Origin of the sequence: Collinsella aerofaciens, assembly GCF_964283865.1 — a bacterium.
In the GTDB taxonomy this organism is placed as follows: Bacteria; Actinomycetota; Coriobacteriia; order Coriobacteriales; family Coriobacteriaceae; genus Collinsella.
The window spans coordinates 1-52,316 of record NZ_CAXYLS010000016.1; the positions used below are offsets into that span (position 1 = coordinate 1).

Here is a 52,316-nt window from a genome sequence, read left to right on the forward strand (position 1 = left end):
CTCGACCTTCTCCCTGCTGTACATGCGAACCTCCAGTCCGGACCGCCCCGCGGTCCAACTTTCTGTCCGCACCCCCTATTGGTGTAAAAGGTGCGCCATGTTCGGCGCTGGATTGTTATTCGTTTGTAAAGGCCGTGCTGCGCTTGCGGTAAGGGTTTATCAAATGCCCGTAAGAAACCGCAGTTGGCGCGGGTACTACCCGATCGGGGCCGTATTTTTCCAAACAGCAAAGCGGGCAGGGTGCCCGCGAGTTGCATGTATGAAAGGAAGATCATGCTCGATCAGGCTTATTCTCGTCGTCAGTTCCTCGGCCTCGCTGGTGGTCTTGCCAGCTTCGTGGGCCTCGGTCTCGTTGGTTGCGGCGGCTCCGGCGCATCCGACGCCGCCGACAAGGGTAGCGCCGCTGCTGCCGAGTCCGTCTCCGGCGAGGTGACCTACGACGGTGCCTCCTCTTTCCAGGCTCTCGTCGAGGCCGCTGCCGAGAAGTTCATGGACGCCAACCCCGATGTCTCCGTCTCCGGCTCGGGTAACGGTTCGGGCAAGGGCCTGACCGCTGTTGCCGCCGGCACCGTCACTATCGGTAACTCCGACGTCTTCGCCGAGACCAAGCTCGAGGCCGACCAGGTCAAGAACCTCGTCGACCACGAGGTCGCCGTCGTGGGCATGGGCCCCGTCGTCTCCAAGAACGTCAAGGTCGACGACCTGTCCCTCGAGCAGCTCAAGGGTATCTTCTCCGGCCAGATCACCAACTGGAAGGAGGTCGGCGGCGACGACGCCAAGATCGTCGTTCTCAACCGCAAGGCCGGCTCCGGCACCCGCGCCACCTTCGAGGCCGCCGTCTTTGGCGACGAGGCCGTCGACTTTAAGGGCGACGCCGAGCTCGACAAGTCCGGCGATGTCCAGACTCAGATGGGCAGCACCGACAATGCCATCTCCTACCTCGACTTCTCGCACTTCGACGACTCCAAGTTCAACGCCATCAAGGTCGAGGGCGTGGAGCCCAAGAGCGCAAACGTCACCGACGACTCCTTCAAGATCTGGGCGACCGAGCACATGTACTGCTCCAAGGACGCCGACGAGGCCACCAAGGCCTTCCTGGAGTTCATGCTTTCCGACGACGTCCAGGGCAAGCTCGTCGAGGAGCAGGGCTTTATCCCCGTCTCTGCTATGAAGGTCGTCAAGGACGCCAGCGGCAAGGTCTCCGCTAAATAAGTAATCGCCCCGGAAAGGTTTGCAATGGCAAAACAGCTGCCAAAGCGCGACCTTGAGAACGTGGGCCTGGGCGTCACGGGCGCGTGCGTAGCGCTCGTGACGCTTGTCGTTGCCGCGCTCATCTTTATGGTCGCCCAAAAGGGCCTCTCGGCTTTTCTCAAGGACGGCGTTTCGGTCGTCGAGTTCTTCACCGGCACCAAGTGGGACCTGGCCAACACAGCCGAAAACGGCCTGCCCTACACCGGCGCCCTGCCCCTGATCGTCACCTCGTTTGCGGTCATGGTGCTCTCCACGCTCATCGCGCTGCCCATCGCCATCGGCTCTGCCATCTTTGCGGTCGAGATCCAGCCTAAGTTTGGCTCCAAGGTCTTTCAGCCGCTTATTGAGCTTTTGACCGGCATTCCCTCGGTCGTCTTTGGCCTGATCGGTTTTCACGTGGTCGTCGGCCTTATGAAGAGCGTTTTCCATGTGAGCACGGGTCTGGGTATCTTGCCCGGCGCTATCGTGCTGGCAGTCATGATTCTGCCGACGATGACCACGCTTTCGGTCGATGGCCTGCGCGCCGTGCCCGATAGCTACCGCCAGGGTTCGCTCGCGCTGGGCTACACCCGCTGGCAGACCATCTGGCACGTGGTGCTCAAGTCCGCCATGCCGTCGCTCATGACCGCAGTCATCCTTGGCATGACCCGCGCCTTTGGCGAGACGCTCGCCGTGCGCATGGTCATTGGCGGCATCGAGGCCATGCCGACGTCGCTGCTGTCGCCGGCGTCTACCATCACCACCACGCTCACCACGTCCATGGCGGTCTATGCCGAGGGCTCGGCCCAGGACGACGTCCTGTGGGCGCTCGGTCTGCTGCTGATGGGCATGAGCCTCATCTTCATCTTGATCATCCACCTTATCGGCCGCAAGGGGGCGAAGGCTCGTGGCTAGCACGCGCATCCACATCGACGAGGCGAGACTCGGGCTTGTCCAAAAGCAGGACCGCATCGCCACGGGCGTGCTGACGGCGATTGTCGCCATCGTCATGCTTATCGTCGTCTCCATGGTGGCCTACATCCTGTTCGAGGGTATCTCGACGCTGTTCCAGCCGGGCTTTCTCACGCAGCCCGCACGCGCCAACGGAACGCAGGGCGGCGTGCTCTACCAGCTGTTCGACTCGTTCTATCTGCTGCTGATCACCCTGATCATCTCGGTGCCCATCAGCCTGGGCGGCGCGGTCTTTTTGGTTGAGTACGCGCCCGATGGGCCTATTCGCGACATCGCCTCGACCGCCATCGAGACGCTGTCCTCGCTGCCCTCCATTGTCGTAGGCATGTTCGGCTTTCTGGTGTTCTCGGTGCAGCTGGGCTGGAAGTACTCCATCATCTCCGGCGCCGTCGCGCTCACCATGTTCAACATCCCCATCCTGGTGCGCGTGATTCAGCAGGCGCTCGAGGACGTGCCGCAGGCCCAGCGCGATGCATGCCTGGCCATGGGCCTCACTCGCTGGGAGGCCACACTGCACATCCTGATTCCCGAGGCCATGCCCGCCATCGTGACCGGCATCGTGCTTTCGGCCGGCCGCGTGTTTGGCGAGGCCGCGGCGCTGCTCTTTACCTCGGGCATGAGCTCGCCGGTTCGCCTGAACTTCTTGAGCTTTAACCTGTCGAGCCCCACCTGCGCCTGGAACGTGTTCCGTCCCGGCGAGTCGCTGGCCGTGCACATCTACAAGATCTATGGCGAGGGCAGCCCCGAGGCCCAGCAGATCGTCTGGGGCACTGCGGCACTGCTGATGATTTGCGTGCTGCTGTTTAACGTAGTCGCCCGTATCGTGGGCAAGCAACTGGCAAGGAGGATGACGGCCGAATGAGCGAGACGAATGCGACGCCCGCAACCGAGGCGGCCACGTCCGACACCCCCCAGGACTTTCTGTCGAGCGTGGGGGAGAGCGAGAGGCGCGTGCGCGTGAGCGGCAAGGCCGTGAGCGACGAGGTCGTGCTCTCCGCCAAGGACGTCAACGTGTACTATGGCGACCACCATGCGCTGCACAATACGTCGCTCGACTTCCACAAGGGTGAGATCACGGCGCTCATCGGGCCTTCGGGCTGCGGCAAGTCGACCTTCTTGCGTAGCCTCAACCTGATGAATCGCGAGATTCGCCGCTGTCGCGTGGAGGGCGAGATCAACTACCGCGGGCGCAACGTGAACACCAAGACCGAGAACACGTACGAGCTGCGTCGCTCCATCGGCATGGTGTTCCAGCAGCCAAACCCCTTCCGCAAGTCCATTCGCGACAACATCACCTTTGCGCCCAAGCGCCACGGCATCACCGACCGTGACGAGCTCGACCGCATGGTCGAGGAAAGTCTGCGCGGTGCCGCGCTGTGGGACGAGGTCAAAGACAAGCTCGACAAGAGCGCCTACGCGCTTTCGGGCGGTCAGCAGCAGCGTCTGTGCATTGCGCGCACGCTGGCGCTCAACCCCGACGTAATCCTGTTTGACGAGCCCTGCTCGGCGCTCGACCCCATCTCGACGCTGGCGATCGAGGACCTCATGTCGTCGATCGTGGCCGACCGCGCCATCGTCATCGTGACGCACAACATGGAGCAGGCGTCGCGCGTGTCCAACCGCACGGCGTTTTTCTACATGGGCGATATGGTCGAGTACGACGAGACCGACGAGATTTTCCAACGGCCCAAGGATAAGCGGCTGAATGATTACCTCACCGGCATGTTCTCCTAGTCCGGGACATGCTTGAGGCCCGCGGCGGCCACGGTTGCCGCGGGACTGATTGGAGAGGCGGGTCATCTCTTGTGGGAGATGGCCCGCCTTTTTGCTCTGCGACCGAAACGACCGCCACAAAGGGGACAGGCGCCTTCGTGGTGGTTTGGGATGGGGCTCGCTGCTATCATGGACAACGTTGAATTTCTACGAAGGAGCAGGGCATATGGCGATTCTTTTGGGATGCGATTCCGTCAGCCTAGAGTTTCCCACCAAGCATATTTTTAATAGCGTAACGCTCGGCGTGGGCGAGGGCGACCGTATTGGTATTGTCGGCAAAAACGGCGACGGCAAGTCGACGCTGCTGAGTGTACTCGCCGGCACGCTGGAGCCCGACGACGGCCGCGTGACGCATCGCCGCGGCACCACGATCGGCCTGCTCGGCCAAAAGGACAACCTGGTCGATACCGACACCGTGCATCATGCTGTCGTCGGTGACACGCCTGAGTACGAGTGGGCCTCGAGCCCGCGTACACGTCAGATCCTCGCTGGCCTTATTAGCGATGTGCCCTGGGAGGGCATGGTGGGCGAGCTTTCGGGCGGCCAGCGCCGTCGTGTGGACCTCGCGCGCCTGCTGATCGGTGACTACGACGTGCTCATGCTCGACGAGCCCACCAACCACCTGGACATGCGTACCATCAACTGGCTTGCACGCCATCTTAAGGCTCGCTGGCAGCGCGGCCAGGGCGCCATGCTCGTGGTCACGCACGATCGCTGGTTCTTGGACGAGGTCTGCACTAGCATGTGGGAGGTCCACGACGGCCAGGTCGACCCCTTCGAGGGCGGTTACTCCGCATATATCCTTCAGCGCGTGGAGCGCGACCGCATGGCCGCGGTTACCGAGGAGCGCCGTCGCAACATGGCGCGCAAGGAGCTTGCATGGCTGAGCCGTGGCGCCCAGGCCCGTTCCACTAAGCCCAAGTTTCGCGTGGAAGCCGCCCGCGAGCTGATCGCCGACGTGCCGCCCGTGCGCGACGAGCTGGAGCTCAAGCGCCTCGCCGTGAGTCGCCTGGGCAAACAGGTCATCGACGTGATCGACGTGGACGCCGGCTATGCGGATACCGATGGCGCGCCCAAGCAGGTGCTCACCGATGTGACCTGGCTCATTGGTGCGGGCGACCGCTATGGTCTTTTGGGCGAGAACGGCGCCGGCAAGTCTACACTGCTTGACGTGATTCAGGGCAAGATCGCGCCCCTGCGCGGCCGCGTGAAGATTGGCCAGACGGTGCGCTTTGGCGTGCTGTCGCAGCAGCTCGAGGAGCTCGAGCCCTACATGGGCGACACAATCCGCGAGGTGCTCGGCAACTATAAAAAGTACTACGTCATCGATGGCAAGGAGACCTCGCCCGAGAAGCTCTGCGAGCGCCTGGGCTTTACGACTCAGCAGCTCTGGAGCCGTATCGGCGATCTTTCGGGCGGTCAACGCCGTCGCCTGTCGCTGCTGCTGACGATTCTGGACGAGCCCAACGTGCTCATCCTGGACGAGCCGGGCAACGACCTGGATACCGACATGCTCGCGATTGTCGAGGACCTGCTGGACGGCTGGCCCGGCACGCTGATCCTGGTGACGCACGATCGCTTTTTGATGGAGCGCGTGACCGACCAACAGTGGGCACTGCTCGATGGCCATCTGACGCATATGCCCGGCGGCGTGGACCAGTACCTGCGCCTGTGCAACGCTACCGCCGAGGGCGAGCCCGTGGGCGCGCCGAGCGCTAAGACCGGCACGTTTGACACCGGTGCCGCGGCGGCTGCGGCCGAAAAGCCCAAGTCGAGCGGTCAGCCCAACGGACTGTCCAACGCCGAGCGTCAGAAGCTCCGCCGCGAGGTGAGCTCGCTCGAGCGCAAGATGGAGACGCAGCGCGCCCGCGTGGAGGAGGCCGAGGCCGCCATGGCCCAGGTCGACCCCACCAACTACACGGCGCTGGGCGAGCAGCAGGCAAAGATCGACGAGGCTCACGCCGCCATGGACGAGCTGGAGATGGCGTGGCTCGAGGCGAGCGAAAAGCTCGAGGGCGAGGAGTAAACGAGGATGATCAAAGCCGCGTTTTTCGATATCGACGGCACACTGCTGAGTTTTAAGACCCACCGGATTCCGGCGTCGGCGCAGCAGGTGCTCGACAGCTTTCACGAGCAGGGGATCGCGTGCGTGATTGCTACGGGTCGCCCGACCTACCAGATGCCCGATTGGCTGTTCGACCTGGGCTGGGATGCGTACATTACGCTCTCGGGCCAGCATTGCTTTGATGCCGAGGGGGTTTACCGCAGCTGTCCGATTGATCCGGACGACGTTGCGGTGATCGTGGACCAGGTGGCGCAGGGGTGCTATGACTCGCTGTGCATGCAGGGCGAGAACTCGTTTGTGAACCGCCTGTCCGAGCGCGTGGTGACGGCTGGCAGCAACGCGGGAATCGTCTACCACGAGGAGCCGTTTGAGCACGCCTTTGACGCGCCGGTCTACCAGTTTTGCGCCTTTGTGGACCCGGCCGACGAGCATATCGTGACCGATGCCGTGTCGCATTCGCTCACCACGCGCTGGTGTGACCTGTTCTGCGACATTATTCCCGCTAACGGCGGCAAGGACCTGGGCGTGGCGGCGACGCTGGAGCGCCTGGGCATCGACGCGAGCGAGGCGATTGCCTTTGGCGACGGCGAGAACGACCTGTCGATGTTCTCGGCCGTGGGCACAAGTGTGGCCATGGGCAACGCGCAGGAGACCGTGAAGGCCGCAGCGACCTACGTAACGACCGCCGTGGACGACGACGGCATCTACAACGCCGCGAAGCACTTTGGATTGATGTAACTGCGGGCCGGCACCCGGCGCCTGGGGACACTCCTTGCGGGGCGTCCCCATTTTGTTTTCGTCCCGCACGTTTTGTGAAACACGGCTAACTTTTAGACAAAGTAGTAAGACATGGGCAACTTTTGCGGTAAAGTTAGCCGTGGAAAGTATCCAAAGGCTAACTAGCAATCATCGCGAAAGGCGGCCCATGGCCCTACGTGAATCCGGAGAAGACTATCTCGAATCGATCTACGTTCTGTCGGAACGTCAGGGTATCGTGCGCTCGATCGACGTTGCCGAATACTTGGGCGTAACCAAAGCAAGCGTCTCTAAAGCCATGGCGGCCTTGGAGAGCACCGGCTACGTGGAGATGGGCAAACGCGACGTGCATCTGACGGAACGCGGTCTTGAGGTTGCCCGTCAAATGTGGGAGCGCCACTGCTTTTTTGTAGGTCTGCTAGAGGACGCAGGCGTAACGCCCGAGGTCGCGTCGCAAGAGGGCTGCCACATGGAGCACTGCCTGAGCGAGGAGAGCTTCGAGAAGCTAAGATCGATGCTGAGACGGGAAGATGTAGCGGGTCCAACAACAGAAGCCTAACTGACCCACAGTAGCGCGGAGTTCACGCAAAGCGCGAACCAGCGACCGGGACCAGCGGCCCTTTCGGCCAAGTCCATTTCAGCAAAGGAACCCCGCCAGCAAGCGATGCCCAAGAACCGCCAGCTGTGTCAATGCAGGCCGGGGCCGGAGGGACCACGAGCGCTACAGGTTCTTGACACCCATCGCGCGCATGGCGTTCAGGATGGCGATGATCGCCACGCCTACGTCGCCAAAGACGGCAAGCCACATATTGGCGATACCCAGCGCTGCCAGCACAAGGATCAGCAGCTTAATGCCCAGCGCAAAGATTATGTTCTGCCAAACAATCGACATGGTCTTGCGCGCCACGCGGATCGCGCGGGAAATGTTGGACGGCTTGTCGTCCATCAGCACCACGTCGGCGGCCTCGATCGCGGCGTCGGAGCCCATGGCGCCCATGGCAATGCCCACATCGGCGCGCGTAAGCACAGGAGCGTCGTTGATACCGTCGCCGACAAAGGCGAGCTTGCCCTTGCCACTTTCGGCCGCGAGTAGCGCCTCAACGCGCTCGACCTTGTCGCCCGGCAGGAGCTGCGCGTGGAACTCGTCGAGACCGAGTTGCTTGGCCACAGACGCTGCAACCTCCTCGCGGTCGCCCGTGAGCATGACGGTGCGGTTGATACCGGCGGCATGCAGGTCGCGAATCGTTTGCTCCGCATCGGCCTTAACGGTGTCTGCAATCACGATGTGGCCGGCGTACACGCCGTCAACGAGCACGTGGAGGATCGTGCCGACAACCTCACAGTCCGGTGCTTCAACGCCGGCCGCGGCGAGCATCTTGGCGTTGCCAACGACGACGTGCTTGCCGTCGATGGTTGCCGTCACGCCGTGGCCCGCGTCGTTGGCGGAGTCGCTCACGCGCTTGGGGTCGACCTCGCCCTGGTAGGCGTCGCGCACGGACTGCGCGATGGGGTGATCGAAGAACGACTCAGCAAGGGCTGCGACTTCGAGCAGCGACTGCTCGGTATAGCCAGCCTCGGGGTGCACCGCGACGACTGAGAACGTGCCGTTGGTGAGGGTGCCCGTTTTGTCGAAGACGATGGTGTCCACGTCGGCGAGCGTCTCGAGGTAGTTGGAGCCCTTGATGAGAACGCCCAGCTTGGACGCGCCGCCGATGCCGCCAAAGAAACTCAACGGTACGCTGATCACGAGGGCGCACGGGCAGCTGACGACCAGGAAGGTCAGGCCGCGCAGAATCCAATCGGACCAAGCGCCAGTCACCAGGCCGCCGCCAAGCGCGAGCACCGCGGCAGCGCCAGTGACGGCGGGGGTGTAGACGCGGGCAAAGCGCGTGATGAAGTTCTCGGTGCGCGCCTTCTTTTCGCTGGCATTCTCCACGAGCTCCAGAACACGCGCGACGGTTGACTCGCCAAAGGGCTTGGTGGTGCGCACGTGGATGAGGCCCGTCATGTTGATGCAGCCGCTGATGATATCGTCGCCGGTCTTGGCGGGGCGGGGGACTGACTCGCCCGTGAGCGCGGCGGTGTCGAGCTGGGTTTTGCCCTCGACGATGACGCCGTCGATAGGCACGCGCTCGCCGGGCTTGACCACGATCACGGTGCCGACGGCGATGTCATCGGGAAAGACCTGTTCGAGTGTGCCGTCGGCTTGCTCGACGTTAGCGTAGTCGGGCGCGATGTCCATCATGGCACTGATCGACTTGCGGCTCTTGCCCACGGCGTATGCCTGGAACAACTCGCCGACCTGGTAGAACAGCATGACGGCGGCGCCTTCGGCCATGTGCGGGTCGGTGTCGGGGAAGAGCACCATGGCAAACGCGCCGATGGTCGCGACGGCCATGAGGAAGCTCTCGTCGAAGGCCTTGCCGCGGCGGATGTTATTGAATGCCTTTTGCAGTACGTCGTAGCCGGCAATCAAAAACGGCACGAGGAACAGCGCGAAGCTGGCGTAGATGTTGCCGGGCTCCCCAAATGCGATAGTGAGGGCGCCGAGCTCGTCGAGGGCATAAACAACGGCAAAAATGCCCAGTGCTACCAGGATGCGGTTGCGCTTGTGCTCAAGGGACTCTTTCTTCTTGCGCTTCTTCTTTTTCTTTTTGGGGTCGGCGGCTGCCATGATTCAAACCTCCCATTTGAGTGTATGAACACTTGCTCATATAATTTCGCGAGCAAAGGCCGCGGCAAGCGCGGCCTTACAGGTCAACGTGTGCGCGGGTTAGAGAATGATCTCGCAGTCCGGCTCGGCGTCGGCGGTGAACTCAACGACGCGGTCCAGGACCTCGTCGAACTTGGCGTCGTCGGCCTCGAGCGTCAGCTTCTGGGTCATAAAGTTGACCGAAACGGACTTGACGCCATCGAGCTTAGCCAGCTCGTCCTGAAGTTCACGCGCGCAGTTGGCGCAATCGATCTCGTCGAGCTTAAACTGCTTTTTCATGGTGGGTTCCTTTCCCTGTGTTGGCGGTCTGGGTGCCGGCCGCGCTGATACCGTGGTTGATTGCTATTCGCAGATATGGCTCATGCCCTGGTTGAGCATGGTATAGACATGATCGTCAGCGAGCGAGTAGAGAATGTTGCGGCCGTCGCGGCGGAACTTGACCAGGTGCGACTGCTTAAGCGTGCGCAGCTGGTGCGACACCGCAGACTGCGAGGTCGCGGTCGCTTCGGCGATGTCAGCCACGCAGAGCTCGCGGCCCATGAGGGCATAGAGAATCTTGATGCGCGTGGTGTCGCTGAAGACCTTGAACAGGTCGGCAAGGTCGTAGAGAAGTTCCTCGTCGGGAAGGTCCTCGGGCGAGCAGGTGGTGGGGACGATCGGCTCGGTGGCCTCGATGCCAGTCTTTGTTTCATCAGCGTGGCTGCTCATTGCAATATCCTTTCATATGAACATGCGCTCATATAACTTACTTCCGATTATATGAGCGCATGTTCATATGTCAATGACGTACAGGTAATTCGTCGCATAAAATGATGGGGAATAGTGGACGAGATTCCGGACTGAGCGGTTTTGATAGCCGATGCCGGGGTGGGTGCCCCCGCGCCGTGCAAAAATTGGAGTATTCTGCAACTATAGGGGGTCCGTTAATCTATTCCAGGCCAAATAAAGCCGCTCAAGAGTTATCCAAGGGCGGTAAACAGACAAGGCCTTCCTCAAATGTTGCCTAACGTTCCCGTTCGATAGCGTTTTTGTTTTTCATTTGGATTAACTTGTGGGTGCTGGAGGGCCGACCCTGCTGAATACTCGCAATTATGCACATCGCTAGGGTACCCACCTTGTTAGCCGGTCTAGCTTCCGGCCCCGAAGATTCTGCCCTCGGGCGCGAGGCTGCTTATTTGGGCAAATGATGGGCTGTCGGATTCGACAGTCTGCATGTCATCGATTGCCGGAACTTCATTTATTGTCGGGTCATCCAGCGTGATGCCTTCGAGTGTTGCTTTTTCGAGGTCGATTCGTTGACGATCTTCGGAATCCTGGCGAAGCTGCTTCTGAATTCTCTTTTTCTCTTCTATAAACCTTCTGAGCACAAACTGTCTCAGGTCCTCTTGCATGATTTGAAAGTCTTTTGGCAGACGCGAGGGGCGTATGCCCTCTTTCCGTTGGATCGCCTCCATGACCCTAACGAAAGCGCTGGCATGCATAAAGGAATAACGACTGACGGTGATGATTCCGTATCCCATGGACGCAAGCGCATTCTTGCGCTCCTCATCGATGGCGCGGTCTTCTTCCGCGTCATGATAAAACCCGTTGTATTCAATGTCTGTGCGAGATTTCTTTAGATACGCATCCATAAAGAACTTTTTGCGTCTCGTGAGATTCTTTGCGGCAGCGGTGACCTGCACCTCGCAATCGGTCTCAATTCCCTTAATACCAAGCCCTCCTTCGCTTTTAGGCAGCGTTAGCATCATGACAAAGGCCGTTTCCATAGGAGACCGGCATCCGTCGCGCACACATTGAATCGCCTTTCGGGCAAGGGCCAGACCGTCGCATCTGGTAATGGAATTAAAGAACTGTTTTAACCTTTCGGTCGAGGTGAGCGCGAAACGTTCGTTATACGAGGTGGAAGAGCCGGTTCCAAGGGAGTAAGCGCCGCACAATTCAAAGTAGTACTCCACCAGTTCGCGAAAAGGGAGATAGGTGGCGGCCTGAAGTGCGCAAAGCTCAACGCCAACAATGAAGATGCCATCTTTGAGCTCTATAAAGCGTGAGCTCGAGAATCGTTTTGACGAAACGTGGCATTGACAGTTCATTGCATAGCGCGCATTCCTGCGATCAAACACCATTACTTCGAGGCAATCATTTGCGTCAAGGGAAACATCGTGTTTGGTGAGCCATTCTGCGGCTGCGTCAAGGAGCGTTCCGGTGGGACATGATCCGTAAATCGCGGCAGGGTTACAGGGCTCGGTGTCTTTCGTAGACGCCGAATGCGCGGCCTGGTAGACCGCTTTTGCAGTGGTATGTGACAATACGATACTCATGGTATATATCGTGTCAGCTAATGCCGTGCTGATGGCGCTGAGTGGGAAAGTCGTTTTAGGGGCCTAACCAAATGCTGTCCAAAAGCTTGACGCAATTATGGGTTGGCATGCCTAAAATCAATGTTATCGCAGCTTAGCTATAGCATATAAAAACTCAATTGCTGCACATTTGATATCGATGCATCACCATCCGACAACGAATTACGTGTCGGGAATTGGCCGAAATCGTTCAAAATGAGGGTTCAGAATATGTGATGGCAGATCTATCTGTGGAACGTAGGGCGGCCCCGCTGCGGTGTTTCCCGCTGCGAGGCCGCTCGTGAGCAAGTAGTGTTTGTCGCAGGCGTTGCTATTTCGCGAATAGGTTCTTGAGGTTGAACTCGGCCTGTACCGTGCGGAGCATGAGGTCGGTGTCGTCCAGACCCAGATGCTGCTCGTTGGCGTCGGGCGCGAGGGTGCCGCGACGGCGTGCCCAGTTCTCGAGCGCGGCTGGGGCGGACTCGCGGGGGAGCGAGCGCACGTCGGCGTCCAGGCTGCGGCAGATCTGGCGCGAGTCGATGACGATGATCTTGCCGGCGCGGCGTGCCTCGGCGTAGCCGTCCAGGTGGATCTTGAACCAGCTGTCCTCAAAGGCGGCGTTGTGTGCCATGTACGGGTACTTCTTCATAAGCTTGAGCAGCTGCTTTTGCAGCTCTTTGTTCTCGCGGAACGGCTTTTTGCCGTCGATGTCGTCCCAGGTGATGTGGTGGATATTCGACAACGGCACATCCTCGCCGCGGTAGATGTCGGGCAGGCCGCAGTAGTGTGCCTCGGCGTCATGCGGGACGGCGTCGCTGGTGAGCTCCATGATCTCCCAGCCCACGTTGATGATATAGCCGCGCTCGGGTGCACGGCCGGTGGTCTCGATGTCGATACCGAGCACGGTGCCCTGGATGGGCTTGCGGGCGTAGGCCACGCCGAGCGCGTCGCGGTCGCCGCGGATTTCGCGCATAACGGACGCGGCGGTGCGCTTTTGCATCTTGCCGATGGCGGCGCAGGTGTCGGCATCGGACAGGCCGCGCGAGAGCGTCGCGGGCGTCACGTTGCGCAGACGCGCCTCGCCAATCTGGTCGCACAGGTCGCGGTTGCGGTCGGCCAGGTCGCGCACGGTGGCAAAGTCGAAGCCGGGGTCGCCCTCGGCGGTAAAGTACTCGGTCTCGAGCACCTTGAGGGCCTCCTCGCCCTTCTGGCGCTCGGACTCCATGGCGCCGTGGTCGCCGTAGATAAACATGGGGATAAACGGCTGGCGCTCGTATTCGAGTGCTTGCGATACGTTCATATGCTACTCCTTGGACGGGCCGCGTTGTGCGGCTCGAGGTTACTGAGTTATGGCGAGATGATAGTTTACCATAGGCAACTATTGGCACCGCGCCCGGGACAACTACAATACCCTAGTTGACCGCTAGGACTTTTACAATGCTGCCGAAAGACACGAAAGGTTCCATCCGTCATGGATTTACTGATTGATATTCTGCTCGACGCCGGCAAGGACACGCTGTCGCTGGTGCCGTTTTTGTTGGTGACGTATCTTGCTCTCGAGACACTTGAGCACGTTGCGGGCGACCGCGTCAACGGCGCTATCAAGCGCGCCGGCGCTGCGGGTCCCGTGGTTGGCTCGCTGCTGGGCATGGTGCCGCAGTGCGGATTTTCGGCCATGGCAGCAACGCTGTACGCCGGCCGTGTCGTGACCTTGGGCACGTTGGTGGCGGTGTTCCTTTCGACCTCCGATGAGATGCTGCCGCTGTTGCTTGCCGAGCAGGTTCCCGTGCAGACTATGGCGATGCTTTTGGCTTCGAAAGCGCTGATCGCACTGGTCACGGGTTTTATCGTGGACGCTGCCATTCGCGGCCTGCGCCGTAACGCCCGCGCGCACGCGGCGATTCGCCGTACCGTGCTGGGAACCGCGGCCAACCCGGCCCACGTGAACTGCGCGCACGACGACCACAGCGGCGGTGACATCATCGACGAGGTGGCCGAGGCAGGCGTGAGCGCCGACCACATCCACGAGCTGTGCGAGCGCGACCATTGCGGTTGTGATGAAGACGAGGACGAGCACGAACACGGACATGGCCACGATCACGGTCATGAGGGCGAACATGAACACCATGATGGTCACGGTCACTCTCACTCCCACGAAGGGACGCCTGTCCTGTCGATCATCCGCAGTGCGATCTCGCACACCGTGCAGGTCTCGGTATTCATTTTTCTGGTGACGCTGATTCTGGTCGCCGTGCTCGAGACGTTCGGCGAGTCCGCGATCGAGCAGTTCCTGCGCGGCAACGAGACACTCGCTGTCCTGGGTTCGGCGCTTGTCGGGCTGATTCCCAATTGCTCGGCGAGCGTGGTCATTACACAGCTGTATCTGGAAGGCGCGCTGCAACTGGCGCCGATGCTCGCCGGCACGCTCATTTCCGCCGGCGTGGGTTATCTGGTGCTGTTCCGCACCAACCGCAGCGCCCGCGAAAATGCCGTGTTCCTGATCATGATGTACGTCATCGGCACTGGCTGGGGCCTCATCCTCTCCGCCGTTGGCCTCTAAGTAGGCCTAAAAAATGGGCTTCAAATAGCCATGCTCAGCGCCTGCGCAATGCGGCGACGCATGGCATTTTGAAGCCCGTTTTTTGTTGAGCCATGGATTCCGAGCGCTCACACCGCTCAAAACAAAAAGGTAGATTTTAGGCATGTCTCAAAAATCTACCTTGGTTAGTGCAGCAACTCGGTGAGGTTGCGTTTAAAGCGGGCGCGGTCTTCGCTGGTAAATGCTGCCGGACCGCGAGTGCGTCCGCCGGCGCGGCGTACCTTCTTTTCCTCGTGGCGAATAAACAGCTGCATGTCGATAGTCGCCTTGTCGTACACGCGCCCGCGCACACCGATGGCGGCGGCATCGCGCCCGAGCACCATGCTCGCCAAGCCAATGTCCTGCGTCACGACCACGTCGCCCGCCTGCAGGCGTTCGACAATGGCAAAGTCGGCGCTGTCGGCGCCCACGCTCACGTCGAGCGTCGTGACCCAAAAGCCGCGTCGCGCGTGCTCGGCATCGCGCGGGTCGTCGCGGCGAATGTGCCGTTCCAGGTTTTGCGTGCTGTTGCCGGCGATAACAACGGCGACGCCCGCCCGCCGCGCGCAGTCAATCGACTCGCGCGTGACCGGGCAGGCGTCGGCATCAATAAAGAGCGTCTTTGGCATCTAGCGCACCAGTTTGCCAAACTGAATGGCGCGAACAATGAGCGTCACGCCAAACACCAGCAGCGCGGCACCGCTAAAGATGACGAGCATCTTGGCCGACCACAGCGGATAGATAAACACGAACATGCCGGCGATGATGGAAAGTGCGCCGCTCAGGATAGCGAGGGCGCGGTTGGACGAAAGCTCGGACTCCAGAATGGACATGACACCTTCGACAATCCAGCCAAAGCCGGCCACGATAACCACCATCGTGGTGAGCGTCGCGGTCGAGAAGGCCTGGTTGCGCAGGATTATGACGCCGCCCAAGATAATGAGTAGGTTGGAGATGATGCTCGTCACGCGCCAGCCGGTGGGCAGCAGCGGCTCAAAAATGGCAGTGAATAGTCTGATGGCAGCAGTGATTACAAAGTAAAAACCCAGGACAGTCGTCAAAAAGACGAGGGACTTGGCAGGTGCAAAAAGCAGCGCGATACCAGCAATGAGTGCTAAGACGCCCGTGATGGCGTAGATCCAGCGTACGGCCTTGACGGCTTTGCCCGCCATGCTTTTCTCGTCAAATCCAAACTGGCTCGATTTTTGATCATCGTTCTTAAAGATGCCCATAAGTCTCCTTTCCGTGCGGCGTAAGCCTTGATCGTTACAACCAGTATCCCCTAAGGGCGCTGACGTATGGGTCGGGGAGGGCGAAACGTAACCCAAAGGCCCCGAATTGTTTCCGTTGTTCCCCACGTCGCGATTTTCTATTCAACAGGTGTAGAACATTGCAGCCCTGTTCGTTATTGCCTACGTTTTAGGTTAGATTTTCCTAAGGACAATTGGCTTGTATTGGGGGTCCCTATGAACGAAGCAGTTCCCGAGGCACCGTCGAGTGTCGAATCGATGGCAAAGCAAGGTTGCGAAAAGCTTGGCCTGGACACGTTTGACGCGCTGGTCCGCCGCGCCCGTACGTGCCGCCGTTTTGACGAGTCCATGCGCGTGCCGCGCGAGTTTTTGCTCGAGCTGGCGGAACTGGCGCACCTGGCTCCCTGCGGCGCCAATGCTCAGCGTCTGCGTTTTCATGTGGTGAGCGGTGCCGAGGATTGCGCGCGTGTATTTGATGAGCTTGCATGGGCCGGCGCGCTTAAGGATTGGTCGGGTCCTGCCGAGGGCGAGCGTCCGACCGGCTACATCGCGATTCTTGCCGAGCGCGCTGTTCCGGGTAAGCCCGCCGCGCCCATCACCGAGGTCGACACGGGCATTGCCGCGCAGACGATGATGCTCGCCGCTCGCAGCGCCACGCCCGAGGTGGCAGCCTGCATGTTCAAGGCCTTTACGCCCCGCGCGATCGATGCTATGGGGCTCGATAACGACAAGTATGAGCTCAAGCTGATCATGGCTTTTGGCGTGCCGGCCGAGACGCAGATGATCGATGCGATCGATTCCAACCCCGACGGCTCAATTAATTACTGGCGTGACGATGCGCAGGTGCACCACGTACCCAAGCGCCCGCTCGCCGACGTGCTGGTGTAGCTGAGCGTCACCGCGGCGTGATCAGACGGTAAACCACCACAAAGGTGCCTGTCCCCTTTGTGGTGGTACGAGGGGAGAGCGTGTGGCAGATCTGTATTTGGTGCGGCATGGGCAGACTGAGCTCAATGTGCAGAGCATTTTGCAGGGCTGGCACGATTCGCCGCTTACGGCGCGCGGGCGCGAGCAGGCGCTGACGGCGCGTACGGCGTTTGCGGCGCGTGGCGTGGCCTTTGATCATGTGTATTCCTCGCCGTTGGGCCGGGCGCGGCATACGGCCGAGCTTATCGTTGGCGAGGGCCGTTCCATTGAGCTGGTCGATGACCTGCGTGAGTGGCATTTTGGCTCGCTGGAGGGCACATCAAATCGCGAGATGCCGCCGCAGCCCTGGGGCGATTATCCGGTGGCCTTTGGCGGCGAGTCGGAAGTGCAGCTTCAGTCGCGCATGGTCGCGGCGCTGTCCCGTATTATGGCCCGGCCGCAGCACGACTGCGTGCTGGCGGTTTCCCACGGCTCAGCCTGCCAGGAGTTTCTTGAGTATGTGACTGGCGGGGGAGAGCTACCCGACAACGGTGCCGTGCTTCATTTTGGCTATTGCGACGGGGCGTTTTCGCTCTTGGGTTGGTAACGAACGAAAGGACCCCTATGAATAAAGATCTGTATCTGGTCCGTCATGGACAGACGATATTCAACCTTAAGCGTATCATTCAGGGGTGGAGTGACTCGCCGCTTACGCAGTTGGGTTGCGACCAGGCGGCGCGCGCCGGCATGTTTTTACGTGCGCGCGGCATTGAGCCCGATCATGCCTACACCTCTACGCTTCATCGCACCGAGCAGACTATCGCCAACTTGTGGCCGGGCTTGGCGTACGAGCGCCTGGACGGCCTGCGTGAGTGGTTCTTTGGCGACTTTGAGGCCGAGCGCGTGATGCTTATGCCCGAGCGCCCGTGGCGCGACTTCTATCGGCAGTTTGGCGGCGAGGGCCAGATCCAGGTGCGCACGCGCATGGTGGCGACGCTGACCGATCTTATGCGGCGTCCGGACCATACGTGCGTGCTCGCGGTAAGTCATGGCTCAGCTATCAAGGAGTTTTTGGACCACGTGCGGGGCGCGGCGGCCGACGAGCGCGAACGCGTGCCGGGCAACTGCTCAGTGCTGCATTTTGCGTTTGACGATGCGGCCGATACGTTTGAACTGGTCGAAGTCTTTACGCAGGAAGACTACGCGCGCGAGCTGGGGCTAGAGCCGCTCGTGGCGGCGGCAGGTCCGCAGCGTGGATAACGCTGACGTTGCGGCCCGGTTTACCGGCGTAATTGTTTGATGCGAAAAGGGCGGAGGTGCATGCGTTTGCTGCATCTCCGCCCCTTGTTTGTTTGGATGCTGGGTTTTCCAGCTTAGCGTTTGAGTTCGCTAGAACCGTGAGACCTGGTGAGTGAGCAGACCCGTCGGAACCTGCGGCGCGCTGCCGCTGACCTGCGCGGCGGGGAACAGCACGGCTACAGCAAAGTTGAACGGCTCTTTGCCAGAGTAGGCGCCGGCAGCGCGGGCCTCGTCGGCCAGAATCTGCGATGCCCCAGCCAGTGCGGCGACATAGGCGGAGTCACCGGCGAACACCGGGTCGGGCGCCTGATCGAGCATGGCACGGATGGCGGCAACGGCGTCCTCGCGCTTGACCTCCCACACGCGATGTGTGACGCCCGCGGGATCGGTGACGGCGTAGAGCGATGCGCCCTCTTTGGCAGCGCTCAAAATGATATCCATGACGGGCGACGCCTCGTAGGCGAGCGACACGGGGCGCGGCTGCACCTTAAGCTCGGCGATCGCGCGCGCGGCGGCGAGTGCGTCGACGCTCTCGGCGGCAGCCTCGTCGCTACCCGTCAGTACGTTAACCGGGCAAATCGCCACGACACCCGTCGCGCGACCCGGCTCGCCCGAGCATTCGTACACGTAATACGCCGCGCCTGGATCCTTGAGCATTAGGCCGTCAGCAATGGCGCCGCGCAGGGCGTCGTTGCCGCTCAGGATACCGCCCATCGCAGGCAGCGCCTCGAGCACACGGTCCTGAGCCGGGCGGATGCAGGGAAACGGAAGTGCTTTCATGGGCGGTCCTAACGCGCGAGTCGGTTTGTTCGCGGCTTATTATGCCCCAACTTGGCCGCTTGCGTCCCAGAGCGTGTTATCGGCAAGCGCGATGAGCACGTTTTGGCAGCGAACGATATCGGCATGGGGCACATACTCGTCGGGCTTGTGTGCGAGCGCCAACGAGCCGGGGCCGTAGCTCATACAATTGCGGTTGCCTGTCTTGCCGGCAATGACGGCGGTATCGGTGTAGCCGGTAAAGAAGCCGACGGTCGTGTCCGCGTCCGTTACGTCATCGGCGGCACGCTTGAGCGCTGCTAGAAGGGGAGAGTTCGGGTCGCGCTCGATGGCGGGGCGGTCGCCCGTCACGGTGTAGCTGCCATGGCAACCGGGAACGGCGGCTTCGGCGACGGCGATGGCATGCTCGACCATATTGATTGCGGCGGCCGTATCGGTCGGCGGGGTCAGGCGCATGTCGACCCAGACTTTGGCGCGGTCGGGTACGACGTAGGGGCGATATCCGCCCTCGATTTGGCCAAACGTGATGGTCGAAGGCCCCAGCTCATCGTGCGCGGGCAGCGCCGCAAACGCGCGACGAAGCGAACACACGACCTCGGCCATGGCGGCGACGGCATCCGCGCCCTTCCAAGGCTGGCTCGCATGCGCCGTCACGCCAGCCATTTCAATCTCGAACCACGTACGCCCCTTGTGCGCCACCTGGATCTGTCCGTCGGTGGGCTCGGTGTCCAGCACCCATTCGCGCGAGCTGACCCAGCCAGCATCGATCGCGGCCTCTGAGCCGCGCATGAAGTCTTCCTCGTCGACCGAGCAGATGAGCGAAAAGCCGCGGCGTGGCAGCGCGCCATCCGCCGCCACGCGCTCGAGCGTATGGACCAGTGCGGCAATGGCGCAGGCCAGGCCACCCTTCATATCGCAGGCACCGCGGCCATAGAGTTTATCGTCGCGCACAACCGCCCCAAGCGGTTCGATGTCTGCGTCCCAGCCATCGCCCAAGGTGACGGTATCCATGTGGCAGATATAGATCAGCCGCGGCTCGTCGCTTTGGCCCGGCACGGTGACTTTAAGGTTGCGGCGCCCGGGCAGCACTTCGAGCTCCTCAATCTGCACGGCATCGAGCGCAGAACTATCAAGTTGTGCCAGCTGCTGCTCAATGAGCCTCTTAATGAAGCGCTCAATTTCATCCTCATACGCGCCCGGGTCTGAGCTGTCGATCCGCACAAGCTCCTGCGCAAGCCGCCAGGCAAAATCCTCATCAACCATATGCAACCTCACAATCAGTTTGCTTTCCAAACCGATTGTAAGCCTCCTGAGAGATCCGCGACGTGGGCGTGGCAGTATTTACCGTTCGCAGGCCGAGCCAGCGCGTTTGCCGTCCGGGCGGGTTCACAAGCGACGCAGCGGGTACGTACCCTTCATGGACGACATGCTGTGCGACATATCTGCCTTTCGGTATCACCGGATACCTCCACAGGTCTTGGCAATAATGCCGGACCTGCCCGATTCTGCGGACGATCCGCGCAGGGAGCACCTATGTGAGCATCCGCTCGTCACGCATTTCCTGGGCACCCCGTTACACGTGTTGGCGCAGGGCAGCTGCGGACGTAAGGGCGATCGCATTGTCAGGCATGTTTGGAACGGGGAGAGGCCGTTTGATTCCGTGCGGCAGACGGAGTTTGGCCTCGATGTTGCGTCCCCACTCTTTACCCTGCTGACCCTGGCTTCCTCGGTCTCAAACGAGCGTCTAATCATGTGCATGTATGAGATGTGCGGCACCTTTGCCGTGTGCAAGATTGCGCCTCAGGTAAAGTCGGCACTTGAGCAGGCATACGGGGGCCGGTGGGGTGACGCACGGTCGGGCTGGGAAAACGTAAAGGATGTCTCGGGGAATCCAACGGACTTGTGGAAACGACCTCCCTTGATCGAGCTCTCTGAGCTTACAGAGTTCGTCGATAAGGTCCGGGGGCTCCGCGGCGCTAAATCGTTCATACGAGCCGCGAAATGCATTACGGGGGTGGCAGCATCGCCGCTCGAGGTCCAGGCTTCGATGCTGTTTGGCCTTACGAGGTTGCGCGGCGGAGAAGGGCTGAGCCTTACCAATAACGTTGAGATTCGTATGACGCGCAGCGCCCGCCTGATTTCGGGGCTTGATAGGCGCTATGCCGATATCCTGCTGGCAAATAAGGACGGCAGCCGAGAGTGTCTGGTTGAATGCCAGGGTAAAGCCATTCACGGATCCATTGAATCCAAGATTTCGGACTCCGATCGAACGACGGCGCTGCAAGCGATGGGATATCCCGTCATTCTGATGACCTATGGTCAGCTGGCCGACTCCGATGCCTTCCGCGTGGTGATGGAGCTCATCATGTCCTATCTCGATGTGCCGCTGAAAGACAAGACGCCGCGACAGCAGGAGCTCGAACGGCGGCTTCGTGAGGAGATTTTTATCGATTGGGCAGGAATGTAGCCGCGCGGGTGGAAAACGGTCGCGCGGACTAGAGTTTTGGTCACAAAAAGACTTATATTTCGCCTTGGAGGGGCCTTAAAAATGCTATCTAGAATAAGTTGTTTCGGAAAATGGACAGTCAACTTACATTCGGCACATAGAGATCGATTTTTACCTACTAAAGTCCCTGATAAAGCTGTTTATCAAAGCGGGTGTGCTTAGCGACTTGAGCCTCACTATCGATTATCTGAAAAAACTTGTTATGGGTATCATTTTAAAGTCGTCCGGAGCAACAAAATCGGCCCCCGTTTCGTGAAAACGGGGGCCGAATGGGCTTCGTGGTCTGTCTGGCAGGATTGGCGCCGGCGCTATTTAATCACGCGCACACGATACATCGACGGAATATGCTTGAGTGCCTCGATCGTGCTGCCGTCCAGGTGCTCATCGGTGTCGAACATGGTGTAGGCGTTCTCGCCAGCGGACTCGTTGGTCATGCGCTGCACGTTGGCGTTGTCCTTGGCGAGAATGGCCGTGATCTGGCCGATCATGTTGGGCACGTTGGCATGCAGGCAGGCAATGCGGCTTGCGGCGCGCGCCTTGCCCATGCTGCAGGCGGGGTAGTTGACGCTGTGCGCGATGTTGCCGTTTTCCAGGTAATCCTTGAGCTCGCTGATGGCCATGTCGGCGCAGTTGGCCTCGGCCTCGCCGGTGCCGGCGCCCGAATGCGTGGTGATAAACGTGTTGGGCATCTTGACGGTCTTGGGCGTGGCAAAGTCGCAGCTAAACCAGCTGAGCTTGCCCGCGCGCAGGGCGGCGTCGACGGCGTCCTCGTCAATGATGGTCTCGCGCGCGTAGTTGATGAGCACGGCGTCCGGGGCCAGCAGGTCGATCTGCTCGGTGCTGATCATGCCGATGGTATCGGCCTTGCTGGGCACGTGCACGGTGAGGTAGTCGCAGCCGCGGCACAGATCCTCGAGCGTGCCCACGCGCTGCACCTCGCGGCTCAGCACCCACGCGTGCTCGACGGAAATGAACGGATCGTAGCCGTAAACGTCCATGCCCAGGTCGACACAGGCGTTGGCGACCTTGGAGCCCACGTTGCCCAGACCGATGACACCGATGCGCTTGCCCTTGAGCTCGCGGCCCACAAAGGCCTTCTTGGCCTTTTCGGCATCGACCTGAATCTCGGGGTCGTCGGCGTTGTTGCGCACCCAGTTCATCGACTGCACGACGCCGCGGCTCGAAAGCACCAGCATGCCCAGGACGAGCTCCTTGACGGCGTTGCTGTTGGCACCGGGGGAGTTAAAGACGACGACGCCCTTCTTGGCGTACTCCTCGACGGGGATGTTGTTGACGCCGGCGCCGCAGCGGGCGATGGCGCGGATGCCCTCGGGCAGCTCGTGGCCGTGCAGGTCGGTGGAGCGCATCAGAATAGCGTCGGCCTCCTCGGCGGTGCCCACAAACTCGTAGCCCTCGCCAAATTCGACTTTGCCGTCCTTGGTAATGTCGTCGATGGTTTTAATCTTGCGCATGAAAAACTCCTTAGCGGATTTGTTTATAACAAGTGGTTTGAAGTGGCTGGTCGGCCCGCGTGTTGCGGGCTAGTTAGATCGCGGGCTCAAACTATGCTGCGCTTCGAAGTCCTTCACGTACGTGGCCAGCGCCTGCACGTCCTCCATGGTGACGGCGTTGTACACGCTGGCGCGCATTCCGCCGACGAGGCGATGGCCCTTGACGTTTTGGATCTGGTGCTCTGCCGCGCCCGCAACAAAGGCCGCGTCGAGTTCGGCGTCGCCGGTACGGAACGTGACGTTGGCGATGGAGCGGCTGTTGGCCTGCGCGGTGCCATGGAACAGCTCGCTGTGCTCGAGCAGGTCGTAGAGCAGGTTGGCCTTGGCCCAGTTGCGCTCGGCCATGGCGGCAAGTCCGCCGGTCTGCTCAACCCAACGGAACACCTTGCCGCACACGTAGATGCCAAAGGTGTTGGGCGTGTTGAGCATGGAGCCCTTGGCGGCCTGGGTCTTAAGGTTCATGTACTGCGGCGTCTGCGCAAAGGCCGGGCCGTCGGCGATCAGGTCGTCGCGCACGATGACCACGGTCACGCCAGCGGCGCCGGCGTTTTTCTGAGCGCCGGCGTAGATGAGTCCGTAGCGCTCGACGTCGAGTGGCTGCGACAAAAAGCAGCTCGAAACATCGGCGACCAGCGGCACATCGCCGCAGTTAGGCAGCTCGCGGTACATGGTGCCAAAGATGGTGTTGTTCTGGCAGATGTAGACGTAGTCGAGCCCGTCGCCCGCAGCCTCGGCGGCAATACGCGCGTTGATGTCGGCCATGTCGGGGATGCGGTCGAAGTTGGTGTCTTCGGAGCTCGCGAGCAGCACGGCCTCGCCGTACTTGGCGGCCTCCTTGTACGCCTTGTTGGCAAAGTTGCCGGTCACGATGTAGCCGGCGCGCCCGCGGCGCATGAGGTTCATGGGGATGCCCGCAAACTGCAGCGTGGCGCCGCCCTGCAAAAACAGGACACGGTAATTGTCGGGGATGCTCAGCAGGCGGCGTAGGGTTGCCTCGGCGTCGTCGATGATCTGCTGGTACATGCTAGATCGATGGCTCATCTCGAGCACGGACATGCCGCAACCGCGGTAGTCCATCATCTCGTCGGCGATCTCGGCGAGCACGCTTGTGGGCAGTGCGGCCGGGCCAGCTGAGAAGTTGTGCACACGTGCCATCTTCTAGTTCCCCCTCGTAGTCGTTTGAACGTTCGGGATACTTTAGCACAGTGGAGCGCTAGGCGCGACCGCATCACGGTAAAACTCGAGTGCGCCGCTATGATTTACAGGATGGTTACATGGGGGAGGGCGGTCGCAAGGTCTATATCGCCGGGATATACCGTGACAGGTACTCTTTGAGCGCGGGGTCGCACACATAGAGATACGTTCCTAACATGCCGCGCGTCATGAGGACGTAGTAGGCGTTGACGATGATCTTTTGCAGATCATCGTCGCTTGCCTTTTTCTTGGCAACGGCATCTTTGAAGTTTGCCCTGTTAACGTTGACTGCATCTTTGTTCGAATCGTAGTAAATGTCGGGACCCAGAATTACGAATCCGTAGTTGAGGTCGTAGCCTTGTACCGTATGAATGCATCCGACTTCGTTGACGGCGTTGGCGGAGTTAACCCAATCCTTCTGGGTTGAGTTCCAGCGTTTGGGAATGCCCTCGATGACGATATCGAACGCATCTTTGTTATTCTTCGTTTCCCACTTCCACGCAAAGCCTGCCATCATGCGGGATAGACCAACTTCTTCTTCCTTGGTTTGCTGCAGAGAGCAGAAGTCCTCAAATCGGTCGACGATTCCAAACTGGTATCTGGGGATATCGCTGTCCGGATCCCCGGCTCGCGAATCGTAAGGCTCCTATGAAAAGAGTGCTTTGAACTTCATGCCGGCATGCATGTACGCTTTGTTATCAAGCAGGTCGTAGACAAAATCGAGGTACTCATCGCCGCCACGCACGCGCATTTGGGTACTCAAGTTGAATTCTTCGGTCTCGATGCCGGCTTCTTCGAGTTGGTTGAGTCGCTGCTCAAGGCCATCTCGGTTGAGTCCCGATGCGCGGACTTGCTGTTTGGGGTCAAAGAACAGGTACGCCTTGTCGCAGCATTTGAAAATCCAATCCACCTGGCTGCTCGTGCGCGGCAAGCTGAGTCGTTCACATGTGTTGTAGAAAGCTCCGATGCCGGCGCCGGCGGATAAGTAGTTTCCCAGTCGGTGCGCCTCGTCGACAAGCAAGACGTCATACCGATCGTTTTTTGTGACGTCGTTGGGGCTCAGGATATCGCCGGGCTTTAACCCGGGGAGGAAGTGCGTGAGTTTTTTGAGCGTCTTGCTCAGAGACTCCATGGGCGTCACGAAGCCGACCCGCAGACCGGAAAGGTTCGGCTCATTTTTGATTTTGAACATGAGACTGATGGCGAGGATTGTTTTGCCTGTTCCCGGCGCGCCGTTCACGACGGTTACGCGCTCTTTCTTGGGACCGCCGTGTTTAATGTCTTCATGCTCTTGCTCGAGCCGCCTGTAAATCGCCTCAATCGTTTCGTATTGATCGGGCGTGAGCGTTTTGAAGGGCGAGAATTTGAACAGGTCGGTATTCTCGAGCTCTTCGATGGGGTGGATCGCATAGTTCTCTTCGCGAAGCTTTGTCCAGAGGTCTCTGAACTTCTGGCGATACTGAGGTCGCTCAAAATAATCGAACTGGGCATAGCCATTGTTGGCGTTGGTTACCTGGTATTTTTCGTCAGCGCAGAACAGCTCGATAAGTCGATTCTCGAACTCGAACGTTGCGGATTGGTTGAAGGTGGGATTGTCGATCAGAAGGGTCCGGTCGAAGTCCTTGTCCACGTTTGCAGCGTGTTGTTTCATACGGCGCTGGTAATTGGTTGTTTGGCCGATGTATGCCGTCTTGTTTTTGCTGTTGGTAAGAATGTAAAGGACGGGCCAGCTCTCGTCATGATGGGTCCCGGGCTTTGGCGTGCCAAAGTCCTGAAGCGATTCGCTTGTCTCAAAGGGCTGGGGTAGGGGAAGCGTGTATTGCCGAAGGGCGAACTCATTACTCATGATGGTCCGCCTTTCTGTATTCGTTAGATGATGCATCGACGGGGTAGCGCTCGCCATTGCGCTTGAGCTTGGACGAAAGCGCCGCTGGCAGGTCGATTTCATTTAAATCTGAGAAACGCAGAAGGAAAAGAAGCGTGTCGGCGACTTCGTCTTCGATAGCTTGGCGTTGCTCGGTGTCTTCGAACATTTCTGCAATGCGCTCGTCGCTCACAAAACGAAAGAGCTGAAGGAGCTCGGAGGGCTCAGTTGCCATGCCTATGGCAAGCTCTTTTGGCGTGTGATATTTGCGCCAGTCGCGTGCATCACAAAAGTCCCTGACTTGTTTCGTCATGGCATCGAGCTTATCCATCGTCCGCAACCTCCCTGATGTTCATTGTTTTATTATGGCCGTATCTGGTATTTATTGCACATCATTTGGGGTGTGCGGTTTGTTCGGTCGCGATTGGCCGGTAGGAGGTTTCACCATGAAGATCGAAGTTGACGTAGGTCAGCTGCGCGAGAGCCTGCTCGACCGCGTGGGGTCTGCGGCGGGCGTGGGCTTTCCGGCCGCCATGCTCGACGTGATGGATATCGAGGACGAGTCGCCCCAAGAGCTCCTAGCCCGAGCCGAACGCGAAGGCCTCGACCTCCGTGCCTTCGCCACAGGCGATGATACGGACGACGGCTGGTAGCCATAGCCACCCCTCAACCCCATCCCCTCAATAACTTGCGGTGAAATAGGGACTGTTTAGGCTGCTAGAAGGCCTATTCAGTCCCTATTTCACCGCAAGTTATGGGTGGGGATGGCTACGACGCCAGCGTGGCGATGACGGCTTCGTCGCCGGCATATATGAGGGTGTTGCCGTCGGGGATGATCGTTTGGCCGTCGCGCTTGAGCATCACCACGATAAAGGGGTGCTTGCCCTGCGGTACATCGCGCAGGCGCTGTCCAGCTAAGCGGCCGTGGGGCGTCACGGTGACCTCGCGCAGCGTAACCTCGGCACGCTCCTCAAACGTTGGAGCGGCCATAACCAGAAGGTCGCCTTCCTCGATGACGGTATCGCCGTTGGGCAGCACCGGGTGCGCGCCGTCGCGCAGTACCAGGACCACGAGCATGTCCGTGACGCTGCCGATGTCCGCGAGTGAGCGCCCGGCAAACGGATGGCCCGCGCCCACCTTGAGCTTGACAAACGACATGCCGTCCTCGTCGCGGTAATCGTTAAACGTACGGCGCACGTCGCCTTCTGCATCGATCATGTCGAGCTTCTTTGCCACCGCCGGTAGCAGCGAGCCCTGCACCACAATGCTCGATACGGCAATCACAAACACCAGGTCAAACAGGTCGTGACCGCCGGGAACGCCGGCTACCACGGCAAAGAGGCTAAAGACGACCGAAGCCGCGCCGCGCAAGCCCGCCCAGCTTACGAGTGCAACCTGGCGAGGGTTCGTCTTAAAGGGCACCAGCAGCAGACCGACGGCGATGGGGCGGCTCGCAAAGAGCATAAACGCCATGAGCGCCAGGCCCGGCAGCAGCATCTGCGGCAGGCGCGCGGGCGTGACGAGCAGGCCCAGCAAAAAGAAGATGGTCATCTCGGCCATCTCGGTGAGGGTGTCAAAAAAGTGCGCCATCTCGACCTTGCCGGTGATGTCGCTCGCGCCCAGCACAATGCCGGCCAGGTACACGGCCAAAAAGCCGTTGCCGCCCAGATAGCTCGGCAATGCGTAGGCGACGATCGCCACGGCGAACAAAAAGATGGTCTGCGCGCCCTCGGCCGTTGCGTGCGCGCGTTCAATCAGGCGGCTGGATGTCCAGCCGATGGCAAGGCCCAGTCCCACGCCCAGGGTGATCTGCTTGGCCAACAGCACGGGAATGTCGATGTCGCCGCCCGCCGCGAGGGTCGCGAGCACCGCGGTAAGCATGTAGGCGACGGGGTCGTTGGAGCCCGATTCGACCTCGAGCAGCGAGTCAGTCGCGCCCTTTAGCGAAAGGTTGTGCTCGCGCAGCACGCTAAAGACGCTCGCCGCATCGGTCGACGCCACGACCGAGCCCAGCAGCAGGCCGCCGATCCAGTCGAAGCCTAGTGCAAAATGCGCAAAGGCGCCCGTGATGCCGGCGGTGGCGATAACGCCGAGCGTGCTCAGCAGTACCGCGGGCGCGGCGACGGGCTTGGCGCGGTCGATGTTGGTGTTAAAGCCGCCGTAGAACATGATGAACAGCAGCGCCGTACTGCAGACGGTTTCGGTAAGCGCGTAGTCGCTAAAGTCGATGTGCGCCGGCCCGTTGACGCCCAGCAGCATGCCGAGCGCGATAAAGATGAGCAGGGTAGGGAAGGGGAGCTTTTTGCCGACGGGTTTGATGGTCAGACACAAAATGATGACGAGGCCGATAAAGAGAAGTATCTGGTTCATGGGTAGTGTCCGCTCCTGGGTGGTTGGCGTGGCACGGTCAGTTGTCTGCGGTTATTTGTACCCAAAGATGGTGGGTTTATGGGGCCGAGCCGCGGGCGTTCGCATTATCGACACGAGGCGGGGGGGCGCGGGCGGTGCTGGTTGGGGCGTTGGTGCTGGTGGCGCGGTGTTTTCGGGGCGTGCGGGCGGCCGCTTGTGACCGTTGGCAGCGGTGGCACTTTCCAGCTTTATTGCAACGGAGTACAATGGGTAACGTTTAAGTTCAACTTGAAGTTTTAGTCGTGGCATCGGGCTTCGGCCGTAATGCAGGGAAAGGCGTTCCATGGCGATCTATGTGACATCTGATGCTCACGGGCACGTGCGCGCGCTGGACGAGGCCCTTTCCAAGATCTCGCTGACGTCCGACGACACGCTGTACGTGCTAGGCGACATGATCGACCGCGGTCCCGATCCGGTCGGCGTCATTAACTTGGTACGGTCGCTGCCCAACGCTCGCGTGCTTAAGGGCAACCACGAGCAGATCATGCTCGACGCGATCATTGGCCAGGACCCGCTCGATGCCGAGACCTGGGATATCAATGGCGGTTGGACCACGCGTCAGCAGCTCAACGAAATGGAATTTGAGGCATACGAGGGGCTGGTGCGCTGGGCTGCCGCCCTGCCGCTCTACGCGGTGGTCGAGACTGCCGAGCGACCGTATCTGCTGGTGCACGCCGGCGTTCAGACCGAGGCGGCGCGTGCGTTTTTGCTTGAGCATGGTGTCGATTGCGGCGACGGCAGGGGAGCGGTCGATGCCGATAGCGAGCTGCTGCAGCAAATGCTCGCCGTGCAGTCGTCCGATGACTTGCTGTGGATTCGTCACGGCTACTGGGATGCCCCGACGGGGCTGCTTTCTGCCGAGGGCAAGGGCCCGGTCGTGGTGAGCGGCCACACGCCCACGGTGTCGCTGGGGCGTTATTGCGAGGTTGGCGGCCTGGCAGGGCTCGATGAGGAGTCGGGCCGCGGGCGGATGGTGCGCTTGGGTGGCGAGGATACCGCCGGCGTGCCCGATCGCATCGATATCGACTGTGCGGCGGCCACCGGTTCCGAGTTCGGCCGCGTGGGCATCCTGCGCCTGGACGACGGGGCGGAGTTTTATGCGAACATCAACCCGGGCGAATAATCGCTGCAAAGGGTAGCTAATTTGGGACGGGGCCTTTTTGACTACTTTTGCCCTTCTGCCCGCTAATTGATTTTTCTGGGACGGGGATTAAATAATCATTTGGCTGCCCGCTGGCTAAGTGAGTAGACTTTTTTGGAAATGCCGAGCACCCAACTTATTTGCCTCAATAAAACTGCAGGTCACAGACTTGTGCTTTGCTGGCGTGGTCGGGGATTCGGTAAAAGTCTACTCACTTAGTTTTGCGTGATGCATATTGTTCGCAACGAGACCCCAGTCGGGGAGATTCCATCGCAAATTCCGGTGACCGGGGCAGCTAATTAGGCGCCGTACGGGTTGCGGTCGCGTTCTATGCGTTGGCGAATGTGGGCGTATTCGACAATCAACAGCACCAGCAGTAGGGCCATGATAGCCAGGTAGCTCACGACGGCACCCATCAGGCCCAGCAGGTTGATCAGGATCACCGGGAGCACTACGCTCACGGCAAAGCAGGTCAGGTAGATCTTGGTGACGTCTCCAGCGTGGCGCAGCACTGTGATGATGGCGTAGATAAAATCGATGGCCGCGGTTACGCCGCCGGCGACGACCATCAGCAGCGCCAATGTGCGGTAGCGCTCAAAGTTGAGGCCGTACATAAAGCTCATGAGGGGAATGCCGGGGCCGGCCATAAATGCGGCGCATACGCCGGTGATGGCCACGATCAGCGCCATAACGGCAATAATAATCAAGTCAAAACGGCGGCGTTTGCGCGGGTTCGCCCAAATGCTCGACAGACGCAAAAGCTGCGGTTTATAGACAAATCCGATGCTCAGCAAAATAGCCTGCGCCGGAAAGAACAGGGCATTAAAGTACAGCTGGTATTTGTAGGCCAGCGTGCCTTCCATAACAAACTTGGGCATGCTCTCGATAAGGTTGAACAAAAAGAGCGCGCCAAAGAGCGGAGCGCACTGGACAAACAGGTGGCCGACCTCGCGCAGGCTCACGCGGCGTGATTTTTCGGTCTCGAGCAGGGCGAGCGGCGCGGTGACCAGCACGAGCGAGGCGATGGCTGTGACACCCATGGCCATCGCCGCGATGGGCATGCTGCGCGTAAGGAACAGCGCCACGCTAAAGACCGCGATGACGCCGGCGGAGCGTAGCGTTTGGCTCATGCCGGCCAGGTAGAGTTTATCGGCCTGCTGTAGGCGGCCCTCGTACACGTCCGCCACGCCGTCGATCACTTTATACAGGTAGACGCCCAGGCCGATCGTGGCCATCTGCGCATCGTAGCCGCGGGCGCTGCTGTACATGAGGCCGCAGCCTAGGGCGAGCGCTCCGCAAAGCCAGCGATTGAGCTGGTAAGAGGCAAAGGACGTCTTCTCGTCGATGTCCGAGACCTGGAAATTGCGCACGCCGTAGTTGCACGCGATCATGATGAGTGTGCCGGTGACAAACGCAATGGAGAACTTGCCGGCTTCCTCGGCGCCCACGAGCTGCGTGGACACGATGGTGAGCAGAGGAAACGCCATGCCCCATACGGCGGTGCCCAGGGTATTCCAAAGGTAGTCGCGACGGGTGGCATGATCTTCGTACTCGGCTTCTTGCGTGGAGAAGCCGCCGCCGTAGACGGCTCCGAGCAGGCGGTTCCACCAGGCATTGACCATGCGGTGGATGGGGCCGGGCTGGCGATCGCGCTCGCGGCGACGGCGTGTGGCCTGGTTGCTGTCGGGACCGCCGGCGTTACGCTGGCTTAGCTCTTGGATTCGTGCGAGCTCCTCGGCGGTGTGCGATGCGGGGAACAGGCCGTTCTCGATGCGTCCGCCCTGCCCGTGCGCCCCGCCCGATACGGTGGGGTCGGTGACGCCGTTGCGGCGGGCGATGGCGCGGCGGATGCTATCGAGGGGCGTGATGCTCAAGGCGGAGTCCTTTCTATTGCTGCGCTCTAGTATAGACGCGGCGGTGTTTGCTCGTGTTTTTGAACGGATTGTTCAATATTTCGGCAGGCGGCAGAAAATTGTCGGTAAGCGTGCGTTATCCTGTTCAAGTTTTATGACACCCCCGATGCCGCCCTCGCGGTACCAAGGAGCTTTTACCCATGGACGTCGCCGCATTTTTGCTGGCTCTTGTGCCTATCATCTGGCTTGTCGTGATGCTGCTGTGCTTTAAATGGCCGGCCTGGAAAGCCGCGATTGGTTCGTTTGTTCTTTCGTGCGTGCTCGCCTTTGCGTGGTGGCATTTGCCGGTGGCGCAGATAGCCACGGCCTCGCTCGAGGGCTTTTTGATGGCGCTGTGGCCCATCGTGTTGGTGATTATCGCCGCCGTCTTTACGTATAACCTCTGCGTTCGCACGGGCGCCATGGACGTGATCGGCAGCATGATCACCTCCATCAGCAACGATCGCCGTCTGCTGGCGCTGCTCGTGGCGTGGTGCTTCGGCGGCTTTATGGAGGGCATGGCTGGCTTTGGTACCGCTGTCGCCATTCCCGCCGGCATGCTCGCGGGCCTTGGTTTTGAGGCCGTGCCTGCCGTGCTGATCTGCCTGCTGGCCAACGGCGTGCCCACGCCCTACGGCTCCATCGGCATCCCCACGGTGTCCGTTGCCGACCTGGTGGGTCTGGATTCCCTGCACCTGGCGACCGTTCAGCTGGTGCAGCTCGCACCGTTCTTTGTGGTGATGCCGCTGCTCATCGTGTTGGTTGCGGGCCGCGTGACCGACGATCAAGGCGATGTTGCGAGCGTAGGCGAGCGCCTGCACGGCGTGGCCGGTATCGCGCTGCTCTCTGGCGCGTCCTTTGTCGGCGCTGCCCTGGTCGTCGCTATGTTTGTGGGCCCCGAGCTTGCCGTGGTCGTGGGCTCCATCGTGTCGCTCGCGCTGACCGCCGCGCTTGCCATGCGCGCCGAGAAGTCCGGTCACCTGGACGCGCGCTTTCACATGAATATCGAGGCCGGTGAGCAGCTCACCGCTAAGTCGGCGCTTTCTGCCTGGTCGTGTTTCATCCTGATTTTTGTACTGCTGTTGGGTACGTCCAACCTGGTGCCCGCCGTGCATGCCGCGCTTGCGCCCTTTGCGAGTCACGTGCAGGTGTATTGCGGCGAGAACCCCGGCACGCTCACGTTTTCGTGGATTAACACGCCGGGTGTTTGGATCTTCCTGGCCGCGTTTATCGGCGGCGCCATTCAGGGGGCTTCGCCGCGCATGATGGGTGAGGTGCTGGCCGCGACTGTGAAGCAGATGATGCCGACGGTAATCACGATGCTTTCGGTGCTGGGCTGTGCCAAGGTGATGGGCTATGCGGGCATGATCTCTTCGATCAGTGCGTTCTGCATTGCCGTCGCCGGTGGTCTGTACCCGATTCTGGCCCCGTGGATCGGTGCCGTCGGTGCGTTCGTGACCGGTTCGGGCACATCGTCGGGCATGCTGTTTGGTCCCATTCAGAGCCAGGCCGCTTCGGCGCTGGGCGTGAGCGACTACTGGATGGTTGCGTTGAACGCCCTGGGTGTCGCCGCCGGTAAGATGGTCTCGCCGCAGACGCTCGCGATTGGCCTCGCTGCCGTGCACGTGCGCGGTAAGGACGCCGAGCTCCTGGGCGCAGTGCTGCCCTACGCCGCCGGCATGCTGATCCTCATGAGCGTCATCGCCATGCTCGGCCAAGGCCTGCCGCTGTAGTCGGCACTTTGGGAACGTCCCTAAGTGCCGGCATCTAGGGACACTCCTTGGTTGTTGCCTGTTTAAGAGTGTCCCCAACGACTGGTCCATAAGTGTCCCCAACGATTAGTCGATTAAGAACGTCCCCAATGACCAGGCCGCTTGCCTGTGATTTTTGACCGTTGGGCGGGCGCTTCGCCGTTGCCGCAAAAACGTTTTTGCATATCGGGTACAACGGGCTTTACGTGAGTAAAGTGCGCGCTGCGTCCGCGTGTCGCGTTTTTAAAGGAGGCCCCATGCCTGGTGTTACCCCTGCAGAAGTTCTGTCCAACTTTGGTATTACGCTGGTCGAAGATCCCGCCGATAATCAGCCCCGCCTGCTGGTTGATCTACCCGCCGCGGAGCTCGTCGAGTACGCTATCCGCCGCGAAGAAGGCCGCATGGCATCCAACGGCGCGCTGGTGATCGAGACGGGGGAGCGCACCGGCCGTTCACCCAACGATCGTTTTATCGTTGACACCCCCGATGTTCACGACAAGATCGCCTGGGGCGCCGTCAACCGACCGCTTTCGATTGAGAGCTACGAGACCATCAAGGCCGGTATCGTCGACTACCTCAACGAGCGCGACGTGTTTGTCACGCGCGGCATGGCGGGCGCCGACCGCAACCACACGCGTCGCCTGCTCGTCGCCTGCGAGCGTGCCAGCCAGGCGCTCTTTATTAAGCAAATGCTCGCTCGTCCGCTTGCCCGCGAAATTGCGCGCACCGGCGAGCCGGACTTTTGCGTGCTCGCGGCACCTGGCTACCAGTGCGACCCCGCCATCAAGGGCCTCAACTCCAGCGCTGCCGTGGTCATCAACTTCCAGGAGCGCGTGATTCTGGTTGCCGGCACCGGTTACTCCGGCGAAATCAAAAAGTCCATCTTCAGCGTTATGAACTACCTGCTGCCTGTCGAGGACGACGTGCTGCCCATGCACTGCTCGGCCAGCATGGATCCCGTCACGCATGAGACCGCGGTGTTCTTTGGCCTCTCCGGCACGGGTAAGACCACGCTTTCGGCCAACCCCACGCGCCTGCTGATCGGCGACGACGAGCACGGCTGGTCCGACATGGGCATCTTTAACGTCGAGGGCGGCTGCTACGCCAAGTGCGAGGGCTTGGATGCGTTCCACGAGCCCGAGATCTTCAACGCTGTTCGCTTTGGCGCCATCTGCGAAAACGTGGTGCTCGATGAGAATCGCAAGCCTAACTATGATGACATCTCGATCACGCACAATACGCGCGTGGCCTATCCCGTCGAGCACATTCCCAACGCGTGGACCAAGGGCATGGGCACCACCCCGAGCGTTGTGCTGTTTTTGACATGTGATGCCTTTGGCGTGCTGCCGCCCATCTCGCGCCTGACGGCCGACGCCGCCATGTATCACTTTGTGACGGGCTTTACGGCCAAGATCCCCGGCACCGAGGTCGGCGTCACCGAGCCCACGCCCACGTTCTCCTCGCTGTTCGGAGAGCCGTTTATGCCGCTCGACCCCATGGTCTATGCCAAGATGCTCGGTGAGCGTATCGCCGACGGTCGCACGCGCGTCTATCTGGTCAACACCGGCTGGATTGGCGGCGGTTATGGCGTGGGCCATCGCATCGAGCTTGCCTACACGCGCGCCCTGGTGGCCCGCGCCCTCGACGGTACCATCGAGGACAGCGAGTTTGTGCACGACGATATTTTTAACGTTGACATTCCCACTACGTGCCACGGTGTGCCCGATGGCATCCTGGTGCCGCGCCAGTACTGGCAGAGCACCGCTCGCTACGACGAGGCAGCGCACAACCTGGCGGTGATGTTTGAGGAGAACTTCGAGAAGAAGTACTCGCACCTGCCCGAGTCCGTCAAGGCCGCCGGCCCGCACGCTCAAGTGCCCGCCGACGCCCGTCATCGCGGCCGCGGCCTGCTGGGACTCCGCCGCTAGCGTCGCCTCAGACCCAAAACCACCATAAAGGGGACAGGCACCTTTGTGGTGGTTTTGCTCGCGCGGATGACTCGGGTTACAATACGCCTGACATCTCGCCCCCTTCTCCGGATGGGGGCAGCGTAAGCGCTCTTGTGGCGGCACCGTAGGACTTTGAAGGTGGCCGTCGTAAGGGCGCTTTTTGTTTGGGTGCCCTCGCTCGGGCGCGAATCGTGAAGGGAGCATGTATGAAGAGCTTTATTGCCGAGGATTCATTTTGGGAGCTGTTTCCTCAGGCGGCGGTCGGTGTTGTGGTCGTGGAGGGTATGAAGCCCGCGGCCCAGATACCTCAAGAGGATGTGGACGCGATAGCGGCGCTGCTCGACCGTGCCAATATCGATGCGGAGCGTCATCTGACCAGCGATACAATCAGCGAGAACGCACCGGTCAAGGCATGGCGCGAGGCCTATCGTCTGTTCAAGACCAAAAAGGGCGCGCGCTGTTCAATCGAGAACCTGCTCAAGCGTGTGCTCAAGGGCAAGCCGGTGGGCCACATTACGCCCGCGGTGGATATCTATAACACGGTGTCGCTGTCCTATGCACTGCCCGTGGGAGGCGAGGATCTGCATGCGATTGAGGGGGACCTTCGCCTGAAGGTGACCGACGGCGGGGATGCGTTCCTGCCGCTTGGCGAGGAAGCGGACGACCCGACGCTGCCCGGCGAGCTCGCCTACATTGACGATGCGGGCGCCGTGTGCCGCTGCTGGAACTGGCGCGACGGCGTTCGAACGGCTCTATCCGACGATTCGGCCGACGCATTCCTGGCGATTGAGTGCGTAGAGCCCGAGCGAATGGGGGACTGCCAGGCCGCCATCGACCGTCTTGCCGATCTGCTCGAGCGCTATCTGGGAGCGACGGTTGTCGTTAAGACGCTTGTGACCCGCGACAATCCCCGCGTGGAGCTGTAGCAACTTCTGCAAATCATACTCGCCGGTCAAAACCACCACAAAGGTGCCTGTCCCCTTTGTGGTGGTTTTTATGTTGATGAGTTAACAAATAGGGCGTGCGGGGCTTGCGGTCGCTGGGTACGGCTAAGATGTTTACCCGTTAGCATTATGCAAGCGAAAGGCGGTCGTCTCCCATGCAACAGAGCGACGAGACACGTTTCGAGGACTTTGTCGGACTGATCAGTGGACTCTACAAGGAGATCCAGCGCATTAAGACATCTGAGGGCGCAAGGCTGGGCCTTAAGGGCTCCGACATCATGTGCCTGTACTATCTTGAGCGCAGCAAGGACGGCCTGACTGGTGCCGACCTCGCCCGCATGGCTGGCGTGACCCGCGCTGCCGTCTCGCGCACGCTGGCGCATCTGGAGGAGGGCGGCTACGTCGAAGTCGACGATTCGGGCGATGCCGCCGTTAAGTATCGCGCCCCGGTTCGCCTGACCACGTTGGGCGGCGAGAGCATGAACGAGGCCGATTGCATTATTCGTGAAGTGCTCGACACCACCGGCAAGGCCATGGGCGTGGAGCAGCGTGAGCAGATGTATGCGTCGCTGCGTACGATTCTCAACACCTTGCGCGAGCTGTAGGGCCGCCTAGGCATTTGCTTCCCATTAACAACTGCATCGTCCCGTTTGAGCGCGTATACCGTGCCGGGGCATTGCTGTCAAAATTCCCTGCGCGGGACCTGCGCAAGAAAGGATTCGCTATGTCCGTCCGCATTATTACCGATTCCGCAAGCGATATGTCGCCGGCCGAGCACCCGGCACTGGACGTTTTGCCGCTGTCCGTCACCTTTGGCACCGATGTGTACATGGATGGCGTCGACATCGATCACCAGCGCTTTTACGAGATGCTCGTGGAGCGCGATGAGCTGCCCAAGACCGGCCAGGTCAACCCGTACGCGTTCTCGCAGGCTATCGCCGAGATTCGCGAAGCCGGCGATGAGGCTGTGATTATTACCGTGGGCGCTAAGCTGTCGGGCACCAATCAGAGCGCCCGTACCGCACTAGCCGAGGCGCCGGGCGGCGATGTGTACGTGGTTGATAGCAACAACGTCACCCTGGGTGAACGCATTCTGGTTGAGTATGCGCTGCGCTTGGTGGACGAGGGCCGTAGCGCGGCCCAGATCGCGGCGGCGGTCGAGGCCGTGCGCGACCGCGTGGTGGTTATCGGCCTGCTCGAGACGCTGGAGTACCTGGTGCGCGGCGGTCGCCTGTCTGCTGCTGCCGGCGCCGTGGGTACGCTGCTCAACGTAAAGCCCGTGGTAGCTGCCGAGGACGGTCTGATTGTGCAGCTGGGAAAGGCGCGCGGTTCCAAGAACGGCCGCAACCTGCTGAACCAAAAGGTCGAAAAGGCGGGCGGCATCGACTTTTCCATGCCGCTGGCGCTCGGCTATACGGGCCTTTCGGATGCGGTGCTCAAGAAGTATATCGAGGACAGCGCGGCACTGTGGGCTGGCCACACCGAGGGCGAGCTGCCCGTTCACACCATCGGTGCCACCATCGGTACCCACGTAGGCCCCGGTGCCGTAGCCGTAGCCTTCTTCCAGCCCGCCAACTAACCAACCTGCCAACAAATGATCCCTTGGGGACGGAGGAAAACGGATCATCGACCGCACGGAGGCCGCGAATGATCCGTTTTCCTCCGTCCCTAAGGGATCATTTCTTTATGCTGTTAATGCGGAGAAGAGAGCGAGCGATGGCGTCTGAGGGCTTTTTTGAACGGGTGTACGAGGTGGTCGAGCAGATCCCCGAAGGGATGGTCGCCACGTATGGTCAGGTGGCGCTGCTTGCCGGTCGTCCACGAAGTGCGCGGTACGTGGGGTATGCCCTGCACAGCAATCCGCGCCCCGGCGAGATACCCTGCCATCGCGTGGTGTTTGCCGACGGGCGCATATGCGAGGGTTTTGCTTTTGGCGGTCCCGATGCTCAACGTGAGCTTTTGCTAGGGGAGGGCGTGACGTTTGTCGACCCCATGCACGTCGATCTGGGCGCCTGTCGCTGGCCCGCCGGACTCTAACAGATCTGCCGTGGCCAAAACTACCACAAAGGTGCCTGTCCCCTTTGCGGCGGTTTTCCGTTGTAGGTTTACCGGGGCTAACTTATGGAGAACGTATGACGGCGCGGTTTGAGGCTACAAAGTAAACCACGGTGAACTATATTGTTTTCAGCAACGGAGCAGGCAATAGGCGATGAAAAAGCCTGCCCTGTTGAGTTTGATTCGCATTCCTCCCCTCTGTGCGATTCAACGGTGTACTTCGGGAACGGGCCCGCTGGCAACTGACTGTCGGCGGGCCCGTTCCTGTTTGTCGGGGGGAGTGCAATGGGCGGGGCCAAGCCGGTCAGGCACAAAAAGGGCGGACGCCGTAGCGCCCGCCCTATAGCAATCGGAAGTTCAAGTCAGCAGATCGGTCTAGTACACCATGCCCATGGCGTCCTGAACCTCGGCAAGGGTCTGCTCGGCGATCTCATTGGCGCGGCGGTTACCCTCGTGCAGGACGTCCTTAACGTAATCCAGGTCGTTCTCGTAGCGCTGGCGACGCTCGCGGATCGGCGCGAAGTACTCGTTGACGGCCTCGGTTACGTACTTCTTGAGCTGGCCGGAGCCGCCCATGCCAATCTCCTCGGCAATTTCGACCTCGGAACGACCGGTGCAGATGGCAGCCGTCGAAAGCAGGCCGGACACGCCGGGGCGGTTCTCGGGATCAAACGTGATCATGCGCTCGGAGTCGGTCTGGCTCTTCTTGATGCGCTTGGCCGTCTCCTCGGCGGTCATCGAGATGTTGATGGCGTTGCCGTAGCTCTTGCTCATCTTGCGACCATCCAGACCGGGCAGCAGCGGGGTCTCGGACAGCAGCGCGTCGACCTCGGGGAACACCTTACCGTAGCGGTTGTTAAAGCGGCGGGCGATGGTGCGGGTGAGCTCGATGTGCGGCAGCTGGTCGCGACCGACGGGTACCACATTGCCCTTGCAGAACAGGATGTCGCAGGCTTGGTGCACCGGGTAGGTGAGCAGAAGGCCGGTGAGCTCGTGGCCCGAGGCCTCCATCTCGGCCTTGACGGTGGGGTTGCGCGCGAGCTCGGCCTCGGAGACCAGCGATAGGAACGGCAGCATGAGCTGGTTGGCGGCGGGCACGGCGGAGTGCGCGTAGATCATGGTCTTGTCGGGGTCGATGCCGCAGGCAAGGTAGTCCATGACCATGTTGTACACGTTGTCCTGGATGTGCTCGGTGGTGTCGCGGTCGGTGATGACCTGGTAGTCGGCGATGAGCACGTTGGTCTTGGCGCCCATGTTCTGCAGCTCCACGCGGCCCTTGAGGGTGCCAAAGTAGTGGCCCAGGTGCAGGCGGCCGGTGGGGCGGTCGCCGGTAAGCATGGTGAACTTCTCGGGCGTCTTGGCCAGGCCCTCGCGAATGGCGTTGCTCTTTTGCAGCGCGACTTCGTAGCTGTTCTCGTTTGGCATGATTGCTCCTAACGTATGTTCATGGGTCAAGATGATAACGCGTTTATTGCAGGGGCGAGACGTAAGAAAGCGAGGGGCGGGAGAGGGGCGGCTTGTGCGATGGGTGCGGCGCGGCTGCGCTTGGCCAGCGGCACCTGGGCACATCCTCGGCAGCTTATCCTAGAGCTTGTGGTGGCGCTCTTCTTTACGTTCCTCGGCTGCCAGCTCCTCCTGTTTAAAGGCGGGGTCGTCGGGGGTTACCAGCTCGTCTTCGTGCGTGCGCTTGTTGTAATGGTGGCGCAGCACGGGCTCAAACAGATGCAGGCGCTTGGCGAAGACCGCCGAGCCAATGGCGAGCACGGTAAAGATGAGCACGCGCATGGGGACCTCGACCTGATTGATGGCGGCGGCGCCGGCCGAAAGCATAATGCACCAGGCGTAGATGAGCAGTACGGCCTGCTTTTGGTTGTAGCCCTCTTGAATGAGGCGGTGGTGGATGTGGCCCTTGTCGGCCTGCCCGATGCTAATGTGGGCGCGCTTGCGGCGCACGATGGCGCTAAACGTGTCGATGATGGGCACGCCGGCCACGATGAGCGGGATGATGAGCGAGGTGAGCGCGGCGGTGCGGCTCACGTTGAGCAGCGAGATGGAACCCAGCGCAAAGCCCAGAAGCAGCGATCCCGAGTCGCCCAAGAAAATGCTCGCGGGGTTGAAGTTATAGCGCAAGAAGGCGAGGCACGAGCCAAAGAGCGCGATGGAGAGCGCGGCGGCGTCGATGCGGCCCGAGAGCACCGCGACCGAAAACATGGTGAACGACGCGATACCGCAGATACCCGTGGCCAGACCGTCGAGGCCGTCGATAAGGTTGATGATGTTGGTGAACGCCACCAGGTAGACCACAGTGATGGGGTAGGCGAGCCAGCCGAGCATGATCTCGCCGGGAGCAAACGGGTTGACGATGACGCCGATGCGCAGGCCGCCCACGCAGGCGATGAGCGCGGCGAGGACCTGGCCGGCGAGCTTTTGCTTGGGCTTGAGCTGGAAGACGTCGTCGATCGCGCCGGTCGCAAAGATGACGGTAAAAGAAAGCGCAAGTATGGGGTAGCTGATGTGCAGACGGGGGTGGGGCACCAAAGCGGGCGGCCAGCCCAGGTACCAGGTGCCTAGGATCTGAACAATGCAGGCGACGACGAGGCCCAAAAAGACTGCCGTGCCACCCATGCGCGGGATGGGTTTAGTGTTGATGCGGCGCTTGGAAGGATAATCGACGGCGTCGAGCTTGATTGCCAGGCGCTTGACCAGGGGCACCGCAAGGAAGGTCGTGATAAAAGCCGCGACCGCCACGCAAAGGTACGGTATGAAGCTCGTGGAGGAAGCCATGAATCGATAAACCGCCAAGCGTCGAAGGAAAAGGTCAGAAGAACGCCATGCGCAAAGGGCATAGCCGAACCATGATACTCGACCACGGGGGGTGCATGGAATTGCATGCAGCGATAATCACGCGCTTACCAGATATTGGGATGTTGTCGATGGCTTGTCGGGATACCGGCGGGGATCCATATGGGCTGTAATGGTGGTTTTCGGCAAATGAAAACCACCCCCCACGTTACGAAAATGAACCCACCTAAAACAGGTGGGTGCCCTCATCGACTGTTCCAGCGTCCTTAACAACGAAGGATACCTGTACTAGGTACGACTGTGTGGGCTCCCTAAATAAACGCGACGGTTCACCCAGTTGCTCCGCGGGGGGCGGAATACCTACATCATAAAGCGGCACTTTATCGATTCCAGTCTTGACATTACAAAAATCGTGTCGGACGATTACGGCGCCTTGGGCTCGAGCCGTCTGTGCGGTTGGTCCCTTTACGTTTGAGCTGCTGAATCATTGTTTTGGAGCATGTTTTTATGCCGACGTCGTTGACCGAACTTTTTTCGCCCGCCTGCCATTTGTGTCCGCGCCGTTGCGGTGCGGCGCGCGACGAGGGCGCGCGTGGCGTGTGCGGCGCCGACAACACGCTTAAGGTCGCCCGCGCGGCGCTCCATATGTGGGAGGAGCCGCCCATTTCGGGCGAGGCCGGCTCGGGTACGATTTTCTTTAGCGGCTGTTCGCTCAAATGTATCTACTGCCAAAACCACGAGATCTCGACGGGCAATTTCGGTCTTGAGATTTTGCCCGAGCGTTTGGTCGAGATTATGCTGGAGCTGCAGGACCAGGGCGCCAATAACATCAACCTGGTGACGGCGACGCACTATGCGCACCTGTTGCCTGCCGCGATTGCCGCGGCACGGACGCGCGGGTTGGTCATCCCAATTGTCTACAACACGAGTGGTTACGAGCGCGCGAGTGCCGTGGCGGCGCTGGGCGACCTTGTCGACGTGTGGCTTACGGACTTTAAATATGCCGATGCCGGGCTTGCTCAGTCGCTTTCTCATATTAAGGACTACCCGCGCGTGGCCGTGTCGGGTCTGGCCCAGATGGCGCGCGAGATTGAGCGCCGCGGGGGAGAGCTGGTAGACGAGGACGGGCTCATGAGGCGCGGCATAATCGTGCGTCATCTGGTGCTGCCGGGGCATGCGGACGATTCGTGCCGCGTGTTGGACCTGGTGTGGCAGACGGTGGGCGACGTGCCGATCTCGGTCATGAACCAGTACACGCCCAATGCCCTCATGCGCGAACAAGGCGGCGACCTGGCGCGCGCCGTGACGCGCGAGGAGTACGAGCAGGTGCTCGACCATGCCGACGACCTGGGCTTTACGACGATGTTTTGGCAAGAAGGCGGCGCGGTAGACGAGAGCTTTACCCCGGCGTTCGATACCACCGGTGTTCTTACTAGTGCTCAAACCAGCTAATCTGGGACGAGGCTCTTTGAGTAGTCTTTTTGGGACGGGGCTGTTTTAGCTACCCCTGCCGCTGTTCGACCAAACCGTTCGCGTTGTCTGTCGGGGTAGCTAAAACAGCCGCGTCCCAAAAAGACTGGGTATTGGGCGTTGACAGTTGGCGAGCCGTAGGTAAAATATCAACTTGTCCTGGGGACGTAGCTCAGTTGGGAGAGCGCTGCCGTCGCATGGCAGAGGCCGAGGGTTCGACTCCCTTCGTCTCCACCCTTGGATTTGATAAGCCGCTGACATTGTGTCGGCGGCTTTTTTTAAAAGAAAGGGCTGTACCATGGCCAAGCTTGAGTCCCAACCACTGTCTGCCGAGGAACGCGCCGAGTTGGAAGAGCTCCGCGCCGAGAAAGCTCGTCGCGAGGCCCAGGAAGAGGCACGCCGCGAGCGTGAGGAGCTGGCCGCCCTGCGTGCCGAGCGCGAGAAGGCCGAGGAGGCCGCCGCGAACGTCGCCCCCGCGCCCAAGCCCGCCGCCGCGAAGCCCGCGCCCACCGCACCTAAACCTCAGCCTAAAAAGGTCGCTCGTTCCAAGTCCGTCGAGCCCAAGCCGAGCCGTGACGAGATGACCTTTGCCCAGCGCATGGTTACCTCCAAGGAGCCTACGGGCGAGAACGAGATCCCTGGCATGGCGCCGGCTCAAAAAATCATCATTGTCCTTGCCCTCATCGCGTTTGTCATCTTTATGGGCTACACGATCCTGACCAGCATGGGCCTGCTCTAGCCCATTCGCGCTGGGTGCCATGCCCGAACACTCTGCCCTTTTCCAACCCTCAACCTCTGCACAACGCATCCGAAAGGTCGCCCCATGGCTTTGACCGACATCTCGCATCCCACCGACATTGCAATGCTCACCGATCTGTACGAGCTCACTATGGCCCAGGGCCTGTGGGAGAGCGGCAAGGCCAATGAGCAGGGTTGTTTTACCGCGTTTTACCGCGACCATCCCTTTGGCAGCGCCTATGCCGTCATGTGCGGCACCGCCGAGCTGCCCGAGCTGGTCGAGAACCTGCGCTTTACGCCCGAGGATATCGACTACCTCGCCTCACTCCAGGCCCCGGCCGGCGGCGCGATGTTCAAGCCTGCATTCCTCGACTACCTGCGCGATTTTCATGCACATGTAAACATCGACGCCGTCCCCGAGGGCGAGCTCGTCTTTCCGCGCGAACCCATGGTTCGCGTCACCGGTCCCGCGCTGGAGTGCCAGCTGCTCGAAACGGCGCTGCTCAACATCGTCGGCTTCCAGACGCTTGTCGCCACCAAGACGGCGCGCGTGGTGCTGGCGGCGGACGGCCGTCCCGTTGCCGAGTTTGGCCTGCGCCGCGCCCAGGGTCCCGATGGCGGGCTGGCCGTCGCGCGCGCGAGCTACGTTGCCGGCTGCTCCTCTACGTCCAATGTGCTCGCCGGCCGCCGCTACGGTATTCCCGTCTTTGGCACGCATGCGCACAGCTGGGTCATGAGCTTCGACTCCGAGCTCGAGGCCTTCCGCGCCTTTGCCAAGTCGAGCCCCAAGAATTGCACGCTGCTCATCGACACCTACGACGTACGCGAGGGTTGCGAGCATGCCATTACGGTTGCCAAGGAGATGGAAGCGGTGGGCGAGCGCCTGTCGGCCATTCGCATCGACTCCGGCGACCTCGCCAAGCTCTCCAAGTATGTGCGCGGCCGTTTTGATGCCGAGGGCCTGCCCTATGTGGGGATCTCGGTTTCTAACGATTTGGATGAGTACACGATTCAGTCGCTGCTCGACCAGGGCGCGCCTATCGATAGCTTTGGCGTGGGCACCAAGCTCGCGACCTGCTACGACCAGCCGGCGCTGGGCGGCGTGTACAAGCTCGCCGCCCGCCGTGCGAGTGAGACGGACCCGTGGACGCCGGTGGTCAAGCTCTCCGAGCAGCCCTACAAGCGCACGATCCCGGGTGTGCAACGCGTGCGCCGTTATTACGACGGCTTTGGCGGCCCAGTCTGCGACATGATCTACGACGAGGACCATCTGGCGGGGGAGGGCGCCGCGCGCGGCAATACCCTCGTGGCCGTGAATGATGCCGCTCTGGTGACCGACGTGTCCGAACTTGAGTATCGCGAGCTGCTGGTGCCGATCGTGCGCGATGGCAGTGCGGTGGCTCCGCGTGAGAGCATCCAGGACGCGCGCGAGCGTTGCGCCTGGGCACTTGACCATCTGGACGCAGCTTTCAAGCGCTTCCTGTACCCGCAGACCTATGTGGTGGGCATGGAGCAGGGCCTGGCTCAGGTGCGCGACGAGCTCGTGCGCAAGAACATGGCTGCGGCTTCGGCCTTCCCCTGGGCAAAATGATCCGAAGGGGACGGAGGAAAACGGATCATTTTCGTCCGTTCCGCACCAGGCGCCCCGACTGCCCCAGCTCGCCCGAACGCTCGACATTCGATTGGTTTGACGTATGACGACTTCTTATAAAACGATGGTGGTAAAGATCGGTTCGTCCACGGTGGTGGGCGCCGACGGCAAGGTCAACCGCGCCTTTATCGGCGGGCTTGCCGACCAGGCCGCAGCGCTGCGCGAGCTTGGCTGGCGCCTGGTCGTGGTGAGCTCGGGTGCCATTGCCTGCGGCTATCCCGTGCTGGGCTTCGACCGCAAGCCGGTCGGTGACCTGCCGAGCCTGCAGGCCTGCGCCTCGGCCGGTCAGTGCATCATCTCGTCGGCCTACGACGAGGAGTTCCATGCGCGCGACCTGCTCACCTCGCTCGTGCTGCTCACGCGTCACGACACGGCGCGCCGCACGTCCTACCTGCACGCGCGCGACGCCCTGCTGCGCCTGGTGGAGCTGGGCGTGGTGCCGGTCGTCAACGAGAACGACACCGTTACCGTCGATGAGATCAAGTTCGGCGACAACGACACGCTGGCGGCGCTTGTGAGCTGCCTGGTTTCTGCCGATCTGTGCGTGACGCTCTCGGACATCGATGGCCTCTACACCGCCAATCCGCATGAGGATCCGACGGCCGAGTTTATCCCGGTCGTGCATAAGATCGATGCCAAGATTATCGCCTCGGCGGGCGATTCTTCCACATCGGTGGGTACGGGCGGCATGATCACCAAGATTCGCGCGAGCCGCATTCTCATGACGGCGGGCATTCAAAGCGTGATTTGCTCGGGCGAGGAGCCCGATGCGCTCGTGCGTCTGGCCCGCGGCGAGAGCGTGGGTACGCTGTTCGATCCGCCGGCGGAGCGCCTGGACATTGCGCCGCGCAAGTTGTGGATCGCACTGGGTGACAAGGCGCATGGCTCGGTGACGGTCGATGATGGCGCCGCGAAGGCGCTGGTCAGCCGCGGATCGTCGCTGCTCGCGGTGGGTATTCGCGAGGTCGATGGCCAGTTTGCCGAGGGCGATGTGCTCGACGTGTGCGACCCGAGCGGCATGGTTGTCGCCCGTGGTATCGCCGAGGCCGATTCGGACGTGCTGGAGCTTGCAGCCGGCCGCCGCCAGGACCAGATTGCCAGCAACCGCCTGCTCGCAGACCTGGCCGAGAAGCCCGCGATCCATAGGGACAACTTGATAGTGTTCGCCTAACCAATTGACGCTGCAAACGCCCCTAAGCGGCAATCTGACGTTCAATCGTCGGGCATGACCAAAAGGTCAATGCCCTCCTCTTTCACGTCACCTTGCTCGCTTAGGGGCGTTTTCGCTTTCTGTCCTCTACCAGCGGCATTGTCGTTGCCGGCACTTGGGGACGTTCCTATTGTGCCGGCAGACGGGGACACTCCTTTGCTAGAAGATCTGGCGCAGGTCTCCGCGGTTGAGGGCTTCGTCGAAGAGGTGCTTGAACACCACGCTGCCGTGCAAGCCGTCGTGCTCGAACTCGTTGGTCACCCAGGCATGCGAGTTGCCCACGCGACTGAGCGTATCGAGCTGCATGCCCGAGTCCACGTACATGTCATCGAAGTACACCGCGGCCTGCAGGGGCACCTCGTTGCACGCCAGGCGCTGCGGGTCGTAGATCTTGTCCCAGCTTGTGTCTTCCATAAGCAGATCCATCGCCGGCTTGAAGGGCTTAAGTTCGGGCATCTGCTCAAACATCCACGGGAACATGGCCTCGCCGGTAAACATGAGCGGTCGCGTGAGCGTGTCGAACTCGGCACGACGGGCCTTCTCTTCTGCCGCGGCCCAGCGAATGGGCATGGTGTCGCCGTCGGCGTAGATGAACTCCTGAAGCGTCCAGTACAGCGGATTCGTGCGCGTGTTGGTGCGCTCGAAGGCGCGCATCAAAAAGCTGTCAGATACCGAGGCTCCGCAGGCCAGCGTGCCGTCGCCGTCAACAAAAGCATGATCGATAATCCAATGCATGCGCTCAAAGCTCGGCTTCATGCCAAAGTCGCTGCCCATGAGCTGTAGGCGTTCGACCGTCATCGGCGAGCCGTCGGGTAGCACGGGCTTTTGCTCCTCGAGGGCATCTGCCAGGGCCGCCACGCGCTCGACGTCGGCGGGGTAGCGGTTGTAATACTGCTGCGTCTTGGCGGCCATGCGCGGGAAGGTGTGCGCGTAGACCTCGCTTGCGCTCGCCGGTACGTGGGGGATGCCGCCGCAGGTAAAGCTTGCCGCCACGCCCTCGGGGAAGAGCGACAGGTAGCTCAGCGTCAAAAAGCCGCCGTAGCTCTGCCCGAGCGTGACCCAGGGCCTGCCGCCAAAGCCCACCAGGCGCAGGTACTCAAAATCGCGCACGATGGAGCTGGCGAGGTGGCGCTTGAGGAAGTCCGCCTGCGAGCGGGCAGCATCGGAGCCGGCCGCCTCGGCGCGCTCGCCCAGTGCGGCAATCGTGCGCCCGTCTACACAGCTGCTGCGCCCGGTACCGCGCTGGTCGGGCAGCACGACGCGGAAATGCTTGACGGCCTCTTCGATCCAGCCATCGCTTGTGGGCGACAGCGGACGCGGGCTCTCGCCACCGGGGCCACCCTGCAAAAAGAGAAGGAGCGGCAGGTCGTCGTTGATGCGGTCGGGTGCGCAAACCACGCGGTAGAAGAGCTTGATGCTCTCGGGCGCGCCGGCGATGGGTGTCGGTATAGCGCCGCGGCGCATGGTGCTGCCGACGGCCAGGAGCATCGGCTCCAGGCCGCGCCAGTCGAGGGGGACGTCGATGCTGTGGTCCTCGACATACAGGCCGGGGACGTGGTACGAAGTGATGAGGGCCATGTGAGTCTTCCGTTCGTTGCGGTGTTTCGGGTTGACCAATTCTACCGCCGCGGGCGAGGCCATGCGCAAATCGGCTACCATGGTTGCAAACTTCTAGGAGAAAGGGCCGCCCATGTCGGTCGATATAGCCACGTATGTCCACGATCTTGCCGTTGCCGCTAAGGCAGCGTCGGCCTCGCTTGCCGCGGCGAGCGACGAGCAGCGCCAGGAGGCCGTGCGCGCCATGGCCGCAGCGCTGCGCAACGGTATCGACTCCATCGTCGCCGCCAACGAGCTCGATATGTCCGCCGCGCGCGATGCGGGGACCTCGGCGGGGCTCCTCGACCGTCTGCTGCTGACGCCCGAGCGCGTTGAGGGTATGGTCGCCGGCCTGGAGAAGCTCGCCGAGCTGCCCGATTCTGTCGGCCGCGTGCTCGACCACCGCGTGCTCGCAAGCGGCGTGGACCTCACCCGCGTGAGCGTGCCGTTGGGCCTGGTCGCCATGGTGTACGAGGCGCGCCCCAACGTGACGGCCGACGCCGCGGGCATCTGCATCCGCACCGGCAACGCCTGCATTCTGCGCGGCGGCTCGCTGGCCTATCACTCGTGTGCCATGATTGCCGAACTGCTGGCCGATGCGCTCGAGGCCAAGGGCTTCCCGCGCGAGGCCGTGTCGATGATCGAGTCTACCGACCGCGAGGCCACCGGCGAGCTCATGAAGCTCCGCGGCGTCGTCGATGTGCTCATTCCGCGTGGCGGTGCGGGCCTGATCCAGCGCTGCGTGCGCGAGTCGCTCGTTCCGGTGATCGAGACGGGCACGGGTAACTGCCACATCTACGTGCATGAATCCGCCGACTTCGATAAAGCGCTCAATATTATCATCAACGCTAAGACGCAGCGCGTGGGCGTGTGCAATGCCGCCGAGTCGCTGCTGGTCGACCGTGCCGTGGCCGATGCGTTTTTGCCCGCGGTCGTGGCCGTGCTGCATGACCACGGCGTGCTCATTCACGGCGACGAGGCCACGTGCGCCGCATGCGCCGACGCCGGGCTTGCCGAGGGCGATGACTACGTTGCCGCGACTGAGGAGGACTGGGGTCGCGAGTATCTGGCGCTCGAGATGAGCGTGAAGGTCGTGGCGAACGAGGACGAGGCCATCGCGCACATCAACCGCTACGGCACGATGCACTCCGAGGCCATCGTTGCAGAGGACACGGATGCTTGCGAGCGCTTCCTGGACGAGGTCGATGCCTCGGCCGTGTATGCCAACGCCAGCACGCGCTTTACCGACGGCGGCGAGTTTGGCCTGGGCGCCGAGATTGGCATCTCGACCCAAAAGCTCCACGCCCGCGGCCCCTTTGCCGCCGAGGCCCTCACCACCTACAAATACAAGCTCCGAGGCACCGGCCAGGTCCGCCCCTAACGCCCGCGCAAACAAAAACCACCACAAAGGTGCCTGTCCCCTTTGTGATGGTTTTGGAATTAAGCCTGAAAGGTGTCGCGGTCGGGGGCGAAGGACTGCATGGCCGCGATGGTACGGTCGAAGAGCTCGGGGAGCTCCCAGCCCAGCATCTCGGCACCCTGCGTAATCACGTCGCGAGAGCACCCGGCGGCAAAGCGCTTGTCCTTGAACTTTTTCTTGAGCGACTTGGTCGTAAAGTCCATGACGCTCTTACTCGGACGCATGATGACGGCAGCACCGATCAAGCCGGTGAGCTCGTCGCAGGCAAACAGGATCTTTTCCATCTGCAGCTCGGGCTTGGGCAGCGAGGTGTTGAAGTCCGACGTGTGCGTCTGAATGGCGCGAATGAGATCGGGAGAGGCGCCCTCGCCTTCAAGGATCTCGGCCGCATAGATGGTGTGGTTCATGGGGTCGTCCTCATGCTCCTCCCAATCTAGGTCGTGCAGCAGACCGACGATGCCCCAAAACTCCTCGTTCTCGGGGTCGAACTCGCGCGCAAAGTAGCGCATGGTGCCCTCGACCGTTTCGCCGTGGGTGATGTGGAACGGGTCCTTATTGTGCTCGTTGAGCAGTTCGAACGCGCGATCGCGGGTGATTCCGGCGGAAAGTGGCTCTGCCATAAAAGACTCCTTGTGCTCGCAGGTATCGCTAAGAATGAATACTACTAGAACGACTAGAACGAAAAAACCACCACAAAGGTGCCTGTCCCCTTTGTGGTGGTTTTTGGCGCGGATGGGTTAGTTGAGGGCGGCTTGGGCTAGGCGGGCTTCGGCGGCCTCCTCGGTGACGCCCAATGCCACGGCGAACTCCTCGATGGAGCGGCGCTTGGCTTCCTTGAGTACACGCATATAGTAAGAGCTGGGCTTTTTATCGGCTTCCTCGGCCTGGCGAATGCGGTGCATCATGGTCTTTGCCACGCGGACCGTCTCGGGCGCGCCCAGCTTGAGCTGCTGCTTAAAGTGCGTCTCCTCAAGCGAGCTGTTGCGCTCGGTAAAGGTGTCGCACTCCAGCTCGTCGTAGTGGCTCAGCAGGTGCTCGGCATCTTGCTGCGAGATGGCAGCGTGCAAACGGTCGGCCTGCGCCACGGGGTACATAAGGATCGTCTGCGCATGTCCCTGCTTGGTCTCGAGCAACAGCATGGGCTGCGGCGTGTCGTCCCTAAAACCGACGACGGTGCAGACTCCCTGACCCGGATGAATGACGTGTTGACCGATTGAGAACATGCTACCTCCAACTTATACGAATTTACGTATGTCTAGAATAACACGCTGACGTGCGCAAATCCTCACTTTATGCAGGAAAAGCACACAACTCTGATAGGTAAGAGTATTCGATAAAAGACACAGCTCATCCACACCTTTATGCATTTTCAACGCGTGCATAATCTGCAGGCAGACCGGCATCTTTGAGTGAGTCCATACAAGCTGTAGTCAATTTTGTGCATATGCAATTTCGATTGGCTTTACCCTGCGACAGTGTCCGTCGCTTGTGATAGAGTGCTACAAACTCTGGCTTTTGCCCTACGAGTGACCAAGAGCTCGGGGGCTTTAACACAAGGAGGATCTATGCCCGAGAAGATTGAAGAGCTGGTACGCGCTGCGCTTGCTGCGGCCCAGGAGGCCGGCGACCTTTCCGCATTTGAACTTGACGATTGCGCTATCGAGCGACCGGCTGACACTTCTCATGGCGAGTGGACCTCTACCATGGCCCTGAAGTCCGCCAAGCTGGCCCACTGCGCCCCGCGCAAGATCGCCGAGGCCATCGTTGCCCATATGCCCGAGGATCCCGCGATCGAGAAGGTTGAGATCGCAGGCCCCGGTTTCATCAACTTCTACCTCTCCGTTGCCGTCAAGAATGCCATCTTTGGCGAGGCTCGCGAGAAGGGCATGGACTTCGCTAAGTCCAACGTCGGTGGTGGCCTGAAGACCCAGGTCGAGTTCGTTTCCGCCAACCCCGTCGGCCCCATGCACATCGGCCACGGCCGCTGGGCCGCGCTGGGCGATTCCCTTTGCCGCGTCATGGACCACGCCGGTTACGACATCCAGCGTGAGTTCTACATCAATGACCACGGCTCTCAGATGAACACCTTCGGCAACTCCATCAGCACGCGCTATATGCAGCTTGCCGACATCATCGCCAAGCAGGGCGTTGATATCGACGAGGCTCACAAGCTGCTGATCGCCGACCGTGACGCCTTTGTTGCCGACGAGAACGACGAGCACCCCGAGACCCATCCGTATCAGGACAACTTTGCCGAGACCTTGGGCAAGGACTCTTACGGCGGCGACTACATCATCGACGAGGCCGCCGAGTTCTGGCGCACCGACGGCGATAAGTGGGTCAACGCCGATCCTCAGGAGCGCATGGAGAGCTTCCGCGAGCGCGGCTATGTAAAGATGGTCGATAACATGCGCGACCTCTGCCACGCCGTCAACTGCGACTTCGATCGTTGGTACTCCGAGCGCTCGCTGTATGTGAAGGACACCGAGGGCGAGACCGCCGGCACCTCCGCCGTCGACCGCGCTTTTGAGAAGCTCGACAAGATGGGCTACCTCTACACCAAGGACGGCGCCCTGTGGTTCCGCTCCACCGATCTGGGCGACGACAAGGACCGCGTCCTGATCAAGTCCGACGGCGAGTACACCTACTTCGCCTCCGACGTCGCCTATCACTGGGATAAGTTCCAGCGCGTCGATCACGTCATCGACATCTGGGGCGCCGACCACCACGGTTACATCGAGCGCGTACGCTGCGTCTGCGACGCTCTGGGTTACCCCGGCAAGTTTGAGGTTCTGCTGGGCCAGCTCGTCAACCTGCTGCGTAACGGCAAGCCCGTCCGTATGTCCAAGCGCAAGGGCACCATGGTGACCCTGCAGGAGCTCGTCGACGAGGTCGGCTCCGATGCCGCTCGCTACACGCTCATCTCCAAGAGCTCCAACCAGATGGTCGACTTCGACATCGAGGCCGTTAAGAAGCGCGACAACTCCAACCCGGTCTATTACGTGCAGTATGCTCACGCCCGCGTGTGCTCCATCCTGCGCCGTGCCGCCGACGTTACCGCCGAGCAGGCCGACGAGATGGGCATGAAGGCCGTTGCCGCCAAGGCCATCGGTGAGAACGTCGATTACTCGCTGCTGACCGACCCGACCGAGCTCGCCCTTTCGCGCAAGCTCAACGAGCTCACCGACCTGATCGCCAGCTGTGCTCGCGATCGCGCTCCGTTCCGTCTGACCCACTTTGCCGAGGAGCTCGCCGGCGACTTCCACAGCTTCTACGCTGCCTGCCAGGTTCTGCCGAGCGAGGGCCGTCCCGTCGACCCCGAGCTTTCGCGCGCCCGTCTGGCAGCTTGCGACGCTGTCCGCGTGACGCTCGCCCTGGTGCTCACCCTCGTTGGTGTCTCCGCTCCCGAGCAGATGTAAGCTACGGGTCATTTGACCGTGTAGGTTTGGTTTAACTGAGCCCTATAAGCCCGATCTCCCACTGAACTGCCTCCCATTTCTTGGACATGAGAAATGGGAGGCTTTCTTTATGCGCGTTGATTTGAGAGTGAAGCATGAT

45 protein-coding genes, 1 tRNA gene and 1 pseudogene are annotated in these 52,316 nt (G+C 60.9%); 27 read left to right on the forward strand and 20 right to left on the reverse strand.

All coding sequences use genetic code 11. From position 1 onward, the window contains the following. Nucleotides 1–273: 273 nt before the first annotated feature. From ACRX4W_RS07945 to ACRX4W_RS07975, 7 genes are all read left to right on the forward strand, one after another. Nucleotides 274–1,212 carry a phosphate ABC transporter substrate-binding protein gene (locus ACRX4W_RS07945; protein ID WP_432299966.1) on the forward strand — a complete coding sequence of 313 codons (939 nt, stop codon included), beginning with the start codon at nucleotides 274–276 and terminating at the stop codon, nucleotides 1,210–1,212. A gap of 24 nt (nucleotides 1,213–1,236) precedes the next feature. Then, nucleotides 1,237–2,145, forward strand: a complete 909-nt coding sequence (pstC, locus tag ACRX4W_RS07950) for a phosphate ABC transporter permease subunit PstC (protein ID WP_117735919.1) — start codon at nucleotides 1,237–1,239, stop codon at nucleotides 2,143–2,145. Then, nucleotides 2,138–3,064 (forward strand): phosphate ABC transporter permease PstA, encoded by a 927-nt coding sequence (pstA, locus tag ACRX4W_RS07955; protein ID WP_117757753.1) that lies wholly within the window; start codon nucleotides 2,138–2,140, stop codon nucleotides 3,062–3,064. The genes pstC and pstA overlap by 8 nt, the downstream gene beginning before the upstream one ends. After that, nucleotides 3,061–3,936, forward strand: a complete 876-nt coding sequence (pstB, locus tag ACRX4W_RS07960) for a phosphate ABC transporter ATP-binding protein PstB (RefSeq protein WP_117757752.1) — start codon at nucleotides 3,061–3,063, stop codon at nucleotides 3,934–3,936. Before pstA ends, pstB begins: the two co-directional genes overlap by 4 nt. A gap of 205 nt (nucleotides 3,937–4,141) precedes the next feature. Beyond that, entirely contained in the window at nucleotides 4,142–6,001 is a 1,860-nt protein-coding gene (locus tag ACRX4W_RS07965) for an ABC-F family ATP-binding cassette domain-containing protein (protein ID WP_432299969.1), read from the forward strand. A gap of 6 nt (nucleotides 6,002–6,007) precedes the next feature. Then, complete coding sequence (locus tag ACRX4W_RS07970) at nucleotides 6,008–6,778, forward strand: Cof-type HAD-IIB family hydrolase (protein WP_368151963.1); 771 nt, start codon at nucleotides 6,008–6,010, stop codon at nucleotides 6,776–6,778. 187 nt (nucleotides 6,779–6,965) lie between these two features. Continuing rightward, a complete protein-coding gene (locus ACRX4W_RS07975) occupies nucleotides 6,966–7,355 on the forward strand; it encodes a metal-dependent transcriptional regulator (protein ID WP_055252669.1) in 390 nt (129 codons plus the stop codon). A gap of 162 nt (nucleotides 7,356–7,517) precedes the next feature. Here the strand turns inward: ACRX4W_RS07975 and ACRX4W_RS07980 are convergent, their stop codons facing one another. The 5 genes from ACRX4W_RS07980 to ACRX4W_RS08000 all read right to left on the reverse strand — a co-directional run bounded on the left by ACRX4W_RS07980 (nucleotide 7,518) and on the right by ACRX4W_RS08000 (nucleotide 13,145). Continuing rightward, nucleotides 7,518–9,470: a heavy metal translocating P-type ATPase gene (locus ACRX4W_RS07980; RefSeq protein ID WP_432299971.1), complete on the reverse strand. Its 1,953-nt coding sequence runs from the start codon at nucleotides 9,468–9,470 to the stop codon at nucleotides 7,518–7,520. 99 nt (nucleotides 9,471–9,569) lie between these two features. Then, complete coding sequence (locus tag ACRX4W_RS07985; protein ID WP_055252067.1) at nucleotides 9,570–9,788, reverse strand: cation transporter; 219 nt, start codon at nucleotides 9,786–9,788, stop codon at nucleotides 9,570–9,572. 63 nt (nucleotides 9,789–9,851) lie between these two features. Beyond that, nucleotides 9,852–10,217 (reverse strand): ArsR/SmtB family transcription factor, encoded by a 366-nt coding sequence (locus ACRX4W_RS07990; protein ID WP_055252065.1) that lies wholly within the window; start codon nucleotides 10,215–10,217, stop codon nucleotides 9,852–9,854. A gap of 419 nt (nucleotides 10,218–10,636) precedes the next feature. Then, nucleotides 10,637–11,827, reverse strand: coding sequence for a hypothetical protein (locus tag ACRX4W_RS07995; RefSeq protein ID WP_148315876.1), 1,191 nt, complete (start codon nucleotides 11,825–11,827; stop codon nucleotides 10,637–10,639). 349 nt (nucleotides 11,828–12,176) lie between these two features. Beyond that, a complete protein-coding gene (locus ACRX4W_RS08000; protein ID WP_055252061.1) occupies nucleotides 12,177–13,145 on the reverse strand; it encodes a 3'-5' exonuclease in 969 nt (322 codons plus the stop codon). 171 nt (nucleotides 13,146–13,316) lie between these two features. On the opposite strand from ACRX4W_RS08000, the gene ACRX4W_RS08005 reads away from it, so the two are divergent. After that, nucleotides 13,317–14,405 (forward strand): putative manganese transporter, encoded by a 1,089-nt coding sequence (locus tag ACRX4W_RS08005; RefSeq protein WP_089572076.1) that lies wholly within the window; start codon nucleotides 13,317–13,319, stop codon nucleotides 14,403–14,405. 164 nt (nucleotides 14,406–14,569) lie between these two features. On the opposite strand, the gene ACRX4W_RS08010 is transcribed toward ACRX4W_RS08005, so the two are convergent. Continuing rightward, a complete protein-coding gene (locus tag ACRX4W_RS08010) occupies nucleotides 14,570–15,052 on the reverse strand; it encodes a YaiI/YqxD family protein (RefSeq protein ID WP_117563982.1) in 483 nt (160 codons plus the stop codon). After that, complete coding sequence (locus ACRX4W_RS08015; RefSeq protein ID WP_117773002.1) at nucleotides 15,053–15,655, reverse strand: HdeD family acid-resistance protein; 603 nt, start codon at nucleotides 15,653–15,655, stop codon at nucleotides 15,053–15,055. 234 nt (nucleotides 15,656–15,889) lie between these two features. Here ACRX4W_RS08015 and ACRX4W_RS08020 point away from each other — a divergent pair, with 234 nt between their 5' ends. The 3 genes from ACRX4W_RS08020 to ACRX4W_RS08030 all read left to right on the forward strand — a co-directional run bounded on the left by ACRX4W_RS08020 (nucleotide 15,890) and on the right by ACRX4W_RS08030 (nucleotide 17,839). Beyond that, entirely contained in the window at nucleotides 15,890–16,561 is a 672-nt protein-coding gene (locus tag ACRX4W_RS08020) for a nitroreductase family protein (protein WP_158558592.1), read from the forward strand. Nucleotides 16,562–16,643: 82 nt separating this feature from the next. After that, the gene (locus ACRX4W_RS08025) at nucleotides 16,644–17,186 is read left to right on the forward strand and encodes a histidine phosphatase family protein (RefSeq protein ID WP_055252053.1); all 543 of its coding nucleotides are present in this window, start codon (nucleotides 16,644–16,646) and stop codon (nucleotides 17,184–17,186) included. A gap of 17 nt (nucleotides 17,187–17,203) precedes the next feature. After that, entirely contained in the window at nucleotides 17,204–17,839 is a 636-nt protein-coding gene (locus ACRX4W_RS08030; protein WP_117772998.1) for a histidine phosphatase family protein, read from the forward strand. Between the two features lie 129 nt (nucleotides 17,840–17,968). On the opposite strand, the gene ACRX4W_RS08035 is transcribed toward ACRX4W_RS08030, so the two are convergent. Then, nucleotides 17,969–18,658 (reverse strand): DUF1015 family protein, encoded by a 690-nt coding sequence (locus ACRX4W_RS08035; protein ID WP_117563978.1) that lies wholly within the window; start codon nucleotides 18,656–18,658, stop codon nucleotides 17,969–17,971. Between the two features lie 39 nt (nucleotides 18,659–18,697). Further along, nucleotides 18,698–19,918 (reverse strand): M20 family metallopeptidase, encoded by a 1,221-nt coding sequence (locus ACRX4W_RS08040; protein WP_117772996.1) that lies wholly within the window; start codon nucleotides 19,916–19,918, stop codon nucleotides 18,698–18,700. Between the two features lie 223 nt (nucleotides 19,919–20,141). Between ACRX4W_RS08040 and ACRX4W_RS08045 the strand changes: the two genes are divergently transcribed. Continuing rightward, nucleotides 20,142–21,122, forward strand: a complete 981-nt coding sequence (locus ACRX4W_RS08045) for a hypothetical protein (RefSeq protein WP_147335433.1) — start codon at nucleotides 20,142–20,144, stop codon at nucleotides 21,120–21,122. A 347-nt stretch (nucleotides 21,123–21,469) separates the two neighbouring features. Here the strand turns inward: ACRX4W_RS08045 and ACRX4W_RS08050 are convergent, their stop codons facing one another. From ACRX4W_RS08050 to ACRX4W_RS08065, 4 genes and pseudogenes are all read right to left on the reverse strand, one after another. Next, the gene (locus ACRX4W_RS08050; RefSeq protein ID WP_432299977.1) at nucleotides 21,470–22,633 is read right to left on the reverse strand and encodes a phosphoglycerate dehydrogenase; all 1,164 of its coding nucleotides are present in this window, start codon (nucleotides 22,631–22,633) and stop codon (nucleotides 21,470–21,472) included. A 69-nt stretch (nucleotides 22,634–22,702) separates the two neighbouring features. Then, complete coding sequence (serC, locus tag ACRX4W_RS08055) at nucleotides 22,703–23,827, reverse strand: 3-phosphoserine/phosphohydroxythreonine transaminase (RefSeq protein WP_117772992.1); 1,125 nt, start codon at nucleotides 23,825–23,827, stop codon at nucleotides 22,703–22,705. A gap of 142 nt (nucleotides 23,828–23,969) precedes the next feature. Beyond that, nucleotides 23,970–25,814 (reverse strand): annotated as a pseudogene (locus ACRX4W_RS08060) (DNA/RNA helicase domain-containing protein). Further along, entirely contained in the window at nucleotides 25,705–26,061 is a 357-nt protein-coding gene (locus ACRX4W_RS08065; protein WP_349125114.1) for a nucleotide pyrophosphohydrolase, read from the reverse strand. Before ACRX4W_RS08065 ends, ACRX4W_RS08060 begins: the two are co-directional and overlap by 110 nt. 115 nt (nucleotides 26,062–26,176) lie before the next feature. On the opposite strand from ACRX4W_RS08065, the gene ACRX4W_RS08070 reads away from it, so the two are divergent. Then, complete coding sequence (locus ACRX4W_RS08070) at nucleotides 26,177–26,383, forward strand: hypothetical protein (RefSeq protein WP_349125115.1); 207 nt, start codon at nucleotides 26,177–26,179, stop codon at nucleotides 26,381–26,383. Between the two features lie 115 nt (nucleotides 26,384–26,498). Here the strand turns inward: ACRX4W_RS08070 and ACRX4W_RS08075 are convergent, their stop codons facing one another. Further along, on the reverse strand, nucleotides 26,499–28,100 hold the full coding sequence (locus tag ACRX4W_RS08075; protein WP_432299980.1) for a potassium/proton antiporter: 1,602 nt from the start codon (nucleotides 28,098–28,100) through the stop codon (nucleotides 26,499–26,501). Nucleotides 28,101–28,422: 322 nt separating this feature from the next. Here ACRX4W_RS08075 and ACRX4W_RS08080 point away from each other — a divergent pair, with 322 nt between their 5' ends. Beyond that, a complete protein-coding gene (locus ACRX4W_RS08080; protein WP_349125117.1) occupies nucleotides 28,423–29,262 on the forward strand; it encodes a metallophosphoesterase in 840 nt (279 codons plus the stop codon). 317 nt (nucleotides 29,263–29,579) lie between these two features. Here the strand turns inward: ACRX4W_RS08080 and ACRX4W_RS08085 are convergent, their stop codons facing one another. Continuing rightward, the gene (locus ACRX4W_RS08085; protein ID WP_432299982.1) at nucleotides 29,580–31,154 is read right to left on the reverse strand and encodes a lipopolysaccharide biosynthesis protein; all 1,575 of its coding nucleotides are present in this window, start codon (nucleotides 31,152–31,154) and stop codon (nucleotides 29,580–29,582) included. A 179-nt stretch (nucleotides 31,155–31,333) separates the two neighbouring features. On the opposite strand from ACRX4W_RS08085, the gene ACRX4W_RS08090 reads away from it, so the two are divergent. The 6 genes from ACRX4W_RS08090 to ACRX4W_RS08115 all read left to right on the forward strand — a co-directional run bounded on the left by ACRX4W_RS08090 (nucleotide 31,334) and on the right by ACRX4W_RS08115 (nucleotide 37,853). After that, nucleotides 31,334–32,905, forward strand: a complete 1,572-nt coding sequence (locus ACRX4W_RS08090; RefSeq protein ID WP_432299984.1) for an L-lactate permease — start codon at nucleotides 31,334–31,336, stop codon at nucleotides 32,903–32,905. Between the two features lie 275 nt (nucleotides 32,906–33,180). Next, nucleotides 33,181–34,851, forward strand: a complete 1,671-nt coding sequence (gene pckA / locus ACRX4W_RS08095) for a phosphoenolpyruvate carboxykinase (ATP) (protein WP_349125120.1) — start codon at nucleotides 33,181–33,183, stop codon at nucleotides 34,849–34,851. 227 nt (nucleotides 34,852–35,078) lie between these two features. Further along, on the forward strand, nucleotides 35,079–35,798 hold the full coding sequence (locus ACRX4W_RS08100; RefSeq protein WP_373204320.1) for a B3/B4 domain-containing protein: 720 nt from the start codon (nucleotides 35,079–35,081) through the stop codon (nucleotides 35,796–35,798). Nucleotides 35,799–35,971: 173 nt separating this feature from the next. Further along, a complete protein-coding gene (locus tag ACRX4W_RS08105) occupies nucleotides 35,972–36,421 on the forward strand; it encodes a MarR family winged helix-turn-helix transcriptional regulator (protein WP_118079653.1) in 450 nt (149 codons plus the stop codon). Between the two features lie 119 nt (nucleotides 36,422–36,540). Continuing rightward, on the forward strand, nucleotides 36,541–37,395 hold the full coding sequence (locus tag ACRX4W_RS08110) for a DegV family protein (RefSeq protein WP_118079655.1): 855 nt from the start codon (nucleotides 36,541–36,543) through the stop codon (nucleotides 37,393–37,395). 137 nt (nucleotides 37,396–37,532) lie between these two features. After that, complete coding sequence (locus tag ACRX4W_RS08115; RefSeq protein ID WP_118079657.1) at nucleotides 37,533–37,853, forward strand: MGMT family protein; 321 nt, start codon at nucleotides 37,533–37,535, stop codon at nucleotides 37,851–37,853. Between the two features lie 393 nt (nucleotides 37,854–38,246). Here ACRX4W_RS08115 and trpS read toward each other — a convergent pair whose 3' ends face one another. Both trpS and ACRX4W_RS08125 read right to left on the reverse strand, forming a co-directional pair. Then, on the reverse strand, nucleotides 38,247–39,296 hold the full coding sequence (trpS, locus tag ACRX4W_RS08120; protein WP_089572045.1) for a tryptophan--tRNA ligase: 1,050 nt from the start codon (nucleotides 39,294–39,296) through the stop codon (nucleotides 38,247–38,249). Nucleotides 39,297–39,455: 159 nt separating this feature from the next. Then, nucleotides 39,456–40,655 carry a glycosyltransferase family 4 protein gene (locus tag ACRX4W_RS08125; RefSeq protein WP_118079661.1) on the reverse strand — a complete coding sequence of 400 codons (1,200 nt, stop codon included), beginning with the start codon at nucleotides 40,653–40,655 and terminating at the stop codon, nucleotides 39,456–39,458. 525 nt (nucleotides 40,656–41,180) lie between these two features. Between ACRX4W_RS08125 and ACRX4W_RS08130 the strand changes: the two genes are divergently transcribed. The 5 genes from ACRX4W_RS08130 (at nucleotide 41,181) to proB (ending at nucleotide 45,703) form a co-directional block, all read left to right on the forward strand. Next, nucleotides 41,181–42,125: a radical SAM protein gene (locus tag ACRX4W_RS08130; RefSeq protein ID WP_117563965.1), complete on the forward strand. Its 945-nt coding sequence runs from the start codon at nucleotides 41,181–41,183 to the stop codon at nucleotides 42,123–42,125. A 179-nt stretch (nucleotides 42,126–42,304) separates the two neighbouring features. After that, nucleotides 42,305–42,377: transfer RNA gene (locus ACRX4W_RS08135), tRNA-Ala, on the forward strand. A gap of 64 nt (nucleotides 42,378–42,441) precedes the next feature. After that, complete coding sequence (locus ACRX4W_RS08140) at nucleotides 42,442–42,882, forward strand: hypothetical protein (protein WP_099431890.1); 441 nt, start codon at nucleotides 42,442–42,444, stop codon at nucleotides 42,880–42,882. An 84-nt stretch (nucleotides 42,883–42,966) separates the two neighbouring features. Beyond that, nucleotides 42,967–44,472 (forward strand): nicotinate phosphoribosyltransferase, encoded by a 1,506-nt coding sequence (locus ACRX4W_RS08145; RefSeq protein ID WP_117563964.1) that lies wholly within the window; start codon nucleotides 42,967–42,969, stop codon nucleotides 44,470–44,472. Nucleotides 44,473–44,575: 103 nt separating this feature from the next. After that, a complete protein-coding gene (gene proB / locus ACRX4W_RS08150) occupies nucleotides 44,576–45,703 on the forward strand; it encodes a glutamate 5-kinase (RefSeq protein WP_055252326.1) in 1,128 nt (375 codons plus the stop codon). A gap of 198 nt (nucleotides 45,704–45,901) precedes the next feature. On the opposite strand, the gene ACRX4W_RS08155 is transcribed toward proB, so the two are convergent. Continuing rightward, entirely contained in the window at nucleotides 45,902–47,320 is a 1,419-nt protein-coding gene (locus tag ACRX4W_RS08155) for an alpha/beta fold hydrolase (protein ID WP_117772983.1), read from the reverse strand. Between the two features lie 112 nt (nucleotides 47,321–47,432). Between ACRX4W_RS08155 and ACRX4W_RS08160 the strand changes: the two genes are divergently transcribed. Next, complete coding sequence (locus ACRX4W_RS08160; RefSeq protein WP_432299990.1) at nucleotides 47,433–48,719, forward strand: glutamate-5-semialdehyde dehydrogenase; 1,287 nt, start codon at nucleotides 47,433–47,435, stop codon at nucleotides 48,717–48,719. A gap of 59 nt (nucleotides 48,720–48,778) precedes the next feature. On the opposite strand, the gene ACRX4W_RS08165 is transcribed toward ACRX4W_RS08160, so the two are convergent. Together ACRX4W_RS08165 and ACRX4W_RS08170 are read right to left on the reverse strand one after the other, a co-directional pair. Further along, complete coding sequence (locus ACRX4W_RS08165) at nucleotides 48,779–49,378, reverse strand: HD domain-containing protein (protein ID WP_055252329.1); 600 nt, start codon at nucleotides 49,376–49,378, stop codon at nucleotides 48,779–48,781. Nucleotides 49,379–49,495: 117 nt separating this feature from the next. Continuing rightward, complete coding sequence (locus ACRX4W_RS08170; RefSeq protein ID WP_006235480.1) at nucleotides 49,496–49,981, reverse strand: CarD family transcriptional regulator; 486 nt, start codon at nucleotides 49,979–49,981, stop codon at nucleotides 49,496–49,498. 342 nt (nucleotides 49,982–50,323) lie between these two features. On the opposite strand from ACRX4W_RS08170, the gene argS reads away from it, so the two are divergent. Beyond that, nucleotides 50,324–52,177, forward strand: a complete 1,854-nt coding sequence (gene argS / locus ACRX4W_RS08175; protein WP_432299993.1) for an arginine--tRNA ligase — start codon at nucleotides 50,324–50,326, stop codon at nucleotides 52,175–52,177. Nucleotides 52,178–52,316: the final 139 nt, after the last annotated feature.

Coding starts and splice junctions, on each gene's coding strand:
- ACRX4W_RS08075 (WP_432299980.1), bottom strand. CDS start 28,100: ATGAACCAGATACTTCTCTTTATCGGCCTCGTCATCATTTTGTGTCTG.
- ACRX4W_RS08170 (WP_006235480.1), bottom strand. CDS start 49,981: ATGTTCTCAATCGGTCAACACGTCATTCATCCGGGTCAGGGAGTCTGC.
- serC (WP_117772992.1), bottom strand. CDS start 23,827: ATGGCACGTGTGCACAACTTCTCAGCTGGCCCGGCCGCACTGCCCACA.
- ACRX4W_RS07945 (WP_432299966.1), top strand. CDS start 274: ATGCTCGATCAGGCTTATTCTCGTCGTCAGTTCCTCGGCCTCGCTGGT.
- ACRX4W_RS08080 (WP_349125117.1), top strand. CDS start 28,423: ATGGCGATCTATGTGACATCTGATGCTCACGGGCACGTGCGCGCGCTG.
- ACRX4W_RS08040 (WP_117772996.1), bottom strand. CDS start 19,918: ATGGTTGATGAGGATTTTGCCTGGCGGCTTGCGCAGGAGCTTGTGCGG.
- ACRX4W_RS08110 (WP_118079655.1), top strand. CDS start 36,541: ATGTCCGTCCGCATTATTACCGATTCCGCAAGCGATATGTCGCCGGCC.
- ACRX4W_RS08160 (WP_432299990.1), top strand. CDS start 47,433: ATGTCGGTCGATATAGCCACGTATGTCCACGATCTTGCCGTTGCCGCT.
- ACRX4W_RS07990 (WP_055252065.1), bottom strand. CDS start 10,217: ATGAGCAGCCACGCTGATGAAACAAAGACTGGCATCGAGGCCACCGAG.
- ACRX4W_RS08015 (WP_117773002.1), bottom strand. CDS start 15,655: ATGGGCATCTTTAAGAACGATGATCAAAAATCGAGCCAGTTTGGATTT.
- ACRX4W_RS07970 (WP_368151963.1), top strand. CDS start 6,008: ATGATCAAAGCCGCGTTTTTCGATATCGACGGCACACTGCTGAGTTTT.
- ACRX4W_RS07975 (WP_055252669.1), top strand. CDS start 6,966: ATGGCCCTACGTGAATCCGGAGAAGACTATCTCGAATCGATCTACGTT.
- ACRX4W_RS08045 (WP_147335433.1), top strand. CDS start 20,142: ATGCCGGACCTGCCCGATTCTGCGGACGATCCGCGCAGGGAGCACCTA.
- ACRX4W_RS08140 (WP_099431890.1), top strand. CDS start 42,442: ATGGCCAAGCTTGAGTCCCAACCACTGTCTGCCGAGGAACGCGCCGAG.
- ACRX4W_RS08020 (WP_158558592.1), top strand. CDS start 15,890: ATGAACGAAGCAGTTCCCGAGGCACCGTCGAGTGTCGAATCGATGGCA.
- trpS (WP_089572045.1), bottom strand. CDS start 39,296: ATGCCAAACGAGAACAGCTACGAAGTCGCGCTGCAAAAGAGCAACGCC.
- ACRX4W_RS08165 (WP_055252329.1), bottom strand. CDS start 49,378: ATGGCAGAGCCACTTTCCGCCGGAATCACCCGCGATCGCGCGTTCGAA.
- ACRX4W_RS08035 (WP_117563978.1), bottom strand. CDS start 18,658: ATGAAAGCACTTCCGTTTCCCTGCATCCGCCCGGCTCAGGACCGTGTG.
- pstB (WP_117757752.1), top strand. CDS start 3,061: ATGAGCGAGACGAATGCGACGCCCGCAACCGAGGCGGCCACGTCCGAC.
- ACRX4W_RS07965 (WP_432299969.1), top strand. CDS start 4,142: ATGGCGATTCTTTTGGGATGCGATTCCGTCAGCCTAGAGTTTCCCACC.
- ACRX4W_RS07995 (WP_148315876.1), bottom strand. CDS start 11,827: ATGAGTATCGTATTGTCACATACCACTGCAAAAGCGGTCTACCAGGCC.
- ACRX4W_RS08130 (WP_117563965.1), top strand. CDS start 41,181: ATGCCGACGTCGTTGACCGAACTTTTTTCGCCCGCCTGCCATTTGTGT.
- ACRX4W_RS08070 (WP_349125115.1), top strand. CDS start 26,177: ATGAAGATCGAAGTTGACGTAGGTCAGCTGCGCGAGAGCCTGCTCGAC.
- ACRX4W_RS08090 (WP_432299984.1), top strand. CDS start 31,334: ATGGACGTCGCCGCATTTTTGCTGGCTCTTGTGCCTATCATCTGGCTT.
- argS (WP_432299993.1), top strand. CDS start 50,324: ATGCCCGAGAAGATTGAAGAGCTGGTACGCGCTGCGCTTGCTGCGGCC.
- ACRX4W_RS08065 (WP_349125114.1), bottom strand. CDS start 26,061: ATGGATAAGCTCGATGCCATGACGAAACAAGTCAGGGACTTTTGTGAT.
- ACRX4W_RS07985 (WP_055252067.1), bottom strand. CDS start 9,788: ATGAAAAAGCAGTTTAAGCTCGACGAGATCGATTGCGCCAACTGCGCG.
- ACRX4W_RS08000 (WP_055252061.1), bottom strand. CDS start 13,145: ATGAACGTATCGCAAGCACTCGAATACGAGCGCCAGCCGTTTATCCCC.
- ACRX4W_RS08125 (WP_118079661.1), bottom strand. CDS start 40,655: ATGGCTTCCTCCACGAGCTTCATACCGTACCTTTGCGTGGCGGTCGCG.
- pstC (WP_117735919.1), top strand. CDS start 1,237: ATGGCAAAACAGCTGCCAAAGCGCGACCTTGAGAACGTGGGCCTGGGC.
- proB (WP_055252326.1), top strand. CDS start 44,576: ATGACGACTTCTTATAAAACGATGGTGGTAAAGATCGGTTCGTCCACG.
- ACRX4W_RS08010 (WP_117563982.1), bottom strand. CDS start 15,052: ATGCCAAAGACGCTCTTTATTGATGCCGACGCCTGCCCGGTCACGCGC.
- ACRX4W_RS08030 (WP_117772998.1), top strand. CDS start 17,204: ATGAATAAAGATCTGTATCTGGTCCGTCATGGACAGACGATATTCAAC.
- ACRX4W_RS08105 (WP_118079653.1), top strand. CDS start 35,972: ATGCAACAGAGCGACGAGACACGTTTCGAGGACTTTGTCGGACTGATC.
- pckA (WP_349125120.1), top strand. CDS start 33,181: ATGCCTGGTGTTACCCCTGCAGAAGTTCTGTCCAACTTTGGTATTACG.
- ACRX4W_RS08155 (WP_117772983.1), bottom strand. CDS start 47,320: ATGGCCCTCATCACTTCGTACCACGTCCCCGGCCTGTATGTCGAGGAC.
- ACRX4W_RS07980 (WP_432299971.1), bottom strand. CDS start 9,470: ATGGCAGCCGCCGACCCCAAAAAGAAAAAGAAGAAGCGCAAGAAGAAA.
- ACRX4W_RS08115 (WP_118079657.1), top strand. CDS start 37,533: ATGGCGTCTGAGGGCTTTTTTGAACGGGTGTACGAGGTGGTCGAGCAG.
- ACRX4W_RS08145 (WP_117563964.1), top strand. CDS start 42,967: ATGGCTTTGACCGACATCTCGCATCCCACCGACATTGCAATGCTCACC.
- ACRX4W_RS08005 (WP_089572076.1), top strand. CDS start 13,317: ATGGATTTACTGATTGATATTCTGCTCGACGCCGGCAAGGACACGCTG.
- ACRX4W_RS08100 (WP_373204320.1), top strand. CDS start 35,079: ATGAAGAGCTTTATTGCCGAGGATTCATTTTGGGAGCTGTTTCCTCAG.
- ACRX4W_RS08050 (WP_432299977.1), bottom strand. CDS start 22,633: ATGCGCAAGATTAAAACCATCGACGACATTACCAAGGACGGCAAAGTC.